The organism is Collinsella aerofaciens (genome assembly GCF_028207065.1).
Taxonomy (GTDB): domain Bacteria; phylum Actinomycetota; class Coriobacteriia; order Coriobacteriales; family Coriobacteriaceae; genus Collinsella; species Collinsella aerofaciens_AR.
In genome coordinates this window covers 1-57,095 of record NZ_JAQLFP010000015.1, presented here as the reverse complement: position 1 = coordinate 57,095, position 57,095 = coordinate 1, and the positions used below count along the sequence as shown (strand labels likewise).

At 60.2% G+C, this 57,095-nt stretch carries 46 protein-coding genes and 4 tRNA genes; 3 read left to right on the top strand and 47 right to left on the bottom strand.

Translation table 11 applies throughout. From position 1 onward, the window contains the following. Positions 1 to 123: 123 nt before the first annotated feature. The 17 genes from PMX72_RS05885 to PMX72_RS05805 form a co-directional block, all read right to left on the bottom strand. Positions 124 to 2,937, bottom strand: a complete 2,814-nt coding sequence (locus tag PMX72_RS05885; protein WP_416378026.1) for a phosphoenolpyruvate carboxylase — start codon at positions 2,935 to 2,937, stop codon at positions 124 to 126. A 257-nt stretch (positions 2,938 to 3,194) separates the two neighbouring features. Then, positions 3,195 to 4,508 carry a histidine--tRNA ligase gene (hisS, locus tag PMX72_RS05880; protein ID WP_117757833.1) on the bottom strand — a complete coding sequence of 438 codons (1,314 nt, stop codon included), beginning with the start codon at positions 4,506 to 4,508 and terminating at the stop codon, positions 3,195 to 3,197. A 304-nt stretch (positions 4,509 to 4,812) separates the two neighbouring features. Continuing rightward, positions 4,813 to 6,117 (bottom strand): MFS transporter, encoded by a 1,305-nt coding sequence (locus tag PMX72_RS05875; RefSeq protein WP_271728794.1) that lies wholly within the window; start codon positions 6,115 to 6,117, stop codon positions 4,813 to 4,815. 39 nt (positions 6,118 to 6,156) lie between these two features. Then, positions 6,157 to 7,452, bottom strand: coding sequence for a M20 family metallopeptidase (locus tag PMX72_RS05870; RefSeq protein ID WP_117797133.1), 1,296 nt, complete (start codon positions 7,450 to 7,452; stop codon positions 6,157 to 6,159). 116 nt (positions 7,453 to 7,568) lie between these two features. Continuing rightward, a complete protein-coding gene (locus PMX72_RS05865) occupies positions 7,569 to 8,552 on the bottom strand; it encodes a DMT family transporter (protein WP_271728795.1) in 984 nt (327 codons plus the stop codon). Positions 8,553 to 8,752: 200 nt separating this feature from the next. Beyond that, positions 8,753 to 10,942 carry a YhgE/Pip domain-containing protein gene (locus tag PMX72_RS05860; RefSeq protein WP_271728797.1) on the bottom strand — a complete coding sequence of 730 codons (2,190 nt, stop codon included), beginning with the start codon at positions 10,940 to 10,942 and terminating at the stop codon, positions 8,753 to 8,755. Next, complete coding sequence (locus PMX72_RS05855; protein WP_271746184.1) at positions 10,943 to 13,717, bottom strand: YhgE/Pip domain-containing protein; 2,775 nt, start codon at positions 13,715 to 13,717, stop codon at positions 10,943 to 10,945. A gap of 537 nt (positions 13,718 to 14,254) precedes the next feature. Beyond that, positions 14,255 to 16,279: a molecular chaperone HtpG gene (gene htpG / locus PMX72_RS05850; protein ID WP_117799978.1), complete on the bottom strand. Its 2,025-nt coding sequence runs from the start codon at positions 16,277 to 16,279 to the stop codon at positions 14,255 to 14,257. A 202-nt stretch (positions 16,280 to 16,481) separates the two neighbouring features. Continuing rightward, positions 16,482 to 16,985, bottom strand: coding sequence for a GNAT family N-acetyltransferase (locus tag PMX72_RS05845; RefSeq protein WP_117799977.1), 504 nt, complete (start codon positions 16,983 to 16,985; stop codon positions 16,482 to 16,484). A gap of 39 nt (positions 16,986 to 17,024) precedes the next feature. Then, on the bottom strand, positions 17,025 to 17,675 hold the full coding sequence (locus tag PMX72_RS05840) for a tyrosine-protein phosphatase (protein ID WP_055250497.1): 651 nt from the start codon (positions 17,673 to 17,675) through the stop codon (positions 17,025 to 17,027). A gap of 17 nt (positions 17,676 to 17,692) precedes the next feature. Then, complete coding sequence (locus PMX72_RS05835) at positions 17,693 to 18,427, bottom strand: CpsD/CapB family tyrosine-protein kinase (RefSeq protein ID WP_117799976.1); 735 nt, start codon at positions 18,425 to 18,427, stop codon at positions 17,693 to 17,695. Between the two features lie 2 nt (positions 18,428 to 18,429). Then, positions 18,430 to 19,086: a YveK family protein gene (locus tag PMX72_RS05830; RefSeq protein WP_055250503.1), complete on the bottom strand. Its 657-nt coding sequence runs from the start codon at positions 19,084 to 19,086 to the stop codon at positions 18,430 to 18,432. A gap of 195 nt (positions 19,087 to 19,281) precedes the next feature. Continuing rightward, positions 19,282 to 20,706, bottom strand: a complete 1,425-nt coding sequence (locus tag PMX72_RS05825) for a sensor histidine kinase (RefSeq protein WP_117799975.1) — start codon at positions 20,704 to 20,706, stop codon at positions 19,282 to 19,284. Between the two features lie 3 nt (positions 20,707 to 20,709). Next, the gene (locus tag PMX72_RS05820) at positions 20,710 to 21,438 is read right to left on the bottom strand and encodes a response regulator transcription factor (protein WP_117799974.1); all 729 of its coding nucleotides are present in this window, start codon (positions 21,436 to 21,438) and stop codon (positions 20,710 to 20,712) included. 64 nt (positions 21,439 to 21,502) lie between these two features. Continuing rightward, positions 21,503 to 22,378: a phosphate ABC transporter ATP-binding protein PstB gene (gene pstB / locus PMX72_RS05815; RefSeq protein WP_199580703.1), complete on the bottom strand. Its 876-nt coding sequence runs from the start codon at positions 22,376 to 22,378 to the stop codon at positions 21,503 to 21,505. Between the two features lie 103 nt (positions 22,379 to 22,481). Next, entirely contained in the window at positions 22,482 to 23,720 is a 1,239-nt protein-coding gene (locus PMX72_RS05810) for a sensor histidine kinase (RefSeq protein ID WP_117799973.1), read from the bottom strand. A gap of 25 nt (positions 23,721 to 23,745) precedes the next feature. Next, positions 23,746 to 24,441: a response regulator transcription factor gene (locus PMX72_RS05805; RefSeq protein WP_117799972.1), complete on the bottom strand. Its 696-nt coding sequence runs from the start codon at positions 24,439 to 24,441 to the stop codon at positions 23,746 to 23,748. 197 nt (positions 24,442 to 24,638) lie between these two features. On the opposite strand from PMX72_RS05805, the gene PMX72_RS05800 reads away from it, so the two are divergent. Beyond that, on the top strand, positions 24,639 to 25,979 hold the full coding sequence (locus PMX72_RS05800; protein ID WP_271728801.1) for a D-alanyl-D-alanine carboxypeptidase family protein: 1,341 nt from the start codon (positions 24,639 to 24,641) through the stop codon (positions 25,977 to 25,979). Between the two features lie 321 nt (positions 25,980 to 26,300). Here the strand turns inward: PMX72_RS05800 and PMX72_RS05795 are convergent. From PMX72_RS05795 to serS, 5 genes are all read right to left on the bottom strand, one after another. Further along, positions 26,301 to 26,391: transfer RNA gene (locus PMX72_RS05795), tRNA-Ser, on the bottom strand. A gap of 92 nt (positions 26,392 to 26,483) precedes the next feature. Then, positions 26,484 to 28,925, bottom strand: coding sequence for a tetratricopeptide repeat protein (locus tag PMX72_RS05790; RefSeq protein WP_271728802.1), 2,442 nt, complete (start codon positions 28,923 to 28,925; stop codon positions 26,484 to 26,486). 353 nt (positions 28,926 to 29,278) lie between these two features. Then, a tRNA-Arg gene (locus tag PMX72_RS05785) sits at positions 29,279 to 29,355 on the bottom strand. A 77-nt stretch (positions 29,356 to 29,432) separates the two neighbouring features. Further along, on the bottom strand, positions 29,433 to 29,810 hold the full coding sequence (locus tag PMX72_RS05780; RefSeq protein WP_117778819.1) for a hypothetical protein: 378 nt from the start codon (positions 29,808 to 29,810) through the stop codon (positions 29,433 to 29,435). Between the two features lie 171 nt (positions 29,811 to 29,981). Next, the gene (serS, locus tag PMX72_RS05775; protein ID WP_117637377.1) at positions 29,982 to 31,265 is read right to left on the bottom strand and encodes a serine--tRNA ligase; all 1,284 of its coding nucleotides are present in this window, start codon (positions 31,263 to 31,265) and stop codon (positions 29,982 to 29,984) included. A gap of 111 nt (positions 31,266 to 31,376) precedes the next feature. Between serS and PMX72_RS05770 the strand changes: the two genes are divergently transcribed. Further along, a complete protein-coding gene (locus tag PMX72_RS05770; protein WP_168170424.1) occupies positions 31,377 to 31,550 on the top strand; it encodes a DUF6724 family protein in 174 nt (57 codons plus the stop codon). Positions 31,551 to 31,706: 156 nt separating this feature from the next. Here PMX72_RS05770 and proC read toward each other — a convergent pair whose 3' ends face one another. The 25 genes from proC to PMX72_RS05645 all read right to left on the bottom strand — a co-directional run bounded on the left by proC (position 31,707) and on the right by PMX72_RS05645 (position 55,136). After that, positions 31,707 to 32,477 (bottom strand): pyrroline-5-carboxylate reductase, encoded by a 771-nt coding sequence (gene proC / locus PMX72_RS05765; RefSeq protein WP_117628982.1) that lies wholly within the window; start codon positions 32,475 to 32,477, stop codon positions 31,707 to 31,709. Positions 32,478 to 32,550: 73 nt separating this feature from the next. After that, positions 32,551 to 33,021, bottom strand: a complete 471-nt coding sequence (gene rlmH / locus PMX72_RS05760) for a 23S rRNA (pseudouridine(1915)-N(3))-methyltransferase RlmH (RefSeq protein ID WP_271728803.1) — start codon at positions 33,019 to 33,021, stop codon at positions 32,551 to 32,553. Positions 33,022 to 33,027: 6 nt separating this feature from the next. Then, positions 33,028 to 33,966 carry an SPFH domain-containing protein gene (locus tag PMX72_RS05755; RefSeq protein ID WP_117757556.1) on the bottom strand — a complete coding sequence of 313 codons (939 nt, stop codon included), beginning with the start codon at positions 33,964 to 33,966 and terminating at the stop codon, positions 33,028 to 33,030. 288 nt (positions 33,967 to 34,254) lie between these two features. Next, a tRNA-Leu gene (locus PMX72_RS05750) sits at positions 34,255 to 34,341 on the bottom strand. Positions 34,342 to 34,384: 43 nt separating this feature from the next. Then, on the bottom strand, positions 34,385 to 35,302 hold the full coding sequence (locus PMX72_RS05745; RefSeq protein ID WP_271728804.1) for a TatD family hydrolase: 918 nt from the start codon (positions 35,300 to 35,302) through the stop codon (positions 34,385 to 34,387). After that, positions 35,292 to 36,152 carry a 16S rRNA (adenine(1518)-N(6)/adenine(1519)-N(6))-dimethyltransferase RsmA gene (gene rsmA, locus PMX72_RS05740; protein WP_055250524.1) on the bottom strand — a complete coding sequence of 287 codons (861 nt, stop codon included), beginning with the start codon at positions 36,150 to 36,152 and terminating at the stop codon, positions 35,292 to 35,294. Before rsmA ends, PMX72_RS05745 begins: the two co-directional genes overlap by 11 nt. 110 nt (positions 36,153 to 36,262) lie before the next feature. Further along, positions 36,263 to 37,864 (bottom strand): methionine--tRNA ligase, encoded by a 1,602-nt coding sequence (metG, locus tag PMX72_RS05735; protein WP_118066114.1) that lies wholly within the window; start codon positions 37,862 to 37,864, stop codon positions 36,263 to 36,265. Between the two features lie 69 nt (positions 37,865 to 37,933). After that, positions 37,934 to 38,812: a 16S rRNA (cytidine(1402)-2'-O)-methyltransferase gene (gene rsmI, locus PMX72_RS05730; RefSeq protein WP_271728805.1), complete on the bottom strand. Its 879-nt coding sequence runs from the start codon at positions 38,810 to 38,812 to the stop codon at positions 37,934 to 37,936. 6 nt (positions 38,813 to 38,818) lie between these two features. Next, positions 38,819 to 39,880, bottom strand: coding sequence for a glycoside hydrolase family 5 protein (locus PMX72_RS05725; protein WP_055309641.1), 1,062 nt, complete (start codon positions 39,878 to 39,880; stop codon positions 38,819 to 38,821). A gap of 482 nt (positions 39,881 to 40,362) precedes the next feature. Beyond that, positions 40,363 to 40,435 (bottom strand) — tRNA-Phe (locus PMX72_RS05720). A gap of 123 nt (positions 40,436 to 40,558) precedes the next feature. Further along, entirely contained in the window at positions 40,559 to 40,843 is a 285-nt protein-coding gene (locus tag PMX72_RS05715) for an ATP-binding protein (protein ID WP_118206062.1), read from the bottom strand. Positions 40,844 to 41,167: 324 nt separating this feature from the next. Further along, complete coding sequence (locus PMX72_RS05710; RefSeq protein ID WP_271728806.1) at positions 41,168 to 41,527, bottom strand: DUF192 domain-containing protein; 360 nt, start codon at positions 41,525 to 41,527, stop codon at positions 41,168 to 41,170. Next, complete coding sequence (locus tag PMX72_RS05705) at positions 41,524 to 42,000, bottom strand: TadE/TadG family type IV pilus assembly protein (protein WP_117563701.1); 477 nt, start codon at positions 41,998 to 42,000, stop codon at positions 41,524 to 41,526. The genes PMX72_RS05710 and PMX72_RS05705 overlap by 4 nt, the downstream gene beginning before the upstream one ends. Next, a complete protein-coding gene (locus tag PMX72_RS05700; protein ID WP_271728807.1) occupies positions 42,000 to 44,060 on the bottom strand; it encodes a hypothetical protein in 2,061 nt (686 codons plus the stop codon). Before PMX72_RS05700 ends, PMX72_RS05705 begins: the two co-directional genes overlap by 1 nt. A gap of 76 nt (positions 44,061 to 44,136) precedes the next feature. Next, on the bottom strand, positions 44,137 to 44,634 hold the full coding sequence (locus tag PMX72_RS05695; protein WP_271728808.1) for a TadE/TadG family type IV pilus assembly protein: 498 nt from the start codon (positions 44,632 to 44,634) through the stop codon (positions 44,137 to 44,139). Further along, positions 44,609 to 44,827 carry a hypothetical protein gene (locus tag PMX72_RS05690; RefSeq protein WP_271728809.1) on the bottom strand — a complete coding sequence of 73 codons (219 nt, stop codon included), beginning with the start codon at positions 44,825 to 44,827 and terminating at the stop codon, positions 44,609 to 44,611. Before PMX72_RS05690 ends, PMX72_RS05695 begins: the two co-directional genes overlap by 26 nt. A 1-nt stretch (position 44,828) precedes the next feature. Further along, positions 44,829 to 45,392: a hypothetical protein gene (locus PMX72_RS05685; protein WP_128620524.1), complete on the bottom strand. Its 564-nt coding sequence runs from the start codon at positions 45,390 to 45,392 to the stop codon at positions 44,829 to 44,831. Further along, entirely contained in the window at positions 45,356 to 45,589 is a 234-nt protein-coding gene (locus PMX72_RS05680; RefSeq protein ID WP_089572694.1) for a hypothetical protein, read from the bottom strand. Before PMX72_RS05680 ends, PMX72_RS05685 begins: the two co-directional genes overlap by 37 nt. A gap of 10 nt (positions 45,590 to 45,599) precedes the next feature. After that, entirely contained in the window at positions 45,600 to 46,241 is a 642-nt protein-coding gene (locus PMX72_RS05675; RefSeq protein WP_055250542.1) for a type II secretion system F family protein, read from the bottom strand. Beyond that, positions 46,238 to 47,164: a type II secretion system F family protein gene (locus PMX72_RS05670; protein WP_117563706.1), complete on the bottom strand. Its 927-nt coding sequence runs from the start codon at positions 47,162 to 47,164 to the stop codon at positions 46,238 to 46,240. Before PMX72_RS05670 ends, PMX72_RS05675 begins: the two co-directional genes overlap by 4 nt. Next, entirely contained in the window at positions 47,137 to 48,465 is a 1,329-nt protein-coding gene (locus PMX72_RS05665; protein WP_117634305.1) for a CpaF family protein, read from the bottom strand. The genes PMX72_RS05670 and PMX72_RS05665 overlap by 28 nt, the downstream gene beginning before the upstream one ends. After that, positions 48,462 to 50,111, bottom strand: a complete 1,650-nt coding sequence (locus PMX72_RS05660) for a nucleotide-binding protein (protein WP_271728810.1) — start codon at positions 50,109 to 50,111, stop codon at positions 48,462 to 48,464. The genes PMX72_RS05665 and PMX72_RS05660 overlap by 4 nt, the downstream gene beginning before the upstream one ends. Continuing rightward, positions 50,111 to 50,770 (bottom strand): Flp pilus assembly protein CpaB, encoded by a 660-nt coding sequence (gene cpaB / locus PMX72_RS05655; protein ID WP_226790441.1) that lies wholly within the window; start codon positions 50,768 to 50,770, stop codon positions 50,111 to 50,113. Before cpaB ends, PMX72_RS05660 begins: the two co-directional genes overlap by 1 nt. Before the next feature lie 252 nt (positions 50,771 to 51,022). After that, positions 51,023 to 52,207, bottom strand: a complete 1,185-nt coding sequence (gene rsgA / locus PMX72_RS05650; RefSeq protein ID WP_271728811.1) for a ribosome small subunit-dependent GTPase A — start codon at positions 52,205 to 52,207, stop codon at positions 51,023 to 51,025. A 247-nt stretch (positions 52,208 to 52,454) separates the two neighbouring features. After that, positions 52,455 to 55,136 carry a cation-translocating P-type ATPase gene (locus PMX72_RS05645; RefSeq protein WP_271728812.1) on the bottom strand — a complete coding sequence of 894 codons (2,682 nt, stop codon included), beginning with the start codon at positions 55,134 to 55,136 and terminating at the stop codon, positions 52,455 to 52,457. A 442-nt stretch (positions 55,137 to 55,578) separates the two neighbouring features. Between PMX72_RS05645 and pyk the strand changes: the two genes are divergently transcribed. Next, on the top strand, positions 55,579 to 57,039 hold the full coding sequence (pyk, locus tag PMX72_RS05640; RefSeq protein WP_117637393.1) for a pyruvate kinase: 1,461 nt from the start codon (positions 55,579 to 55,581) through the stop codon (positions 57,037 to 57,039). The last annotated feature ends 56 nt before the right edge of the window (positions 57,040 to 57,095 follow it).

Here is a 57,095-nt window from a genome sequence, read left to right as displayed (position 1 = left end):
CACTCCGCAGGACGCAAGAAGCCCTCGCCGCACGAAGTGCGCAGCGAGGGCTTCTTGCATGTCCGAGGACGCGCCGGAAAGTAAACATACGGCAGCCCCGGACAGCGACTACAGGGCTATCGATTACCCCGTGTTCTGCAGTCCTGCCGAGACGCCGGTCACAGTCGAAAGAATCAGGCTCATGTACTCGGCCTTCTTCTCCTCGGCCATCTCGTCCTGGTTCATGCGCACCTCGCGAAGGGCGCGAACCTGGGCGATAGACAGGGCGTCGACGTAGGGGTTGCGCACGCGGACGGCGCAGCCGAGCACACGGCGGCGCTGCAGCGGCCATTCGTCACCGACGATGGCAAGAACCCACTTACGCGTGAGCTGCATCTCGGTGAAGACCTTCTCGGACAAATCCTGGCGATCGCCCAGGTGCAGGTACATCTTGGCGATGCGCTGGTCGGTCTTGGCGATCGACATCTCGATGTTGTCGATAAAGGTGCGGAAGAACGGCCACTCCTGGTAGGCAGCCTTAAGCTGGTCCAGATCGCCAAACTGCTCGCAGGCGGTACCCAGGCCGTACCAGGCGGCCAGATTGATGCGCGCCTGGCTCCAGCTGAAGATCCACGGAATGGTACGCAGGTCGTCGAGCGACTTGGCACCCAAACCGCGCTTGGCGGGACGCGAGCCGATCGGCAGCAGACCGACCTCGGTCAGCGGCGTCACGGTCGAGAACCACGGTGTAAAGTCCTCGGTGTTCAGCAGGTCCAGATAGCGCTCGTGGCTTACGGCGTTGAGCTTCTCGGCCATATCCCAGAACTTCTGCGTGGTCTCGGTGTTGGTCTTCTCGACGCTCGGGGCCGACTGCAAAAGCGTTGCGGCGGCAACGGACTCAACATGGCGCTGAGCCAGCGTACGGTTGCCGTAACGGGCAAAGATGACCTCGCCCTGCTCGGTGAGCTTAAAGAAGCAGTTGACCGAACCCTTGGGCTGCGCCAGCACGGCCTTGTTGGCCGGACCGCCGCCACGGCCCACGGCACCGCCGCGACCGTGCATGAGCACCAGGTCGATATCGTTCTTCTCGGCCCACTTGGCAATGCGCTCCTGCGCGGAGTGCAGCGCGAGCATGGCCGTGGTAGGACCGGCATCCTTGGAGGAGTCGGAATAGCCCAGCATGACCTCCATGCGGCGGTTGGTCTGGGCAAGGCGCTTTTGCACCACGGGCAGCGTAAGCATCTGGTCGAGCACGTCGACGCAGCCCTCGAGGTCCTCGAGCTGCTCAAACAGCGGGATCACGTCGAGCTCGGGGACATCCTCCTCGTGTGCGAAAGACAGGTGAGCAAGCTCGAAGACGTCGGCCACATGCTGGGCACTCTTGGTGAACGAGATGATGTAGCGGTGCGCCATCTTCTTGCCGTAGCGCTTTTGGATGGAGCCGATAGCGCGGAAGGTATCGATGACCTCGCGCGTCATGGGCTGCAGGTCGCCATGGATACCGTTCTCGTGGATATCCTTGAGGGCGCGGGCGTGCACCACGGAGTGCTGACGGAACTCCATCTCGACCATATGGAAGCCGAAGGACTCGACCTGCCAGATGATGGTCTGGACCGGGCCGTAGGCAGCACGGACGGCACCGCAGGCGGCCAGGGAGCGCTGAACGACGCGCAGGTCATCCAAGAACTCGTCTGCGCTGTGGTACATGGTGTCGGTGATGCGACGCACGGTGGCGTTCAGACGGTCGGCCATGACGAGCATGACGGCGCGATGCGGCTCGTGCTCGGAGATCAGCTCGGCGCGTGCGGTGTACTGGGTGCTCATCTCGACCTGATGGTTCCACAGGTTGATGAGCTCGGCAGACGGCTTGCTGTAGGTGGCCTCGAGCGTGAGGTTGCGGCCGATGCGGCGGCACTTGTCCTCGAGCTTGAGCACCATGTGGGTGAAGTACTTGGCGGCGACCTCACGGCTCACCTTGGCGGTGACGTTGGGGTTACCGTCGCGGTCGGAACCGATCCAGCTGCCGGGATGGAAGAACGCCGGGCACAGCGGCGGCACGGTACCCGCCTTGTCGCCCAGCACCCAGTCGTCAAAACGACGATAGATAACGGGGATGACGTCGAACAGCGTGTTATCGAAGATGTCGATGATGGTATCGGCTTCCTCGACCGGCGTGGGCTTCTTGAGCGCGATGGGGCTCGTACGCACCAGAGCGTCGATTTCCTGCAGCATATGGCGCTCGTTCTCCACTAGGTCGGAGCCGCCCAGGCGCGAACGCTCCTCCAGCAGGTTGGAAATACGGCGAATCTTGCCCTCGACGGCCTTACGACGGGCCTCGGTGGGATGTGCGGTAAAGACAGGGTGGAACTCCAGCTTGTCGAGCAGCTCGTTGGCGCCCTCGACACCCATCTCGTTTACCAACTGGTGATAGGCGACGGTGAGCTCGTTGGCGGGATCGACCTCGGTATCGGTCGATGCGCCGGCCTCGCGCTCGCGCAGCTGCGCCACGCGGTAGTTCTCCTCCGACAGGTTTGCCAGATGGAAGAAGCTCGTAAAGGCGCGGACGATAACCTGCTGCTTATCGAGCGGCAGACTGTCGATCAGATCAACGACCTCGCGAAACGCCACGGCGGTGGGCTCGTCGGCAGTGGGCACGCCCTGCTCGTCGACGGACTCGTCGGCAGCACGGGTGCCGGGGTTTCCGGCGTTGGCCACAATCTCGGCTGTCAAAATCTTGTCGAACAGGTCCGCGATCTCGGGATCATACTCGCTAAGCACACGGCGCTCCAGGCGCAAGAACAGCGCCAGATTGTCGCGCAGCTCCTCGGGGATCTCGATCTCAGCGAGACGCTCCTTGGATTCGGCATTCGAGCCGATTCGGTTAACGAGGCGGTTGACCACGGCAGCGACGCGCGCCGCGGCTTCGGGTACAGACTGGTTGCTTAGGTTCTCAGCCACGTTTCCTCCCATTCCTCCTTCTATGCACGTAACATGCGGTATTCATTATAGGCGCTTGCGAAATACTTTCGACACTGATTGCGCTTTACCACACAAAAGTTTTTTCTGCATTGCAAGGGTTTTTGCTCTAAATGGTCGTATTTCTCGGTGGACGGCATACACAAACGGGGGCATTCCGCATAAATGCGAAACACCCCCGTAACAATCGCTCGCAATGGACGAGACACTCAAGCGGACCCGCAGCTCAAAATGATGCGCTACAGGCGCTCGCGAACCGCCTCGACGACGTTGGCCAGATCGGCAAGGACCTCTTCATGGCTCTCCATGTCGCGCACCTTGACCTTGCCGGCGGCAAGCTCGTCGCCACCCAGGACCAAAATGAGCTTGGCGCCAACCTTGTCGGCCTGCTTAAACTGAGCTTTGAGCGAACGACCCTGGTAGTCGGCCTCGGTCACGATGCCAGCGGCGCGAAGCTCCTGCGTGATGGCAAAGACGTTCTGGCGCAGCTCCTTGCCGGCGTTGGCGACGTAGACGCACGGGGCCTCCTCGGCACCCAAGTCGTTACCAAAGGCCTGCAGGGCCAGCAGGGCGCGCTCAAAACCGACAGCGAAGCCGACGCCCGCCGTGGGCTTGCCACCCTCGAGCTCGACCAGACCGTCATAGCGACCGCCGCCACCAATGGAGCCGACACCGGCGCCGGGAGCCTCGACCTCAAAGACGGTACGGGTGTAGTAGTCCAGACCACGCACCAGTGTGGGATCCTCGACATACTCGATACCGGCGGCATCCAGATAGCGCTTGACCTGCTCGTAGTGCTCGCGGCACTCGTCGCACAGGTTGTCGCCCATCAGCGGCGCGTCGGCCATGATCTCGCGGCAGTGGTCGTTCTTGCAGTCGAAGGCACGCAGCGGGTTGAGCTCGGCGCGCTCGCGGCACTCGTCACACATCTCGTCAGCGTGATCGAGGATAAACTGCTTGACCTGCTCGCGGTAAGCCGGACGGCACTGAGCGTCGCCCATCGAGTTAATGAGCAGACGGAGCTTGGAAAGATCGAAGCCCAGGCGCTTGTAAAACTCCATGAGCATGATGATGCACTCGGCGTCTGCCGCCGGATCGGGAGCGCCGAGCCACTCGATACCCACCTGGTGGAACTGACGCAGGCGGCCCTTCTGGGGACGCTCGCCGCGGAACATGGCCTCGGCGTAGTAAGCCTTAAACGGCGTGGAGCCCTGGGGCACCAGGTTGTTCTCCACGACTGCGCGCACCACACCGGCCGTGCCCTCGGGACGAAGCGCCAGGCGCTGCTTGGGCTTGAGTTTTGTGTCGGTGCCCTCGGTAAAGACGCGCTCCAGGTTGGCGCCGCTAAAGACGCGGAACATCTCCTTGCGCACGACGTCGGTCGACTGGCCGATGCCGTGGACAAAGACGTCCACCTGCTCGATCGCGGGCGTCTCGATGGGTTTAAAACCAAACGGCTCGAACACGCCGGCAGCGATCTGCTGCATCTTTTGCCAAGCGCGCATCTCGGCGCCGATAAGGTCGCGGGTTCCCTCCGCCTTCTGTGCCTGCATGGGCAAACACCTTTCTTTTGTATCGCGTCATAGGTAGTGGACATTATACGGCACAAACACAAACAGCGGCGGCGCGTCTGACCGAACGAGGGTATGGGGACTCGTTCGGCCAGATGCACCGCCGCGGTGTGCAATCTGCAATCCTTCCGCCTCTTCGGATCACAAAATCCGTTGGACGGAAAGACTTCGGGTCATCTCTTGAGCCCGTGGCTGCATGGGAAACCGAATGACGGTACGAGCATCCATTCGGCTTCCAAGGCAGCCACGGACAAAACGGGGCAAAGAGCTACGAGCGACGTCGTCCCTACTCCCCCGCCACGCTCGCGCGCAGCTTAGCCGCGATGGGCTCAGACGCCAGCAGGAACACCAGCATTGCCACCGAGCACGCCAGGCACACGATCCATGTGCTCGTAAAGGAGCCCGTGGCATCGAACAGTATTCCCGAGACGATGGCGCCCACCGTGCCGCCAACCATCTCGAGCGAGGTGATGGCGCCCGTTACCTTGCCCAGGTCGGCCATGCCAAACTGCTTGGACGCGGCAATGGTAGGCGTGATGGTGCCCATGCACGTTCCGATTCCAAAGCTAATGGCAGCCACAATGGGGCCAAGGTCGGTTGCGGGAAAGCACAGGGCGGCGCAGGCGATGATGCACGCGACAGAACCCAGCACATTGCCAAAGCGCAGGCCAAAACGGTCGTAAATGGCGCCGAGCGAAATCTTGGCGATAACGACGGTGACCATGTAGGCCGAAAGAACCGTACCGGCCCACATGGGGTCGTGGCCACCCGTGACGATCTTGGCACCGTTGACGGTAACGCTCGTCATGTTGGTGACCTGGTTGGGCAAAATGGCGCCGTTAACGAGGCCCATAAAGAGAAAGGCGACGACGAGCAGCCAAAACGCCGGGCTCTTCTTGATGCGAGACCAGCCAACGTTAACCTCGGGCGCCGTGCGCTCGTCCTTGTCGCCAGCCGTCGAGACGGACGGATCGCCCGGGTTCTCGCCGAGCGGCTTCAGGCCAATCTCGGAAGGTTTGGTGCGGAAGGAATACGCCGTGATGGGCAGCGCCGCCACCATGCAGACGGCGGCAAGCACCAGAAAGGCGGAGCGCCAACCCACGCTCACGATAAGTGAACTCACAATCGGCGAAAGGATGGCACCGCCAAAGCCCGAGCCCGAAAGCGCGATGGAGATGGCAAGACCGCGCTTGGCGGTAAACCAATTAGCGGTCACCAGGCTAATAAGCAGACGGGTCGATGCGACGGCGAAGCAGCCCGAGACGGCAAAGAGCACGTAGACCTGCCACAGCTCACCGACAAAGCTCATGCCCACGAGCACCGCCGAGGTGGCGATGACGGTAAGCGAACCCAAAATACGACCACTAACCTTGTCGGCAACATGGCCAATGACAAGCGATCCGATAACGCTCACCACCGTGGAGATCGCATTGGAGATGTTGTACTGCGCAAGAGATATCCCCAAGTCGCTGACGATGAGCGGCTGGAACAGGCTCATGCAGTTGACGAAAATGGTGTAGCACGTGGCCATGATCACAAAGCCGGAGGCCACCACGAGCCAGCCGGGGAAGAACTTACGTTGCTGAGACATACTGTTCCTTTTTAAGCAAACGAGTAGCAAGATTGGGTGCTACCGGTGGTCGGCGATGTAGCCCAAAGCGACGGCGGCATAAGCCGCGGCGCCAAGGGGAAGCTCGGCATCGCTAAAACGTGCCTTGGGATGATGCTGAGCAAAATGCTCGTCCGTATCAGTCACAGCAGCGCCCACGGTAAAGTACGCGCTCGGGATCTCGCTCGAGATCAACGCGAAGTCCTCGCTCGCCATGGCGTGGAACAGCGGCAGGAAGGCGGACTTGGGCAGCACCGCGCCCACGTAGCCAAGCGACGCCTGCGTCATGCCGTCGTCGAGTACGAGCGGGGGAACATCCGAGAGTGTCTCGATAGTCGCCGGCGTACGATAGGTCGTGGCAACGCCTTTGACGACCTCCGCGATGCGGGTCTTGAGGTGCTCCATGAGCTCGACGTCGAAGCCACGCAGCGTTCCCTCGAGCACACAAGTGTCGGGGATGACATTTGCGGCCTGACCGCCGGCGAACTTGCCAACGGTAAGCGCGACCTCCTTGGCCGCCGGCACCTCGCGAGAGATAAGCTCCTGAAGCGCCAGATGCACATGGACGCCGGCCGTGATGGGGTCGATGCAGATCTCGGGGCTCGAGCCATGGCCGCCCTTGCCCTGAAGCGTGATGCGAAAACCGTACACGCCCGAGAGCGCCGGGCTGCCGTAGAGCACCAGGCCAAGCGGCGACTGGCTATTGACATGCATGGCAAAGGCGGCCTGGGGACGCGGGTTCTGCAGCAGACCGTCGGCGATGGCGGCGCGGGCACCCTCAAAGGTTTCCTCGCCCGGCTGGAACAGCAACTTAACCGTGGCGTTGGCGTCGACAAGCGCAGACTCGCGGGCCTTGAGCAGGCGCGCCGCTCCAAGCAACGCCGTCGCGTGCATATCGTGTCCACATGCGTGCATGCAGCCGTTCGTAGAGGCGAAAGGCTCGCCTGACTCTTCGGCAACGGGCAGGGCATCCATGTCGCCACGGAGCATGATGACCGTACCGGCCTGTTCGTCCGTGCAGACGCCATTGCCCTGGGCCGCGGCGGCACCGGCGCCGACAAGGCCCACGACACAGGAACCATCGACGAGCGTGGCAAATGGGATTTCCATCTCGGTCAGGCGCGCTTGAATATACGCAGAGGTCTGTGGGAGGCTATTACCCAGCTCGGGCATCTGGTGTAAATCGTGTCGCCACGCAGCGAGCTCGTCTGCAAAAGCCTGAGCTTCTGCAACGAGACCGTCACCGATAGCGGCCTGCGCCGCTGCGGTGGCCTTGGGCGCTGATTGCGGTTGAAGATCGGACTGAGCTGGTGCCATAAATGCCCTCCAGTAACGTTTTTGCAGTAAGCACTTTGATAGCGTAAAGTGCAAGGTACAACTTTAAAGGCGAGTCATAAAAAACGCCGCCCCAGGAGGGCGGCGCAACAAGTTGTTTACAATTGCGAGCGCGGCTTTCGACGCAAAAAATCGAAGTGAGTCTCGCTCAAGATAATCGACAGGAAGATAAGCACAAAGCCGGCAAGCAGGCGCGAGGTGAGCGCCTCCCCCATCAGCAGCACCGAGAACAGCACGCCCGAAGGCGACTCCATCGAAAGGAGCAGCGAGCCCGTCGAGGCCGGGACGTGCGCCAGGCCGACGTTTTGAATGAGCAGGGCCACGCACGTGCAGCCCACCGAAAGAAAGGCCATCACGGCGATAAAGCTCGGCGTCCACACAGACAGAGGCGCCTGGGTTTCGAACAGCAGCGACGAGACCAGACTCAACACGCCATTGCCCACAAACATCCAAAACGTGATGACGTTGATGTCCATCTTGCGACCATACTTGGCGGTCACTGCCATCTGGATAGCAAAGAAGACCGCGCCGCCCAGCGTGATGACATCTCCAGCATTGAACTCGACGCTATCGAGTGCCACCAGGCCAATGCCCGCCAGGCACAGCAGTGCCGCACCCAGGTTATAGCGGGTGAGCTTTTCGCCGCTCAGGACATAGCTGGCAAACGGCACAAGGATACAGTACGTGCCCGTCAAAAATGCACTCTTGCCTGCCGTGGTCTGCGCCAGGCCAATCGTTTGCAGTCCGTATGCTCCCCACATGAGCGCACCCATGCCCAGCCCGACGATCAGGTTGCGGGCATTGAAATGAGCGATGATGCGCTTATGGAAAATAGCAAACATAACCAGTGACGCCGGGAGAAAGCGAACGTAGACCAGCTCGAACACCGGAATGGTATCGAGCGCATCTTTCATGGTGGTAAAGGAATAGCCCCAGATGACCGCCACCGAAAGCAGCAAGACCTTCCAGAAGAACGGAGAACGCGCGCCGGCGCCGCGGGAGGTGCCGCCGGCACCCAGGTCTTCGCGCGCTACAGGGCTATCGGGCATGTTTTCGATTTCATCAACGGCATTCTGAGCCATAGGGCATCCTCGCGCTCAGTCTGGGCGTGGTGTCCGCACGTGCATGGCCGCGTGCCGCCTCATGGTCAAATAAAACGGGGCGCACCGGACCCCCGGCACGCCCCGCTACTGTAGCAACAACCAGCGTTGCATCGCAATCCAGCATAATAAAGTGTCAAACTGGAAGACCTCGATGTTCTGACAGCGTTTACGTGGCTGAACTAAATCAATTTGGTTGACTCCAGCTTTTCGATGATCCAGTCGTTGGCTTTGATGACCGGGCGGCGGAAGACGACGCCCAGTGCCAGCGACGGAATCAGATAGCTCGCCAGAATGCCTAGCTCAATCCAGTACTCCATATGGTAGGCGCCAGCCATGGCGGCATGCATGGCGTTGATGCCGTGGGTGAACGGCAGGAACGGATAGATCGCCTGGAACACAGGGCCGGTCATCTCGATGGGGAACGTACCGCCCGAACCGCCGACCTGCATAACCAACAGCACGACGGCGAGCGCCTTGCCGATATCGCCAAACGAAACCGTAAGCGTGTAGACGATATTGGAGAACACGAGACTCGCGACCCAACCCGCCAGCACAAATTGCAGCGGGTTGTCGCACTGAATGCCAAAGAACAGGATGTCGCCCGCGCACACGAGTGTCGCCTGCAGCAGGGCCAGACCTCCAAAGAACAGGTAGCGGCCCAGGTAGATCTCGTGCAGGCGCACGGGGATCAGCTCGTTGATGAGCTCATCGTCAACCGAGACCTTCATCATGGCCGCCAGTACAATCGAGCCCACCCACAGCGACAGAATCGTGTAGAACGGTGCCATGGCCGAACCGTAGTTGCGGATCGGATAGACCGGTTTGCGGTCGAGCGCGACGGGGCCGGAAAGCGACACGGCGAGGCCCTCGGGGTCGTTGCCAATCATTGTCTTAATCATGGCCAGGTCACCCGACATCAGAGCGCTATCAAGCTCGTCCTTAAAAGCGCTGATCTTGTCCGACGCCTCGCCCAACTGATCAGAAGCCTTGTTGACCAGCGTCGCAGCCTTGGAGAGGCCCTTTGCGAGCGAGCCAGAGGCGTCGGTCAGACCGCTCACAGCGCTATCCAAGTCACCCGAGATACCGTTCAGGGAATCCAGAACGCCCGAAATGGTCTTCTTGAGCTCCTTGGCCTTAACCGAGAACGTGGAATCGTAGTCGGACTTGGCTCCCGAGATACCCGCCTTGGCATCGGCGATGGCCTGGTCGACCTCGGCACGCGAGTTGTTGACCTCCGCCATGCCGTCCGAAAGGGACTTTGCGGTCGCCGTCAGGTCCTTCGCATTGTTGCGGTACTCCACGGCAATTCTGCCCAGCGACGTCGCAGCGGACTCGAGACCGTCTTTGAGCTTGTCATCACTCACCTGGTCGGCAAGGTTGCGGAGCTGATCGGCCATCGCATCGATATCGTCAGCACGCGTATTGAGCGCCGCTGCGACTTCGTTGAGCTGAGACACCGTAAGGTGAACATGCTGATTCGCGGCATAGAATGCCTTCGCAAGCTCGGCGGACACGTTGTCGAACGAGCCCGCGCTTCCGTCAATCGCCGCGTCAACGGCATCGTTGGCGGCCTTGAGCGCTTCCTTGGAATCATTGATGCCGCTCTTGGCGTGCTCCATCAGCTGCTTCGTCGACTCATCAACGGTGCCCGTCTGCTTGAGCATGCCGCCCGCCGATGTCAGTGAATCGGACGTGGAGCTCAAAATGCCCGCGAGCGACGTCGCACTCGCCTGAACGTCCTGCAGGTCCTCGACCGAATCGCCCAGCGTCGAGGACAGATTGGCGATAAAGTTGCTCACCTGGTCGGTACTCATATAGTCGAGCAGGCTGGACACGGTCTTAAGGCCGATGGTCGTGATGGTCTTGGTAAAGGTCTCGTTGACCTGACTCTGGACGGCGCTCGAGCCCTTTTCAGTCACGATCTGTGCGATGGCGTTAGCCTTCTGGTTCTCGTAGAACTCGATATCGGCGTGCTTCACCTCGGTCGAGAAAAGCGTCATCATGTCGGCGCTAAACGTTTTAGGGATAACGACGGCAGCGTAGTACGCGCCCGACTTGACGCCATCGATGGCCTTATCGCGATCGTTGAGCACAACCCAGTCGAAGTTCTCGTTGCCGCGCAGGGTGGCGGTTACGTTTTCGCCCACGTTGACCTCGACGGGAATCAGATCGCTCTCGTAACCCTCATCAGTGTTGACCACGGCGATCTTAAGGTTGCCGGTGTTGCCGTACGGATCCCAGCTTCCGGCGATGTTAAACCATGCATAGAGACATGGCACGATGATCAGGCCCATCACGACGACCATGCCGATCACGGAGCGAGACACGTTTTGGACATCGCGCTTAAACAGGTGCAGGATGTTTTTCATTTATGCCTCACCTCCTTTAGAGTGCTTGCCAAGCGAGGTGGTGTCCCCGTCGTTTCCGTTTACGTTGTCAGCGCCGTCGGCATCTTGAGCCTTACGATGCGCACCGATATGCGACAGACGGCTCGTAGGCTGTTCGCCTCCCTTGGCGCCACGCTCGCTGGCGTTGAGACCAAACATGCGACGGGCGGCAGGGATGGCAGCCGTGTGCTCGCGCATCTCGCGGCAAAGGTCCTCGTCCGAAAGCGCCGAGATACGCATCTGGGTATTGAGGCTCGCACGGATGTATTCGATGTTGATGAGCCAGCCGCAGATGGCGATAACCGAAATGATCCAGATAACGAGCAGGATGATCTTGCCGTTATTGTCGATATCGAGCACCGTCGAAAGCACAAAGAGCAGAGCCTGCACGCCTACCACGGCGGCAAAACCGCCCTTGATGTAGTACGGGTAGCGATGCTCAAACGCCACGGCATGATCGAGCAGCTCGCGACGGTACGAATCCGAATCGAGCATGACGCGCATGGCCGTGCGCAGCGAATAGCGCTGGCGCGGCAGGTCGTTGGACTCGCAGATCATGAGGCCCGTCGTGGAAAGCTGCTTGTCAAAGAGCAGGTTGAGGTTGAGCAGCAGCGGACGCAGCTGCAGACCGATAAAGAGTGCGATGGCAAGGAACACGCCCAGGATGCACAGGTTGAACAGGTAGTTGAACGAATACATGCCACCGACGGTCTCGCGCAGCAGGTTGATGCCATAGGTGAAGGGCAGCAGCGGATGCAGCCATTGGAAGAAGCCGGGCATCATCTCGATGGGATACATGCCCGACGAGCCGGGGATCTGCACAATGACGAGGATGACGCCAATGGCTTTACCGATATGCTTAAACGTGGTGGACAGCGCATAGATGATGTTGACGTAGGTGAACGAAATAGCGATGCCGCCCAGTACAAAGAGCAGCGGATTGACGCACTGAACGCCAATGACCAGGTCGCCCACCGTAACGATAATGGCCTGGAACGCGCCCAGGATCACCAGCAGCAGCCAGCGGCCAAAGTAGCCCTGACGCGCCGTAAAGCTACCGATGCCCTCGCGGTCGACCTCGAGTTTATAGATAGCGATGAGCACATAGCCGCCTACCCACAGCGCCAGATTGGTGTAGAAGGGCGCGATGCCCGAGCCAAAGCTCTTGACCGGATAGATTGACTTGGACGTCAGCTCAACCGGAGATGCCATGAAATCTGCCACGTCATTGACGTCGACGTCCATGAGGTCGGCTAACTCGCCCATAGACTCAGAGGTCTGCAGCGCCGCAATGTCATTGGCGGCGGTCGCGAGCTTGTCCTGAACCTTGGCAAGGGAGGCGTCGGTTTGGGACAGCGTGGTCTTTGCCTGCTTGAGCGTGGCGTCGAGCTGCGCCAGCGTGCCGCGCGCGCTCGCTATCGTGGGGGTCACACCCGACACAATGCCGGTCAAATCGCCCGAAACGGCGGCAAAGGAGTCAAGCGCGCTCGAAGCCTTCGGAAGTGCGTTCTGACCCAGATCGGTCTGAGCCTGACCGAGGTTAGCCGTACCGGTCTGAATTGCCGCGTTGAGTGCGTTGCTCGCGTTCGAGATTGCCGTAGCGTCGTTTGCCATGGCGCTCGACTGTGCAGAAAGGCCATCCTTGATGCTCTGCAGCTTCTGGTTTTGCTCGCGAAGCGAATCGATGGTCGATACAATGCGCGCGTCAATTTCCTCGGAACCTGTCGACGTGTCATTAACGAGAATCTCCAAGTGCCCGATAACGGCCTTATTGTGATCGATCGTCGCCTGGAGAGACTCGAGCGAGTTGTCGATGCGGGTGGTCGTAGATGTGACCGTACCCGTTAGCTTGCCAATCGCAGCGTTCGCGGAGGCTGACGTCTTGGTGAGTGCAAGGCTACCTTCCGAGAGTGCCTTGGAGAGCGAGGTGATAGAGTTGCCCGCCGTGGCGCGAGCCTCGCCCAGCAGGTCGTTGCCCTGGGAGATTGCCTGCGTCAGCGACGGTGCCTGACCTTGCAAGCCGGCAAGCGCCGCATCAGCCGAGGCGATAGCGCCACTCGTCTTATCGATGGCGGCATTCATATCGCCAATCGAATCGCGCACCTCACCCAAGGTGTCGGATGCCTCGGACACCGAACTTGTCAGCGAGTCCTGAGTCTGGGTTGCCTTGTCCTTTAAATCGACACCGGCATCCTTGGCGATACTGGCAACAGTCTCGCCCACCGTGGAGACAAACTCCGAGTTGATCTGCTCCTCGATGGTGTTGGCACCGGTATCGGTGACCTTGGGCGCAATGGCGCTCTTCTTCTCATTGACGTAATAGGTGAGCTTCGGCTGATGGTAATTGCCATCGAGCATCGAGACAAGATTGTCGGAGAAGTTCTTGGGGATTACGATCGCCGCGTAGTATTCCCCGCTCTCGACGCCCTCTTTGGCATCGGCAGCCGAGTCGACGAAGGTCCAGCCCAGCTGATCGTTTTCCTTGAGCTGGTCGACCACCTTATCGCCTGCATTGAGCTCGCCCACTAGGTCGTTCTGGGTGCCCTGATCGTTGTTGGCGATGGCGATTTTAATGCCCTGGGTATTTCCGTACGGATCCCAGTTGGCAACGATGTTGTACCAGGCATACAGCGAGGGAATGACGCACACGCCCAAGGTAACCACCAGGGCGACGGGGTTCATAAGCAGTCGCTTAATGTCGCGCTTAAATATCGCAAAGGAGACCTTTGCGTTAGATAGTTTGCTGCCGAGACTCACGCTTGGACCATCCATCCTGTCGTTGAATCAAATCGTACTATCAAAAACCATTGTACGTAGGCGCTTTAGCGTCTCGAAGCACAATGGTATTGAGTTTTGCGGGTAGCAATATACTACGAAGATTAGTTAACGTACAGTTGTACAGTATCTCAAATTTCAGCAGGTCGCAAAACCACAACCCGCACAAATTAACAATCCGAATAGTCATCGGGGGCGTTCTTAAACGACCAGTCAAACAAGAACGTCCCCAACGACTAATGGTGCAAGGAATGTCCCAAACTGCCGGCAGAAAAGGAACGTCCCCAAGTGCCACATTCCCCAACGACTAGTCATTTAAGAACGTCCCCAACGACTACCCATAACAACGCCGATGTTTTGGCGCGGACAGCGAAAGCCCGCCAGAGCGAGCAAGGTGCCTTGAAACAAGGCGGCATTGACCTTCTGGTCATGCCGCCGAAGTTGAAAGGCAGATTGCCGCTCTGGCGGGCTTGCAGCGTCGAGTGGTTACGCGGTTCGTAGAACCGCGTAACACCCTAGTTACATAAGTTCGCAGACAGCCGCCGCGAAGGCAACGGGGTCCTCAGGCAGAATGCCCTCGACCAGCAGAGCCTGGTCATAGAGCAGACCGGAGTACTGCTTGATCTTGTCGGCGTCGCCTGCCTTCTGGGCAGCGACAAGCTTGTCAAAGACCGGGTGCTTGGCGTTGAGCTCGAGCACGCGCTGGCTCTTGGGCATACCGTCGGGCGCGCCCTCGGGTCCCTTCTGGAGCACCTTCTCCATCTCGAGCGAAAGCGGACCCTCGGTGGTGATGCAAGCGGGGGCATCGGTCAGGCGCGCGGAGACGGCAACTTTCTCGACCTTGTCACCGAGCGCCTCCTTCATGGCGCTAAAGAGGTCCTCGTTTTCCTTGGTGGCGTCCTCGGCCTCCTTCTTCTCGTCCTCGGTCGCCAGATCAAGATCGCCAGTCGCGACGTTCTTGAGCTCCAGGTGACGATCCTCGACCTCGGGCTCGGCACCGTCGGCAACGGCCTTCTCGGCAGCCTCGCGGGCGGCGTCGTCCTCGTAGATCTTAGGCATATCGGCGGCAACGTACTCACGCATAGCCTGGAACGTGAACTCATCCACATCCTGCGTCAGCAACAGCACGTCATAGCCGCGCTCGAGCACGCCCTTTACCACGGGCATCTTGGCCAAGCGCTCACGCGAGTCGCCGGCGGCGTAGTAGATGGCCTTCTGATCCTCGGGCATACCCTTGGCATACTCGGCCAAGGTAATCATCTTCTGTTCCTTGGCAGACCAGAACAGCAGCAGGTCGGCGAGCTCATCGGCCTTCATGCCATAGCTCGAGTAGATGCCGTACTTAAGACCGCGGCCAAAGTTCTCAAAGAACTTCTCGTAGGCCTCGCGATCGTTGTCACGCATATCCTCAAGGTCGGCGGTGATCTTCTTTTCCACACGCTTGGCAATAGCCTTAAGCTGACGGTTCTGCTGCAGCGTCTCACGCGAGATGTTGAGCGACACGTCGGCAGAATCCACGACGCCACGGACAAAGTTGTAGTAGTCGGGCAGCAGGTCGTCGCACTTCTCCATAATCAGCACGTTAGAGCTGTAGAGCGCCAGGCCCTTCTCGTAGTCCTTGCTGTACAGATCGAACGGGGCGCGACCCGGCACAAACAGCAGCGCATCGTACTCAAGCGTGCCCTCGGCGTGGAAGCTGATAGTGCGCGCGGGATCGTCAAAGTCGTGGAATGTGGACTTGTAGAACTCGTCGTAGTCCTTCTGCTCGACATCGGAGCTGCGTTTCTTCCAGATCGGTGTCATGGAATTGACGGTCTCGAGCTCCTGGTAGTCCTCGTACTCGGGCGTGTAGTCATCGCCAGCATCCTCGGGCTTGGGCTTCTGGCGGCTCTTGGACACCATCATCTGTATCGGGTAGCGCACATAGTTGCTGTACTGCTGAATCAGGCTCTTGAGGCCCCACTCGGTCAGGAAGCGATCGTAGGTCTCGGCCTCGCCGTCGGCGTCGAGCTTCTCGTTCTCGCGCAGCGTCAGGATGACATCGGTGCCGTGCTCGGCGCGCTCGCCATCCTCGATGGTGTAGCCCTCAAGACCGTCGGACTCCCAAACGTGGGCGGTATCCTCGCCATAAGCGCGGCTGACAACCTTCACGTGGCTGGCGACCATAAAGGCGGAGTAGAAACCCACGCCAAACTGACCGATGATGTCGACATCGGAACCCTGCTGCTCGGCGTTCTCGGTCTTAAACTCCTCGGAGCCGGAATGGGCGATGGTGCCCAGATTGCGCTCGAGCTCCTCGGCGGTCATGCCAATGCCGTTATCCGAGATGGTAATGGTGCGGGCGTCTTTATCAAAGGAGACGCGAATAGCCAGGTCGCCCTGGTCGAGCTTGACGCTCGGGTCCTGCAGGCTCTTAAAGTTGAGCTTGTCGACGGCGTCGCTCGCGTTAGAGATAAGCTCGCGCAGGAAGATTTCCTTATTGGTGTAGATGGAGTTGATCATGAGGTCGAGCAGTTTTTTGCTCTCGGTCTTAAATTGACGCATGTGCAGTCCTTTCGCGCTACCCCCGTCCGCAAAAACGGCCCGGTTGCCCGAGCCGCATCGCAGACCTGCTATGTTCAGACTTAGATTTTATAACCCATTAGCGCGCATATATACATACGGAATCGAAAAACTGTATGTCCAAACGCTCTGATGCGCCAATTGCCAAGGAGTGTCCCCAACTGCCGGCAGAAAAGGAACGTCCCTATCTGCCACCCTCGACCCGTTTGGCCATCCAGGCATGGGGCTGGCCTTCATCCTCATAGTCCACCGGGGCAATCTGCGTGTAACCCGCCTTGGCATAGAGCGGCAGCACGTATTCCTGCGCGTGCAGCTTAATGAGCTTGGCGCCGGCATCACGCGCGGCGGTATCACTGGCCTCGACAATCTTGCTCGCCAAACCACGACGACGCATAGCCGGCAGCACGGCGACGCGCCCCATAATGTAGGTCTCCCCCGCTGCGACGCCTTCGTCCAAGTCGCACGCCGGCGACACCGGAGCCTCTGCGTCAGCCGCGCGCTCAAGCTCTTCGGGAAACACGCGCGAGCAACCGGCAAGCTCGCCGTCTACATAGAGCGTCACATGAATGCAGTTCGGATCCTCGTCGATAGCGTCAAACTCGTTCTCGTAGCCCTGCTCGTCCATAAAAACGACGCGGCGCACCAACGCCGCGTCATCAAAGCATCCCGTCTTAAGTTGGATATCCATGGCTGCCCTTTCATTCAATGCGAACGTTAGGGACAGATTTTAGCGAAAATGAGCTCCGCGCACGCTAAACTTCGCGCGAGCCTTCGCCAGGCAATCGTAATGACCCACGTTATGGGCATCGCTCGCGATGAAGCTGTACAGGTTCTGATCGAACAGGCGCTGTGCCGGCTTTTTCTCGCGACCAAAGCGACCGCCGGCAATAAAGTCCGCCGAAGCCTGCAGCTTGCAGCCCATATCGACCAGGCGCTCCGCCACGCTTACATCCTTTTGAACCGCACGATAGCGCTCAGGATGAGCGATGATCACCTGGTAGCCACGGCACTGCAAATCGTAAATCGTGTTCTCGTACTCTCTAAACGCATACGCATCGGCATGCGTCGAAAGCTCGAGCAGAAACTCGTTGGTCCCATCGAAATGCAAGTGATCCGCGGCATCGATACCAAGCTCAACGAGCTTTCGATGGTTGACCTCGAAGCCCATCTGGAGCGGAAAACCGTCAGCGTTATCGCGCAGCAGCTCAAAGGCATCCCACATCTTGTCGTAATCAAAATAGGGATCACGGCAGTGAGGAGTGCAAACGATTCTGGTTACACCGGCCCGCTTGGCAGCCTCGAGCATCGCCAAGCTCTCTTCGAGATCGGCGGCGCCGTCGTCTACACCCGGCAAGATATGGCAATGAATGTCACGCATAGGTCAGCCTTAATCAACTAAACGTTTGCTCGGTTGGTGAAGATGCCCTTTTTGGAAGTGCCCTGATCGGAGCCCTTCTTAACCTTCTTACCGTCCTTGGTGTAGTAAGAATAGTAGTACTCGCTGGTCTCGGTCTCACAGTAATTCATGACGGTACCGATGAGCTTGACCTTCTCGGACTTCTTAAGCTGACCGATGGCGTTGAGCGCCTCCTCGCGCTTGGTGAAATCCTCACGCACGACAAAAAGCGCACCGTCGGTCAGACTTGCGATCTCGGCAGCATCGATGAAGGTGCCGACCGGGGGAGCATCGAAGATGACGTACTGGAACTTGGCGGACAGTGCCTTTACCAGCTTGGCAAAGCGATGGGAGACGATGATGTCGGCAGGATTGGGAATGTGCGGCTCGGCATCGAGGAAGTAGAAGTTCTTCTGACCCGTCTCGACAATCGCCTGGTCGATAGAAACCTGCTCGGACAGGACTGCATAGAGTCCGCCGCGGGAGCGGACGCCGAGCATATCGGCAAGGGACCTGCGACGCATATCAGCCTCGACCAGCAGGACACTCTTGCCGCTCGTGGCGATTGCCTGAGCAAGGTTAATGGAAACCGTAGACTTGCCCTCGTTGGGAATCGAGGAGGTAACGGTGATGGTGCGAATGGGGTCATCCACGCTCGCAAAGCGGATGTTGGCCAGAAGGGTCTTGGCGGCATTCTGCACAACGAGCTTATCGGTGTTCTTTGCCTTAGCCATGCCTATTTACCACCTTTCATAGCCGGAATTCGGCCAACAACGGGAATACCCAGGAGCTCTTCTGCCTCTTCGGCACCGCGGATGCGGGTATTGAGCATGTCTGCCAAAACGACATAGGCAACTGCGATAAAGATACCGGCGAGGAACGCGACGGCAATATACAGCGTGCGCTTGGGGCCGCTGGGGGCTTCGGGGGTCTTAGCCTCGTCGATAACGTTGATGCTCTGGGCAGCGCCGACGTTCTGAGCGACCGTACTCACCGAGCTGGCAATGGCCTTTGCGACCTCAGCCGTCTCCTTGGCATCGGTGCCGGTAACCGAAAGCGTAATGACACGCGTGGTGGTCTCGGAGGAAACAGACACCTTGTAGTCATCCAGATCGGTAAGGCCCAGTTCTTTGGCGGCGCCGCTCTTAACGCTATCGCTATCCAGCAGCGTGGCGATATCGTTGGAAAGCATCTGGCTCGCCGAGAGATCGTTGTAGCTCATCTGACCGCTATCGTCGGTCTTGGCGAGAATGTACATGCTCGTCGTCGCGGTATAGGTGTTGTCCATCGCAACGAAGGACACGATGCCCATGGCGATCGCGCAGACCACCGGAAGGGTGATGACCAGCTTGAGGTGCTTCTTCAGCAGCTGGAACAGTTCGAGAAGGGTCATGCAGCTTGCCTTTCATTTCCCCAGTTCGGATTGACAAAACTGTCCGTATGTTATCGCATCTTTTTACCGAGACCAAACTCTATACATAAGAAACAGGCTCTCCTGTAAAAATGTCGGAAGCAATCGTAAAATTGCGCAACAACGCCGCACCCGAAAGTCAAATGCGGCGTCTACATCAATATCTATGTTGTATCGCTATGCGAATGGCTCGTCCTGCTGTATGGGAAACGTCACCGTGATGGTGGTTCCCACGCCCAACTCACTCGACAGATCGAGCGTGGCGTGATGATACAGGGCCGCATGCTTGACAATGGCAAGCCCCAGGCCGGTTCCGCCGCGTGCCTTGGACCTACTCTTGTCCACGCGATAGAACCGCTCAAATACCTTGCCCTGTTCTTCAGGCGCGATACCGATTCCCGTGTCGGCGACAGCGAGGAACGGATGGTCTTCGTCGTTGGTGCCGCACTGCAACGTAACCGTACCGCCGGGTCGATTGTAGCGGATGGCGTTGCTTGCCAGATTATAGATGAGCTCGTCGATCAAGCGCGACACGCCTTCGATGACCACAGGCTTGGTCTCATGACTTATCGTCACATTCGCTTGACGGGCGACCTGTTCAAGACGCTGCTCAACCGCGTAGATCGCACGCGAGAGCTCAATAGGCTCCGTGGAACCAATGGGCACTGTCTCGCCTTCAGTCGCACGTTCGGCCTCGTCCAAGTTAGACAGCGTAAGGATGTCGTTGACAAGCGCTGCCAAGCGGCCCGCCTCACGATAGATGCGACCGCCAAAGTTGCGCAGGTCGTCCTCGCCCTCGACCATGCCATTTGCGATGAGCTCGGCATAGCCCGAAATCGCCGTAAGCGGCGTCTTGAGCTCATGGGTGATATTCGCCGTGAACTCGCGGCGCATACGGTCGTTGTCCGCTAGCACCGCCATTTGGCGCTTGAGTTCCTGGCGCTGCGACTCGATGCGCTCAAGCATGGGAACCATCTCGGCATAGGCGTGCTCATAGCTACGGCGTGGGTGATCCAAATCCACCTCTTGTAACGGCGCGATGATGGCACGGGACTCACGGCGCGCCATAAAAAACGAGAGTACTGCACCCGCTGCTGCGATAAGCAGCATCGGCGCCAGCATCGACAGCAAAATCGCCGCAACGCCAGGCTGGGCCTGCGCCAAGCGAACGACCTGGCCGTTATCAAGGGTGACGGCGCGATACAGCATAATCTCGTCGAGTGTAGAGCTTGCGCGCTCCGCGGAACCCGAACCACTCTCAAAGGCCTCGATGACCTCGGGGCGATCGCCATGGTTGGGCAGTGTGGAAGGCGACGCCTCGTTGTCGTAGGCAACAGATCCGTCCTTATTGATCAGCGTGATACGAAGATCCTCGCGATCGAGGCTTCGCAAGAACGGAATGGGCTCCTGCTGCTCGTCGAGGGCGGCAGCAATGAGCTCAGTTTCCTGCGCCAGATTGGCACTCGTGGCATCCGCCAAAGTGTTTTGCACAAAGAACGCACCCAGCACCGTAAACGCCACGATAACCGCCATGGCGCAGACAAAGATCGTCACAAAAACGCGGTGCGACAGCGTATGTTTTCCCTGGGGGGCGAAGACCACGGGTTACTCCCCCGATGCGGTGGACGCGGTGTCGTCACCTTCGGCACCATCACCGGCAGAAGGCTCGGCCAGGCGATAACCCACGCCGCGCACGGTCTCGATGGCGCTGGCATGCTCGCCCAGTTTTTGGCGAAGCGTCTGCACGTGCACGTCAACGGTGCGCGAACCGCCGTCGAAGTCCCAGCCCCACACGCTCTGCAGCAACGACTCGCGGGTAAAGACCACGCCGGGCTTGCGCATGAGGTACTCGAGCAGGTCGAACTCGCGCAGGGTGAGCTTAAGCGGCTCGCCGGCAACGGTCACCTCGCGATGGCTGGGCGAGAGCACGATGTCCCCCACGCTGAGCACATCGCTCGCCTGCTTGACCATGCCGCCGCGACGCAGCAGTGCGCGGCAGCGGCTCGCAAGCTCCATGAGCGAAAACGGCTTAGTCAGGTAATCGTCGGCACCGCCATCGAGCGCCATCACCTTGTCGAGCTCGGTGTCCTTGGCGGTAAGCATCATGATGGGCACCGTCGCCGTCAGGCGATCGGCACGCAGGCGGCGCATAATCGCCAAGCCATCGGTGTCGGGCAGCATGATATCGAGCAGCACAGCATCGGGCACCCGTCGCGCCACGGCAGCTTTAAACTCGCCATCGCACGAAAAGCCCTCGGCCTCGATTCCCTGCTTGCGCAGCGCGTAGACCGTCAAATCCCTGATGTTGTCATCGTCCTCGACGTAATAGATCATGTTGAACCCCTTTGCGGCCGATATGACCGCATCTTAACCCTAAAAGCACCTGTAAAAGACAGCGTCAGCCAAAACGCCCCGTCAAATAATCCGCCGTGCGCGGATCGGACGGATTTTTGAAGAGTTGCGCGGTAGGCGCGTGCTCCACCAGCTCACCCAGCAAAAAGAACGCAACCGAATCGGAAATACGCGCGGCCTGCTGCATGTTGTGCGTCACGACCACCAGCGTGCAGGTTTCCTTGAGCTCGCAGGCAAGCTGCTCCACCACGAGCGTCGACACGGGGTCGAGCGCCGAGGTCGGCTCGTCCATCAGCAGAATGTCGGGCTGCACGGCAAGTGCGCGGGCGATGCACAGGCGCTGCTGCTGTCCACCCGAAAGACCCAGGCCCGACTCCTTGAGCTTGTCCTTGACCTCGTCCCACAGGGCAGCGCGACGCAGGGAGTCCTCGACCAGCTCATCGAGCACGGCGCGCTCGCGCACACCCATACCGCGAGGACCGTAGGCGACGTTGTCGTAGATGCTCATGGGAAACGGGTTGGGGCGCTGGAACACCATGCCCACGCGCTGGCGCAAACGGCAGATGTCGTAATCGCCCAGGATATCTTGACCATCGAGCGCGATCTTGCCCTCGATGCGGCAATCCTTGATGCCGTCGTTCATGCGGTTAAAGCAGCGCAGCAACGTGGACTTTCCGCAGCCCGAAGGCCCGATGAACGAGGTGATCTGCTTGTCGCGGATCTTGATATTCACGTCCTTGAGCGCATGGTGGTCGCCATAGAACAGGTCGAGGCCCTCGACATCGATGCGCGTCGGCGAGGCGGCAAGATCCTCTGCCGTGGGGCGAGTCGCATCCCCAACCTCGCGCTCATGCGCGGCCTCGGCCTGCGCTTCCATGAGTTCTTCAAGCTCCGTGGGCTCCACAGCCGCAGCAGCCGTCATACCGCATACCTCCATATCGATATCAATTCAGCAGTATCGATAGTAGGAATCGCGGCTCATACGCACGTGAGCACATTGTCAAGTGTTTGTAAGGGCACGCTGGCTATGCGGCGGGCAGCTCGATGGTGAATATCGTGTGTTCGGGCGTCGATTCACATGCAACGGTACCGCCGTGTGCCGCGATGATCTCCTTGGCAATAGCAAGGCCCAGACCGGCGCCACCGCGATTGGTTGCACGCGCCGCATCCAGGCGATAGAACTTCTCAAAGATCACCTTGAGCTTTGCCGCAGGGATCGGATCGCCCTGGTTTATAAATCGTACGCGCACGCCGCCATCGTCTTGGCGCCTGGCCTCAATCGTGATCATCGAGCCTTCATAGCTATAGGCAACGGCGTTTTTCATGATGTTGTTGAATACGCGAGCCATCTTGTCGCCGTCCACGAGTACCGTCAGGTCCTCGCAGATATCAACTTGGGCTTCCTTGTGCTGTTCGTTGAGAATGGGATAGAACTCGTCGGCCACCTGCGCCAGCAATAGCCCCAAATCGACGTAGGCGCGGGTAAGCACGATATCGTGGAAATCGAAACGCGTGATGTCAAAGAACTCCTCGATGAGCGCGTCGAGCCGATGGGCCTTGTCGAGCGCCACGCCCGTAAAGCGTGCACGCTGCTCAAGCGGCAAATCGGGAGCCTCCTGCAGGAGCGAAAGATAGCCCACCACGCTGGCGAGCGGCGTGCGCAGGTCGTGCGCCAGGTACGTAACCAGGTCATCTTTGCGATGCGATTCGTCGCGCAGGGCCTGTTGAACCTTACGCTCGCAATCGCGCGCCCGATTGAGCGCGCCCTCGACCTCGAGAAAGTCGCCGTCGATGGTATCCCACGTGTCGGGGCTATCGATCAGACGGTCCTGAATACGGGCGGCGATCACGCGGTCGGCATGCCGCTCGCCCTGCTCATAACCCTGGTAATACAGGGCGCGTCCGCAAAAGAACAGGACGCACACGGCAAGCGCCAGCACAAAGCCGAGCATGTTGAATACAAAGGCGGCGTCAAAGAACACGGGCTCGCCAATACCGCCAAGCGCCATGGCCCCGATCGCCAGCGCAATCGTCCACGCGGCACCGCCGATTACCACGCAGCGGCGAACGATTTCAAATCGATCGATCAGCAAGAAGCCAATAAGCAGAACTGCCAGGATGCCAACGATATTGTCAATGCCAATGAGTAGCAGACTCAGCGAAAAGAGCAGCACCGTCGCAAGCGCGCGATTGTCGACGACCGCCCTTATGTATTCAAAGAGTCGATCGGGCACCTCGAATACCCGCCTATCGTCTTTTGTCATATCCACTTCCCCACCACCAAAGGCGTTATTCGATTATGTAGCCGACGCCCCAGACGTTTTTGATAAAGCGCGGCTTTTGAGCATCGTCGCCGATCTTTTCGCGCAGATGGCGGATGTGCACCATCACCGTATTGTTGGAGCCGGGCATAAAATCCTCGTTCCACACCGCGCGGAACAGATCCTCCACGGCTACCACGCTGCCGCGATGCTCAACCAGATACAGCAAGATGGAATACTCGATGGGCGTGAGGCGTACCGGTGCACCGTCCACCGTTACGGAACGAGCATCGCGGTTGATCTCCAGGCCGTCGAGCTGGATGGTCGGCGACTCGGCCGCCTGCGAGCGGCTACCGTAGCTGGTGTAGCGGCGAAGCTGAGCGTGCACGCGCGCGATGAGCTCCAGCGGACGGAACGGCTTAACCACGTAATCGTCCGCGCCAAGCGAAAGGCCCTCGATCTTGTCTTGCTGGGCATCGCGCGCCGTCAGCATGATCACAGGATAGGTATGGCTGAAACGGATCGTACGCAGTAGCTCAAAGCCATCGATATCGGGCAGCATGACATCCAACAGTGCCAGATCGAACTCCTGCTCCAGGATTGCCTTGGCAGCATCGGCCCCGCTATAGGCAATCTGGACATCAAAGCCCTCTTTTGTAAGGTAGATACCAACCAAGTCGGCGATGGCCTTCTCGTCATCAACTACCAAAATGCGCTCGTTCATGCGTGCTCCTCTCGCGCTCCATTATGCCCGAGGCGACGCACGCCACACACAACAAGCGTGGGTGATTAAGTCGGCCTTAAGCACCCTTGTGCCCGTTCGGGCGCGGATGTGGGCCACGCACGCACGCGATGATCGCCGACGCCGGCAAACGATATACTCTAGTTCCAGAAGAGACCATCCCGTCGAAAGCGAAATCCGTGAAGTCCCTCACCTCTTTTGCAAAGCGCTCAGCCCAGCTTGCCGCCGGCTTTGTCTGCGCTATCGCCCTTGCCGCTGGCGTGCCCACCGTCGCCGGCGCCCAAGTACTCACGACCGACAATGTTTGCGGCAAAACCGCCGATGCGCGCGGCATCACGGCCGAAAACCTGCCCGATATCGATGCGACCAATGCCCTCGTCATGGGCAAAGACGGCACCGTCTACTATGCCCGCGGCGCCGATGAGCAGGTCAAGATTGCCTCGATCACCAAGGTCATGACCGCAATCCTAACCGTCGAGAATTGCAAGATGGACGAGAAGGCCACGGTGAGCAACGCCGCAGCCACCGTGGGCAATTCAACAGCCGGCCTACTCGAAGGCGACGAGCTCACCGTGAAGCAGGCACTGCGCGGCCTGATGATTCCCTCGGGCAACGACGCCGCCATCGTGCTCGCCGAATATGTGGGCAAGAAGATCGACCCTAAGACCAAAGACGCCGAGGCAACATTTGTGAAAGCCATGAACGAGCGCGCTAAGAAGCTCGGTTGCACCGGCACGCTTTTTGAAAACCCGCATGGTCTGGACTTTGATGAGTGGGCTGGTGATATGCACTCAACCGCACACGACGTAGCGCTGATGATGCAGGAGGCCATGAAAAACGACACGATCCGCGAGGTCGTAGCGAGCGAAGATTCCTGGATCGAGGTCACGGGCGCCGACGGCACCGACCATTCGCATTCCATGGACACGCATAACTATTTGCTAGGCCAAGATGGCAACATCGGTGGCAAGACCGGCACCACCGATGATGCAGGCTATTGCTTTACGGGTGCCTACAACCGCGATGGCGACGAGATCTACACCGTCGTTTTGAACTCCACCACCACCGACCAGCGCTTTACCGATACCGCAACCCTTGCCAATTGGTACTACGGTCACAAGGTGACGGTCGCAATCGCCAACACGCAGGAAAAGACCGCCAACGGCAACCCACTTATGGCGCGCATTGGCCAAACCGACTGGACGGATAAGACGATCGACGCCACGCTCGCCGATCCTACGGCGCAAGCGACCGTGTTTTCCCTTGCCGGCGAGGTGACCGAAAAGGTTAGCTACGACGATCTTTCGGGCACGGTGCATGTGGGCGACAAGGTGGGCAGCGTTACGCTCAAGCAGGACGGCACCAAGATCGCCGTCATGGACCTGGTTGCCGACGAGGAAGGCGCAGGGCCGAATCCCATTGAATGGCTGCTCGTGAAGCTCGATCGCTTGGGCCGTCGCATCGACAACCGCCCACTCACGGCAGAAAGCGAGACCGTCGCCAAGGCGCCCGAGGTGTAGGGCGCAAGAATAATAAGTCCACTGAAAGGAGGCGTCCGAAAGGATGCCTCCTTTTTTTGAGATTCGAATCCCCAGCTAACGTGGTTCAACTAAAAAAGGGTCCCTTTCGGAATCCTTCTTTAAAGTCTTACTGGCGGAGAGCTGGGGATGTCCGGGCATGCTGCGCATGCCCTCCGGCTTCAAAACCTGGCGGCTTTTCGCCCACGGGCTACAAACGCTTTCGCGTTTGCTTAACGCCCGTGCCCTCTCGGGTTCGAATCCCCAGCCTCCTTTCTCCGCACAAAAAAGGGCCCCAAATGGGACCCTTCTTTCAAGTCATACTGGCGGAGAGCTGGGGATTCGAACCCCAGATGCCCTTTTGGGGCATACTCGCTTAGCAGGCGAGCACCTTCGGCCTCTCGGTCAGCTCTCCGTAACAGCCGTTCTATAGTAACCAAACAGCCAAGGATGAGCAAGAGGAAATTTTCTAATTGCCTAGCAGCCTTTCCTTCTTGAAAGCTTCGCCTACCCCAGCGAGCGGTTGAGGGAGCCGAGCTCGTCGTTGCCCATGGTGCGCCACATTTGGAAGATACAACCGCGCGCCAGGAAAAAGAAACCGTTGTCGACCAGTTGCACAGCGGCATCTGCCAGCTGATTCGTCACGGCGGACACTGGCGGCAGCTCTAGTCCAGCCTTGTGGATGGTCTCGACCGCTTCCTCGAACGTCGGAGGCTCGCTGACGCCCATCTCGTTCATAAGGCCCTGCATTTCTTCCAGCGCGCTGCTGCCCGACTCCTCGCCGCGCGGCACCAGACGGTAACAAGCCAGCGCCAGGTCGAGCTGATCGCAATTCCAATAGGCAAACGCCAAGCGATAGAACAGGTAGCCGATTGCAGAACGATCGCTGGCAATACGTAGGCCGTGGCGCGCCACCTCGATAATCTCGTCAAAGCGCTCCAGACGCGCGAGCACGTTGATGAGCGCAAAATGCGACTGCATGGACGAGCGCGCCAGATCGTAAAGATGGCGCACCTCGGGCAGTGCTCGTTCAAAGTCCTCTTGCTCGGCGTAAAAACTGCAGATCTCGTGCTGGGCAAAGTACAGCGCATCGGGCGCACGAAGGATTCGCACAGAGCGGTCTTCTTCCAACACCGGTAGCACCATGCGCACCAGCTGGTTATCGCAAAACTGCGTTTGAACCGGACCTGTCGCCAAAAGCTCGGCGACGGCGCACTTAGCCTCCAACTCCTCAACAAGACGGGAAAAGCCTTCAAAAGCACCTGTACGGTCGACTTTTGCCTGCTCGCGCAATTCAACAACACGGGCCACGTATGGGTCGTCGTCCTCTTCCATGACCTCCAGCTCGTCAGCCGTATCGGCAAGCAGCAGATCGCGCAGCGCCGGCGGCAGCATGCGATGGTCATCACGCGGACGAGCATGAACCTCCGCAGGTTCAATCGTCTCCGGAGCGGTTGACTCATATGCCTCAAGCACACGCTTGCACGGCATATCGTCCATGTCCATGCTCTCAAGATCCTTGGCGACAGGCACGCAATCGGCCAGATAGGCCGCGCGCCCAAAGAAATACGTTGCAACAACGCGCTCGCCCTGCTCACTGTCGGGAGCAGCAATCTGCACATAGCAGCGCGTGATGCAGGTGCCCGCGGCAAAACACGCTGCCGCAAGCGTGAGCGCCACGCGCGCATCGTGCTCCGCGGCCCAGATAGTGCGCGTGTCCTCGTCCAGCTCGTGCCAGGCGTCATCTTGAGCGTCGTATTCACGTTGCGGCATGGCATCAACGACAGACTGCCCAAACCGAACGAGCATAATCCCCTCGGCAACGTTTGCCCGATAGGTATAGTCGAGCCGCGTGACCACGTTAAGGGCCTCGACAATACGCGCGAAGCGGGTACGCACATCCCACTCACCGCCCGGCTGGCAAGCCACCGTACCCGGTTCGCCCCACGGGTTATCGCTCGAGGCCGTATCGAGCAGTCGAGGAACATCGTTGGTCGTCTTAGCGATATGCCACGCATCAAAGAGCGCGCAGCCCTCAAGGCTCGGCGACGAGGCCGCGGGGACCAATCCAGCCCCGATGCGCTCAAGGATGCCGGAGAGGCGGTTGAGACGGCACTCGATGGCGAGCAGCGTGTCAATCTCGTCCTGGTCTAGCAGACTACGATCAAAATTGAGATAGAAAAGCTTTGAGCGATCAATGCGAGCCAGGCTCATCTCGGACTTAGCGGCGATGGTGCGCAAGCGGGGCAAGTCAATTTCACTCATAAGGGCGGCGGCATAACGCTCGATACCGCTCGGATTCTCGGCATGGTCAACGCGGTAAAGCAGCGTCTCGATAGCATCGGGGAGCGGTGCCGTGTTAAAGCCCAAAAACACCTCGACCGGCTCGGGCAACTTTACGAGCTTGATCTTGTCGACAACGTTTTGCATACCCTCGTCGAGTCCGTCGGCGTCCGCCGTGCTCGCAATGGTATTTTCGGAGTCAGTGAATATCACGTAGCGCAGGAACATCGATGCCATGAACTCGCCGTAAGGAAGGGAGCGGGCCGAATTCCATGTCTCGTGTTCGGACTGTTCGCGCATGAGACCTTCGGGAGAGCCGACGGTTCGCGCGCACGCGCGCATTGTGCCGTTGGCTCCCCGAACCACAATCTCACCAATACCGGAGTCCGACTCGTCAAGGACGAGTTCCATATCGGGATCGTTGGGCAGCGGAGCCTCGCTAACGGGGCGGTCCACCTTGTACACCTCACCCGAAACGCTTACGTAGCCCAAAAGCGACACATGGCTTTTGCCAACAAATTCGACGACATAACAAGATTCATGCCGATCCTCGCCAAAGAGTTTCCAGACCACGCCATATGAGCGTCCCGCAGGCTGCTCGGGCATCGCCGGAAAGCGCTTCTTGGGATCGAGAAACCTGAGCTTGTATGTCGGACGCTCTGCCACGAAATATCACCCTGATCGGTCGCTTGAAGAAGGAGTGGTCGCGAATAAGTCGCGACATCTACTCGGAATCTTACACGAGTCGACAGGAAATCGTCCCTTTGGACGAAAGCACTCAAGCTGGCGCAAAAGAAAAGCCCCCGTTGCCGGAGGCTTTAATTTCAATTGGTGCGGCGTATAGGATTCCGCGCATCCGCTGCGCGGATCCGCACCGGCTTCGCCCGCCTGCCGGCGCGCTCGCCCGCGGGCTAAAAACGCTCCGCGTTTTCTTTACGCCCGCGCCTCGACCGAGGTTCGAATCAATGCGGTGCTTACGTAAAAGAAAAGCCCCCGTTGCCGGGAGCTTTAATCTCAAATGGTGCGGCGTATAGGATTCGAACCTATGACGTTCTGATTCGTAGTCAGACCCTCTATCCAGCTGAGGTAACGCCGCAGCGCAAGACATATAAAACCACTTTAGCTTATTGGAGTCAAGCACAATTTCAAACTTTTTTGTGGAACGCAGTCTTGTCATGCTGCTCCGCATATACCGCCATTCCCCGTACGATCGATTGGCTTTTCGATCACGTCAAACTTAGCATCAAGTTCCCTCAGGAGCGATCTCACCCGCTGCGCACAATCATAATCGGCAAACGAGATGCTCAACATGCGAGCAACCTGATTAGATGTCCGGACCCCATAGAAATGCTCTAGGGCCACAAGCCCCTCGTGCGCCACAAACGTCTCAACCACATGAGGCGACTCCTCGTAGCACCATTGCGTCAACGGCCCCTCGCTCGTCTGTCGAACCACCAGGCCACCCATGCCAGACGGCTCACACGTCACAAGCAGGTACTCCCCGCCCTCGTCGCTCTCAAACAAAACCACCCGATCATCAAACAGCTCCATCGCGTCCCCTTTCTCTCGCTCTTATTTAGCAAAAGCATAGCAGGTAGATGGCTGTATACAGAACAGTTGTTCGTGTGTTTTCTATTGAGCTGTCCGCACAGCATGGTATGGCCGCACACAAAAAGGGCACCCCAAAAAGGAGTGCCCTAGCAAATCGCTTATGCAGCCAATCTACGCGACCGGCTCGATCTTCTCGAGGCCGCCCATGTAGGGACGCAGAACCTCGGGGATCGTGATGGTGCCGTCGGCGTTCTGGTAGTTCTCCAGAATGGCTGCCATGGTACGGCCAGCCGGCAGACCGGAACCGTTGAGGGTGTGCAGATAGCGCGAACCCTTGAAGTTCTCGGGGTCGCGATACTTGATGTTGGCGCGACGGGCCTGGAAGTCACCGCAGTTGGAGCAGGAGCTGATCTCCTTGTAGGCGTTGTAGCTCGGCAGCCAGACCTCGACGTCGTAGGTCTGACGGGCGGAGAAGCCCAGGTCGCCGGTGCACAGGCTAATCACGCGATACGGAAGCCCCAGCTGCTGCAGCAGGAACTCGGCCTCGGCGGTCATACTCTCGAGCTCCTCGTCGGACTCCTCCGGCTTGGCAAACTTGACCATCTCGACCTTGTCGAACTCGTGCTGGCGAATGATGCCGCGGGTATCGCGACCAGCGGAGCCGGCCTCCTCGCGGAAGCAGGGGGTGAAGGCGGTGTAGCGGCGCGGCAGGGTATCGGCGTCGAGGACCTCACCGGCGTGCAGGTTGGTGAGCACGACCTCGGCGGTGGGGATCAGGAAGTTGTCGCCCGAGACGTGATAGGCGTCGTCCTCGAACTTGGGCAGCTGACCCGTACCGAACATGGTCTGACGCTTGACGACGATGGGCGGCCACCACTCCTTAAAGCCACGACTCGTGTGCGTGTCCAGGAAGAAGTTGATAAGGGCGCGCTCCAGGCGGGCGCCGGCGCCACCGAGAACGGTGAAGCGGCTGCCGGAGAGCTTGTTGCCACGCTCGAAGTCGAGGATGTCCAGATCGGTGCCCAGATCCCAGTGCGGCTTAAAGTCGAAGTCGAACTCGCGCGGGGTGCCCCAACGACGGCGCTCGATGTTCTCGTCCTCGTCCTTGCCGTACGGCGTGGCCTCGCAAGGAATGTTGGGCAGGTGAGCCATGAAGTCGTACTGCTCCTGCTCGAGGGCGGTGCGGCGCTCGGCCAGACCGTCAATCTTCTCGTTGACGGCGCGCACGGCCTCTTTGGCGGCCTCGGCCTCGTCCTTCTTGCCCTCCTTCATCAGGGCGCCGATCTTCTTGGACTCGGCATTGCGCGTGGCTTGAAGCTCCTCGACCTCGGTGATGACGGCACGACGCTCGTCGTCGAGCTCAAAGAATTTCTCGCGATCCCAAGACGTCTGGCGGTTAGCCATGGCGACATCGATGGCATCGGGGTTCTCGCGAACAAACTTGATATCAAGCATTAGATCCTCCGGCGATATACATTCCATTTAGGTTGCAACCTTGTACATGTATGGGCAAGTATATACTTATGAGCGTTTACGACCCAACTCAACTACGCAAGAAGGCACCCAATGGACGCAGTTTTTTCCTTTTTGTTTGGCACCCGCACCGGTTTTGCCATCCTTTTCGCCGGCGGCATCCTGCTGTTTGCGATTATTGCCTTTGTAATGGAGAAGCGCACCCATAAGATGTATGTCGACCGCGGCCCCAAGTCCGAGGACGAAGAAGACAGCTTCTGGGACTAGCCTGCCAATAGGGACAGGTTTATTTTGGTTGGTTTTATCTGGGCAAACGCAAGCGCCCCGCAACTGGAATTGAACCAGTTGCGGGGCGCTTTTCGCTAAAAGGACAAAACCGCAGGAAAAACCTGCCAACATAAACCTGTCCCTAAATAGCAGGTTTTACTGGAGGGTTGCGTCGATTGCCTTGACCAGGGCGCTGCGCATGCCGGCGTCCTCGAGCGCAACGACGCCCTTGATGGTGGCACCACCGGGCGAGCATACGGCATCCTTCATCGCCGCGGGATGCTGACCGGTTGCGAGCTGCAGCTTTGCCGTACCCAGCACCATCTGGCTCACAATGCGATAGGCATCAGCACGCGGGATACCGTGCTTGACCGCTGCATCGCCCAGGGCCTCGATTGCCATAGCGACAAATGCCGGAGCGCAACCACCCACCGTGCCGCCCACGAACAGCAGGCTCGTATCGAGCTCGACCACCGCACCGAGCTTGCCAAGCAGATCAAGCACCACTGCACTCTGCTCATCACTAAGCGTGGAAGCCTTCTCGCAAGCGATGACGCCCTCGCCCACCGAAACCGGCGTGTTGGGCACCGTCGAGATATGCGCGACGCCCGGCAGGACCTGCTCCCACTTGGCACTGTCCCAGGTCCAGGCAACCGACAGAACGACCTTTTTGGCAAGAGCATCCTTGAGCGGGGCGAATACCTTCTCGATCATGTACGGCTTGACCGCAGCGACCACGATATCGGATGCGGCGACAACCTCGGCGGCATCGTGGCAAGCGGCCATCCCGCGCGCCTCACAGCGCTCAACCAGTGCGTCGTAGCGACCCGCACAGGCGCACATGTCGCTCGCAGCTACACCGGCAGCGATCCAGCCATCGGCCATAGCGCTCGCCATATTGCCAAAACCGACAAATCCAATCTTCATATCACATAGTCCTTTCAGACACATTCCTCAAAACGAAAGGTATTGTCCCACGCCATTGTTTCGTATTGCCGACCTATTTGTGATACGGCTCGCCACGACTAATCTTGCAGGCACGGTAAATCTGCTCCAGCAGCACCACACGCGCCAGGTTATGCGGCAAGGTAATGCGTCCAAAGCTGAGCATCTCATCGGCTCGTGCGCGCACGTCATCACTCACGCCGTCCGAACCGCCGATTACAAAGGCAATGTCGCTGCTGCCTCGCAGCATAAGATCGTCGAGCCTCGCCGAAAACTCCTCGCTCGAGCGCTCCTTGCCCTCGATAGCCAGCAGGATCACATGCGCTCGAGATGGCAAGGCAGCAAGAATCGCCGCCCCCTCCTTGTCACGCGCAGCATCCACACCGCCCGCCTTAGCCGGGTCGATATCGGCCACCTCGCGGATATCCACCTTGGCATAGGCACCCAGGCGCTTGTTGTACTCAGCGCAGGCATCCTTCCAAAAGCGCTCCTTGAGCTTACCAACACAAACGACGGTGTATTTCACGCGCGCCTACTCCTTCGAATCGTTTTGAACTTTGCCGGCAGCCAGCATCTGCTCGAACATAGAGGCCGACTGCGAGAAGTCGCTCGGCAACACGACCGTCGAGTTTTTGCCCGTACGTGCGAACTCCGTCATCATCTCGGTCCACTGCGTAAACATGAACAGCTGGTTGGCCTCATCGTTGCCAACGCCTGTCTCCTGGATAATCTCGAGCGAATCCTTGATGCCCAGCGCGATGGCTTTGCGCTGGTTGGCGATGCCCTCGCCCGCCTTTTCCATAGCCTCGGCCTCGGCGGTCGCCTCGGTGACGCGCTTGATGCGGTCGGCCTCGGCGAGCTCCTGCGCGGCAGCGCGCTTGCGCTGGGCGGCGTTGATGTCGTTCATGGAGTTCTCAACCTCGGTCGGCAGTGCGATTTTGGTGATGAGCGTCGACACGAGGGTGAAGCCGTAGGCGGCCATCTGCTCGGAAACGGTAGCGTTGACATCCTTGGCGATGTCATCCTTCTTGGCAAAGACCTCATCAAGTGTGTAAACGGGGATGGAGGAGCGCAGGGCGTCGGTGATGAAGTCGCGCATCTGGTCGACGGGCTCCTGCAGCATGTAGTAGCTCTTGTAGATGCCCGAATCTGCCGGGCCGGCGCCCATGTCGTAGCTCACGTGGTACTGAGCGGAGACCTCAAGACCGATGGTCACGTTGTCCTGGGTCTTAACGTCGATGCCAAAACCGTTTTTCATGGTGCGCAGGCTCACCGTGGCGGCCTTGCGGTCGATCACGGGCACCTTCACGTGAAAGCCCGCGTTGACGATACGGTTGAACTTACCCAAGCGCTCGATGATTACGGCGTGCTGCTGTTCAACGACATAACAGGCGTTGGGGAGCAGCAGCAACAGGATGATGATGGGAATCAAAAGGCTGGTAAGGGCGGCGATGATACCGGAAAACAGCATGGTCTCTCCTCTGATAGGCACACGTTGGCATTAGGATACCCGTCCAAGGAGATCGTGCATAACAAAAAAGCTCCCATTGCTGGGAGCTCTTTCATTTAATGGTGCGGGCGAAAGGACGTCCGCGTATCCGCTTCGCGGATCCGCACCGGCATTGGCCGCCTGCCGGCGGACTCGCCAGCTCGCTAAAAACGCTCCGCGTTTTCTTGACGCTCGCTCCTTCGCAGGTTCAAGCCCCCGCGATGAGCCTATAACAAAAAAGCCCCCATTGCTGGGAGCTCTTTCAATCAATGGTGCGGGCGAAAGGACTTGAACCTTCATGGGGTTGCCCCCATACGGACCTGAACCGTACGCGTCTGCCAATTCCGCCACGCCCGCGTGCAGGAATTAGAATAACGGAGCGCCACCGCGAACGCAAGAACTATTTTTGAAAAAGTTTGCAGGCATTTTCCCAAGCGGCATGCGCGATTGTTTCGGCGTCCTCACCAGTGCGATCGACACGGTCGTTAACCAGCGCGTTTGCCGTAATGGAGATCATTGCGGGCTCGCATTCAAGACCGCGGATGGGCTCCGGAGCCATATACGGGCAATCCGTCTCGAACAAAATTCGATCGAGTGGGGTTGCCGCAAATGCCTCGCGCACGTCGTCGTTGCGCTTAAAGGTGGCCGCACCACCATAGGCGATATAGCAGCCCAGCTCCACAAAGCGCTCCATCGTGGCGCGGTCCTCGCCAAAACAGTGCAGCACACAACCGGCCTGGGGCACGCCCACCTCACGAAGCACGTTGTAGGCGTCCACGTGCGAGGTACGCTCCTGGTCCATGTCCTCGTGACGCAGATGCAGCTCCACCGGCACGTTACGACGCACGGCAAGCTCGAGCTGGCGCGCCATGCAGTCAATCTGCACGTTATGGGGTGCCGGCGCGATATCGTCGTCATAGTCCATGTGGTAGTCCAGACCGATTTCGCCAATACCGGCGCATAAGGGGTCATCGAGTGCGACAACGACCTGTGCATGAATGTCGTCGGTATAGTCCGGCGCGCCATACGGATGCACGCCGGCAAGATACTTGATCTGCGGGATATCCTGCATCGGCAGAATTTCGCGCACGAGCCAGTCGCTATAGTCCGTCACGCTGCGCTTGTCGGCGATGGGGTCGAAGACCGTCACCAACAGGTCGATGCCTGCCGCCTTGGCACGCACGAGTGTCTCGGGCACATCCTTGCCCCAGAACGAAAGCAGATGCGCATGTGTGTCGGCAAGCGGTGCCAAGGGCACGGGACAAGCAACCGTCTTCTTTTTCTTGGTAAACGTCACGCGTTCGGCATTAAGCGTCATGGGAAAGCTCCCGAGCCAGGCACACAAAGTCGGCGACGCCGAGCGTCTCGGCGCGCGTGGTGGGTGCGATACCGCAAGCCTCAAAGGCGGCATCGAGCACGTCCTTGGCAAAGCCGTTGGCGCTCATGGAATTGCGGATGGTCTTGCGACGCTGAGCAAATGCAGCGTCAATCACGCGGGCCACAAATTCGCGATCGAGTCCTTCGGGCACCACACCGTCAACACGGTCGATACGCACGACGGCCGAGTCCACGTGTGGCGCCGGCATAAAGCAACGCGGCGGCACCTCAAAGCGACCCGTTACCTGCGCATACAGGCCAAGCTTTGCCGTATAGCCGCCATAGGTCTTGTTGCCCGGCACTGCGGCAATGCGATCGGCAACCTCCTTTTGCACCATGACGACGGCGCGCTTTAGCGCCGGCATCGTCTGGAAAAATTGCAAAATGATCGTCGCCGCCACGTTATAGGGCAAGTTCGCGACAAATACCGTCGGCTCACCGCCCGCAGCCTGCTCAATCTGCTCCGGGCCCACCTTAAGCGCGTCGCCCATGATAAAGCGGAAGTTGGCATAGTCGGCGGCGTGGGCATCGAGCACCGGCTCAAGCTCGGGATCGGCCTCAATGGACGTAACGCACGCCGCTTCCTGCAGCAACGCAAGTGTCAACGTACCGCAACCTGGACCCACCTCGAGTACGCGCTCGTCACCTGCAAGCTCGGCAAGCTCGCAGATACGTTCGATCACATGATTGTCGATTAGAAAGTTCTGGCCCAGGCGATGCTTGGTCGCAAGGCCAAACTCCTCCAGCAGCTCCCTGGTGGCCGTGGGGTTTGCCAAAGGCGAAGTTGTCATGGTTGCCTCCTTAGCATGATGGCGGCGTCTTGAAACAAAAGGGCATGGACCGTGGCGGCCATGCCCTTACAGCTAAACAGCAAATTGCCGATATGGCGCTCGCGCGGTCTCTACGCCAGACGCGGGAACAGCGGATCGCCCTTCTCGACGGGCTGACCGCCGGCAAGCAGGCCCCAAGTGCAAATGCCCTTGAGGTCGTCGCTCGCGGCCTCGCCCTCACAGGACAGGCGGCGCAGGGCCTCGGCAGAGGTCTGAGGCATGAGCGGCATCAGCAGGTGAGCGGCAATGCGGATGGCCTCGAGCAGGTTGTAGATCACAAACGCCAGCTCGTCAGCCTTGGCCTCGTCCTTGGCAAGTGCCCAAGGCTCGGAGTCCTCAATGTAGTGGTTGGCGGCGTGGATGAGCTCCATGACCTCGTCCTTGGCTCCGCCGTAATCGAGCACGTCCATCTTGGCCATGTAGCGCTCGACCAGACCATCGGCGATCTTTGCCAGCGGGTTATCGAACGCGTCGAACGATGCGGGCTTGGCGGGCGCGCAACCGTCAAAGTACTTGCCGCTCATGTTGAGCGAACGCGAGATAAGGTTGCCCCAGCTGTTGGCCAGGTCGGCGTTGTAGACCTGCTCCATGCGATCGAAGCTGATGGCGCCGTCGGTGCCGGGGACCACGTCGGTCATAAAGTAGTAGCGATAGCCCTCGACGCCCAGCATGTCGATAACGTCCTGCGGAGCGATGGCGTTACCGCGGCTCTTGGACATCTTCTCGGCCTTGCCGGTCTCGGCATTGCGCACGGTCAGGAAGCCGTGGGCAAAGACGTGCTCGGGCAGGGCCTCGCCGATGGCCATGAGCATGGCGGGCCAAATGACGCAGTGGAAGCGGATGATGTCCTTACCCACGATGTGGAACTGCGCGGGCCAGCGATAGGCCAGCTCGGCACGCGCCTCGTCGGTGTCGACACCGTAGCCGACGGCCGTCATATAGTTGAGCAGCGCGTCAAACCATACATAGGTCACATGGCCCTCGTCAAACGGAACCTGGATGCCCCAGTCAAAGCTCGTGCGACTCACGGAAAGGTCGTTGAGGCCGCCCTCGACAAAGCTGCGAACCTCGTTCATGCGGAACGCAGGCTCGACAAAGTCGGGGTGCTCGTCATAGAGCTTGAGAAGCTTGTCCTGGAAGGCGGAAAGCTTAAAGAAGTAGGACTCCTCCTGGACGCGCTCAAGCGGACGGTGGCAGTCGGGGCATAGATGCTGGCCGACGCTGCCGTACTCCTCGTCGCCCTTCTGGACCTGCGTATCAGTGAAGTAGGTCTCGTCAGGCACGCAATACCAACCGTCGTAGCTGCCCTTATACAGGTAACCGGACTCCTTCATGCGCTCCCACAGGTACTGCACGGCATGATGCTGGCGCGGCTCGGTGGTGCGGATGAAGTCGTCGTTGGAAATCTCGAGCTTGCTCCAAAGCTCCTTGAAGTGCGGGGCCTGGCTATCGGTCCACTCCTGCGGCGTCATGCCATGCTTGGCTGCGGCCTCGGCGACCTTCTCGCCGTGCTCGTCCATGCCGGTCAGGAACTTGACGTTATAGCCGGCGGAGCGGCGATAGCGAGCCTGAACGTCGGCGATGATGGTGGAATAAGCCGTGCCCAAGTGCGGATCGGCGTTGACGTAGTAGATGGGCGTCGTGATAAAGAACGAAGGCTTGCTTTGATCCATGGGGTTTGTCCTCCAGAAAAACGTTGCATACAGGGGATGATTCTAGCGCAAGGGCTGGATATCCTCCATCTATTGCATATCGAGCACCATGGCATAGACATCGCGCTTGCGGCGCGAATACTTCTGAGACAGGCGTTTGGCCACCGCAGAGGCGGGCTCCCCCTCCTCGAGCGCGGTGCGGATATCCTCGCGCAGGGCCTCGTCGGGATCCGCTACCGCAGCGCCAACCGGCGCGATGCCGGCCTCCTCATCCTCGCTCGGCGGCGCGATGACCAGCGCAATCTCGCCCTTTACCTCGCCGCGAGCACGCAGCTCCTCGGCAAGCTGGTCAGCGGGCCCGCGCAAGACCTCCTCGTGCAGCTTGGTGAGTTCGCGGCAGACGGCGACCTCACGCTGGGGAAAGACCTCCGCCACGGCCTCGAGCGTCGCCACGATGCGATGTGGAGACTCGTAGAAGATGAGTGCGCCGGGCACCACGGCAAGGCGCTGCAAACGGCGCACACGGTCGCCGTGCTTTCGGCCCAAAAAGCCCTCGAAGAAAAAATGCTCGCAGGGAATGCCGGACGAAACAAGCGCCGTGACGCAAGCAGAGGGCCCGGGAATAACTTCGACGAGCACATCGGCCTCACGCGCCGCCTCGACCAGCGCCTGGCCGGGATCGGACACGCTCGGCATGCCGGCGTCCGAGGCAAAAGCGAGGGTCTCCCCCGCCAGCAGACGGTCGACCAGGCCGGCGGCGCGGCTGGCGATCACATTCTCGTCGCAACGGACAAGCGGCTTGGAAATGCCCAGGTGCATCAGTAGCTTTGACGTCACACGCGTGTCTTCGCAGCAGATGGCATCAGCAGCGGCAAAGGCCTCACCAACGCGCGGGGACAGGTCGCCCAGGTTGCCGATGGGCGTGCCGACCACATAGAGTTTGCCCGTATGGGCGCTGTTTTGCGTCATATCAACCTATTCAATCATGCCGCGCTCGAGCGTACCGAGCGCCGCGCGGGCGTCCCATGCTGCAATGCGCTTCTCGGTCTTCCACGTTTGGAAGAACCAACCGGCAGCCGGCGCAAACGAAGCCAGCTGGTTGGCAATAAACACGCGCTCGTAGGCATTGCGGCCCTCGGGCGTAACCGACGAGTTGGCAAAGATCGCCGCGCCCGACCATTCGCCCACCAGCACGGGGAACCCAGTCGAAATCGCTTCTTTAAGCTCGCGCTTGTTACGCGAAATCGCCGTCGTCAGCCCGCGAGGGCTCGTGATGTCGAGCGCATACTCGTCGCGGTAATGGTACAGGTGAAGGTCCATGTAGACGTTCTTGTACTTGGCGCCGCGCATAAAATGCTTCCACTCGCTGGGATGCCCCGACGACGAGAAGACGACGATCTTATCCTCGGGCATATACGAACGAACGAGCTCGTAGGCATCGCGATAGAAATTGCGCAGGTAGTGAGCAGGAATGCCATCCGTCATGGTGAAGAGGCTCTTGCGAACGCTCATCTGCGGCGTGTCCAGCAGCTCAATGCCCAGCAGGCTCTCGGCCTCGCCATAGCGATCGGCCAAGCGCTCGAGCACGTCGAGTGCGACATGACGGCCGTTGGTGGACGAATGCCACTCGGCGACAGCCTCCGGCGTGGTGGGCGAATCGTTGGAATCGCCCTGGCCACCGGGCACGGTTGCCAGATCGAGCAGCACGCGGATATCGTACTTGGCAGCCCACTCAATCGCGCGGTCGATGTAATCGACAACCGATATGTAGGAGGCATCGGACTCCTGTGAGCCAAAGGCATACCAGGGCACCGGCAGACGCACGGCATTGAGACCGATCTGCGCCATGCGGCGAAAATCGTCCTCGCTCACAAACGTCTCGTAATGACGACGCATGCGCTCGTTGTAAGCGGCGGTACCCATGGCCTCCTGCAGCTCGGCTGCGTTGGATGCGCCGGTCGCCGCGTACAGCGACGGGGTCACCCAAGGCTCGGGAATAAACCAGCCAGAGAGATTAACGCCGAGTATCCTCTCCATCACTGCCCCCTTCGGATCATGCAGGTCGAACCCGCATCGTATTGCATAGGATAAGTATCGTTTTGAGTATACCCGCGTGTGCGGACAGGCGACCGAACGGTCTGCAAAGTGACGCGAAAGTGGGAGGAATGTCTGGGGCGGGCGGGCTCGGAATGGTGCGACGAGGTGTGTACGCGCGCCGGAGGCAGGCACCGGAAAGTGTGTCCCGTTCTGAGCCCTTATTCTGGGACGCAGTTTCCGCAGAACCCTACATAAAAGAAAAGGACCCCTTTGCAGAGGTCCTAGTCAATTCAAGGTGGCGGGGAAGGGAATCGCGTCCGCGCGCTGCGCGGACGGACCGCTGCGGCGCTTACGCGCCTTGCGAGCTGCGCTGGCAAACGCTTACGCGTTTACTCAGCTCCGCGCCCTCACGGGGTTCGATTCCATGTGGGGGCTGCATAAAAGAAAAGGACCCCTTTGCAGAGGTCCTAGTCAATTCAAGGTGGCGGGGAAGGGAATCGAACCCCTGACACGAGGATTTTCAGTCCTCTGCTCTACCAACTGAGCTACCCAGCCATTTGAGGTGTGCCTTGTTTCAAGGCTTGATTAGTATAACCAAGGACGCGTTCCGGTCAACCGAGAATTTTAAAAAAGTTTTTGAGCACAGCCTCGGTTCTATAAATCGGCACGTCAGAGACATCAGCCGGCAGCAAGAAGTTTTTCGCTCAGAGCCGCACGGGCAAACTCACTTGGCGTCATCCCCTCGGCAGCCGCCCGTCGACGAATGGCCTCCTTCATTCCCAGAGGAATCTTGACCGACAACGTTGCCGTCCCCTCACCTGAGAGCGGGGGCCGTCCATGCACGATCCCACCAACGGTATGTTCGCCATCCGGAAACTCTCCGCGCTCGTACGACTCGCACCACGCGTCAATCATTTCATCCGTTACAACCTGACCTTTAGCGGCCGTATACGTCTTGCCCATCATCGACCCCTTTGCCGAGCCCGTTCAATCTCCTGCCAAAATTTCTTCTGGACTGGAGACAAGGCATGAATGATAAGCCACCCACGGACAAGCTCGACCGCGACAAGCTCCACGCTTCGTCCGTCTGGGAGCCATCCAATCGCAAGCCATCTCGGCGGCTCGTCCTTCGACTCGCGACGAATGCACTCAGTAACCGCAAGCCAAGCGCTAAGCACCTGCTTTTCCGTCAGGTGCTTTTTAGCGTTGGGATGGATCTCAACATCCATGCATCTTCTCCTCCATCTTACCCAATTTCGTATGACGAAAGTCCGCTGTCGCCAATTCTTAAGCCGGCACGCGTTGGAGAGCAGGGGTCGAAACAATGATTGAAGGACGCTCTAGTACGGCCCAGGCGCCGGGGCAGGAGCACATACGCCAGGGACGTACGTTTTCATAGCATACGAGGACATAGCCACGTGCATCGATAAAGGCGATGTCGATGGGATAGGCCATAAAACACGTGTGGACCGAAGAGCAGCGTGGAAACGCCATGACGAGCGGCAGGCCGTTGGCGGCAACCGGACGCCGTCCCAGCATGCCGCGCAGGCGCACGACAAACGACTCCGCCACCGCAAACTCGGCCGGCGTCCAGCCCAGCCTATTGAGTGCCCGCGCGTAGGCGATGTAGGACGAGACCGCGGTCACATGACCACCCCCGGACGCCATGGATCGACCGTCACCGCGCGCTCGTGCGACAACGTTGTCGGCGCCCCCAGCGGAACGCCAGCGATGCTGAGAGAAGTCGGCCACGGCTCATAGTGCATGGTGCAGGTGTAGGTCCTAAACGTACCGGATAGGGAGAGCAGGCCACCATCCGATGCCTCCGCGCCTTGCTCGCTCGACACTTCGATCTGCAAGTCATAGCCTTCCATGGCATTCAGAATTTGAGTCCGGACCGTCGCCGAGGCATCGACAGAGCTTTCGTCGCCCTCCCCGCTCGGCGCCACGGCGTGCGCCAACACGATGTCGGGCACCACGCGGTCGAAGCGCGCGACAGCGCTGGCATAGATCATGACGTTGTATACGATGAGTGCCAGCACCAGCAAAACGGGCGTAACCACTGCTATCTCCACCGTCGCTTGGGCGCGCTCCTCGCGCAGACGCATGCGGATACTCATTACGACCCACCGCCCAGAGCGCCAACCAGCGTGGCGACATCGACGGTGAGCGGGATGGAGCCGCCGCCGGGCAGAGGAATCTCCGCAAGCGTGAACACCGTACCGCTGATGGTGCGTTCGACTTGATATTCCAACGCCTCGCAAAGCGCCTTGGGATCGGTCACGCCCAACGGAATACTTCGCAGTTTGTCTTGCGCTTGAGAGAGACCAGCAATGTCAGACCCCGGGCTCTTAATGACGTTGGCGGAATCAGTCAGCACCGGCTTTCGCAGGCGCAAGTCGCACGGTTCCAAACCCAGCGCCGCCACGGACGCCGAAACGGTATCGCCGAGCCACGATGCGATGGAGCCCAACGCGCCGCTGCCCCCTCCTAGGCCTTTAATCATCTCGTCCATAAGTTCGTCGGCCGAACCTTGGATGTCTCCGTATCCCACAAGCAGCCGTCCCCAGACATCCATGACGCCATCGAGTACGCCGGCAACGCCACCCGAGCGTTCCTTCAATGTCGAGAAAAATCGCGAAAGCACGTTGTTTTGCGCCGTCGCCTCATCGGGCGCCAGCACCGCGGCAGAGATGGCACCGCGATCGCCAAGCCTGACTGCCGTGTTAAACGAAGAGTTGAGCTCATCGGGGCTCGAGATGGCACCCGAAACCGCAAAGGCAACCACGCCGTTGCGACCGGGCGGAGCGATACGCGGACGCTCGCCCGAAAGCGCTTTAATGGCCTGGTCAAACGCATTGCTCGCACGGTCGGCCTCATCCTCGGTCTGACGCATGAGCTCAAGCTCTTTGTTCCGACATTTGACGTATTCCTCCAAGGCCTTTTTGAACTCGTCGAAGTGATATTCGAAGCCGTTTTCGATAGAGGTTGAAGGCGCCGCAACAGCACCAAGCGACAAAACGCCAAAATGGCATTTGCTGCATTTATCCTGTCCATCGTAATCGGCAACCGAAGCAAATCCGCTCGGCGTCCCTTTCTTATAGTTAGGGCAGGTCGTCCCGTAATGCAGATACGCCTTGTCATCGTTCACGCTCGTCGGCCACACCGCATCGGTATAGAGTTCCGTCGCCCGAACCTCATCAGAGTTGCGCGGCAGCAGCGGAATATAGGAGGAAACCCTGTCTCCGTTCTCGGTTATATGCGCCCGATCGACCTCCGCGCTCGCATAGGTATAAAACGCCTTACGCGCCGCAGACTCTGCCTTCATCTCGACACTCGAGCCGTGGGGCTTCTCATTTGTCAGACGCCAATGGTAGTAGTCCTTCGCGCGATCAAGGGCAACTTGGGGCTCCCACGTAACGCTCGATGAGTAATGCGGATTTTGAACACCGGAGAGATCCGTTAGGCTTTTCGCACGCTCCCACATGCAAGAACAGCTGCCGACCGAGCCCTTGTCAGACCCACCACAATCCGCCAGCCAAGCACGCTCTTTAGCCTTCGCCGTGTCCTCAGAAGCCTTCCGCAGCTCCTCGGCCGCACACTCTAAATCATCTGATGTGTCTTTAATGGCATCGGTCGAGATCTCGGACCCCTCGAGCGCAGCGAAGTCAGACTCGGATGTCCTGGGCACGGCAAGCGCCGTACCGGTATAGGTCACACTATCGGTATCCTGCGCCGACACCGCCTGCGTGGCACGCGCGGCGATCAGATACGGCAGAGCCGTCTCGATTTTCTGTAAGCCTTCCGATGCGCTTTTGGCAAACTTGTTGCGCGTTTTAATGATCTCAATCCCGGTGTCGACCATATTGCCGGCAACCGGCTCGGCACCCGGGATGAGGATGGCGACCAGGCCCGTCCCGATCGTGGCAAACCCCGCCAGCCCCAGACTCAAGATGCTCGCATCAACCACCGTGGCAGCCGTGTGATAGGACGACACTACGTTGGCACCCGCCAGCGCGCCGCTATCAGCCGCCACCTGGGTATCCCCGGCACGCGACATGCTCCATATCGCCGCGGTCGACGAAAACAGCAGCGTGAGCACCACCAAGATGACCACCGCAGAGGAGAGCGTGGTGTAGGCACCGTCTTCGATAAACAGGTCGATACCGGCTCGACCCATAAAGCCGCCTCGTTTGCGGAGAGCGCCTGGTCGACGGCGGGCCGCAAACCCTTGCGTCACCCGCAACAGGCAGCGCCTAATCCCATGCAGCAATCCACGAATCATAATCTCCCTCCAGCCATTCGGGACGCGATTGATACGAGACATCGACCTTGAGCTCAACGTAGCCGCCCTCGGCGGTACCACCCATAGCCTGCGCAAACGCACCGATCACAGGCAACGGCTTGACCTCGCCGGAAACGGACACGGACGAGACGCCACCCGCACCGGCCCGGCCAAGCTCGATATCCCACGACAACGGCCCGCCGGCATGAAAGATCGAAACGTTGGGCACTGCGGCAAGTCGGCGGCGGGTGAACTCCTTAAGATCGTCGTCCTCCGCCGTCGTCGTGGTCATGAGCCGCGCGGTCTCGGCGGCGGCAGACTCCATGACCGCGCGCGTATAGAGCAGGCACACCGGTTGCAGCGCGAGAAGGATGAGTGTCAGAAACGTCGGCAGCAAAAAAGCGGCCTCGACCGTAGACTGCGCCCGGTCCTCGCGCGCGATATCAATACAGCGCGATGTCCTCAGCACCCGCAGCGGCGTCGATAACCGACGTCGAGGCAACGCCATGGGATGCCGCCCGCTCAACCAGCGCCGCCAAGCGCCCATCGGTGCCGGCACGCCAAAGTCCCGCGATCGCCAGCACGATCGATAACAGCGCCACCGTGACGATGGCGTATTCGACCGTCGCCTGGGCAGATTCCTCACGCAGGACATCATGCATTTCACGATCCCTCCTTTGAGTCCGTTGCCTGCGGGCTCAGGCGCACGGCGCGCAGACGACACGAAGCATCGCCAGCATCCGCGGCAATTGTCACCATATCGACCCAGCCGCGTTCGTCGCGCACGATGGCGCCCCACACGTTTCCCTTGATGTCGAGATAGCCGCTCAGAGCAAGTTGCGCCGTGGGTACCTCGCGATAGGCACGCAGCATATCCGCCGCCGCTTCGGTCATCGGTCGGTCCTCGGACCATGCAAGCCGGACCGCAATCGCGTTGCCCTCAGGCGAATCCGTCGCAGTGCCAGACCGCTTGTCGAGCGTCCGCAGAAAGGTTTGCGCCGTGACAGCGACATCCGAATCGTCCGCATCTCGCATCTCATCTTTTTGAGACGCCACCGCCGAATCTGAGCCCAAATCGGAGGCGGTCCCAGGACGCTGCTGCCGCGCGGCGTTAAGCCCCCAAAGCACCGCCGCTATCGCCACGGTCAGGCAAGCAAACACCAGCAGCACCCCGATGGGGCGCTCGCCCTCTACAGGCTGTTGATGCCCTCGCTGATAGCGTTCCATAGATCTTGGACCTTGCCCTTAAATGCGACGATGGCGATAATCGCGATCACCACGAGCACGCCGACCAAGATGGCATACTCGGTGGTACCCTGTGCACTCTCCTCCTGCAATAGTTCCTTGGCGCGCTGACGAACATGTGCCGCCCGGCAAAACGCCCAGCCCTGGACCTTGCCAGCAGCGTCAGTCATCGTGTTCATGTATTCCTCCCTACATCATCCCGCCTGCTCCCAGCAGCGGGCCCAATATGGACAGAAGCAACGCCGGCAAGATGAGCGTGCCGGTGGGAATCAGCAGCTTGACGGGTGCACGCTCGATCTCGCGCTCGACCGCGGCGCGATGAGCCGCACGGATCTCGCGACTTTGAGCGGCCAGCGTCTCGGCAAGTGGGGCACCCAGGGCGAGCGCCTGCCCCACCGTGATGGCAAAGGTCTCGAGCGCTCGCACGTCCAGGTCGCGCGCGGCGGCCAACAACTCGTCCTCACGCGTGCCCACGCCCACCTGCCACGCCATGCAGGCGCGCTCAAGGCGAAGAGCCAGCACTGACCGGCGGTTGGCGCAGAAAATCTCAAGCGCCGCATCAAACGAAAGACCGGCCGAAAGACCCAAGCGCACAACATCGATCATCTCGGACACTTCGCCGAGCGACACTCGCGCCGGGCCGCCCGCTCCAACCGCGCCCTTCACTCGCGCGGTCAGAGCATCGACCACCGAGCGACCCGCGGCAGCGACCAGCACCGCCTCGCGCTTGCAGGCCCCTGCGATCTTGCGTGCATCCGCCCGATCCAAACCCGTCGCGACAAATACACTCAGGGCGCACAGGCAAGCCGCAACTGCAACCGGGGCGCTCATAGCTCCACCCGCATAATGCGCCGGATAACCACCAGGGCAACGGCGTTGAGGGCAAGACCCAGCACCACAGCGCCCGCGCCGGCAGGCGTCGCAAGACCGCGACGAAAATCTGCCGAAAGCAGCGCCAACACCGCGCACATGCCCGCCGGCATCGCCGCGACCATATGCGCAGACATGCGAGCCTGCGACGTCTTAACATCCAGGCGGCGCTTGAGCTCAATGCGCTCCCCCACCATGCTCGACGCCTCGGACAGTAAGTCGGCAAGCGGAGCGCCGGTGCGCTGAGACACCTTAAGCGCCAAGGTCACAAGCGAAAGACCGGGGGCGTCGATACGCACGAGCAAGTCATCGAGCGCGTCGGTCGCCGAGATGCCGCAATCGATCGCCGCCGCCACCCGCAAAAACTCGGTATGCACTGGCTCTTGCGCATGAGCGCCCACAAAGCGCATGCCCTGGGCCAGCGAATGTCCCGAGGCAAGCGACATGGAAAGTGCGGTAAACGCCTCGGGCATTGCCTCTTCTGCATCGTGTTGCTCGCGCCGGCTCTCAAAGCCATCCCGAGCGGCACCAACGGCAAACGGAGCAACAAGTCCCAAGGCAAATCCGAGGGGCGATAACGACACCATCGTTAGTAAAACGCAGCAGACACCGCTCGATAGCAGCAGAAACGCCAAACGTCCCGAAGCATCTTCGATCACGAGGCCAAGGCGATGCGCCGGAGCCAGCGATGCCCACGAACGGGCGATCTTTTTCAGCAGATCGTTTTCCACCAGCTCACGCGGCAGCTTCTCTGCCACCGTCTCGAGCGCCTGACGTGCCAGCTCCGCCGGCGGTACCTGCGGCACACGAGGTTCCGCCCCGCACGCCGTCGCGACAGAAAGCCCTGCCAAGCCCCCTACGACGAGGGGCACAGTGATCTCCATTCGTCCACCTCCTCTTGTGTGAGCGTCCCCGACCGCAGGCCTTCTGCGATAAACGGCGGCTCGCGGTCAAGCGTCCAGGTGCGCTCGGCGGCATCGAACGTCACATAGCGCTCGAGCTCTACGCCGCCCGATGCGGCGCGTCGCACCCCCGAATACGAGGAGACGAAGCGCCTGCCATCGGCGTGGCGCTCGGACATCACGATACCGTCGAGTGCCATGGCAATCTGCTCCTCGATGAGCTCGCTCGGCAGATCGATGCCATAACGTGCAAGCAACGTCAGACGCACCACGGTCTCCTGTTCTGAACCCGCATGAAGCGTGGTGAGCGACCCGTCGTGGCCCGTGTTCATGGCCTGCAACATGTCGCAGCACTCGGCACCGCGCACCTCGCCCACCACGATGCGGTCGGGGCGCATGCGCAGGGCATTAGTCACCAGGTCGCGGATCGTCACCGCGCCCTCGCCCTCAATTGAAGCCTCGCGCGCCTCTAGGCGCACCACGTGCGGATGATGCGCAAACTTGAGCTCGGCAGAGTCCTCGATCGTCACGATGCGCTCGCCGGTGGAAATCTCACATGACAACGCGTTGAGCAGGGTGGTCTTACCAGATCCCGTGCCTCCCGCAACCGCCAGGTCCTGTCGCAGCGACACCGCACACGACAGCAGCTGCGCATACCAAAGCGGCAGCGATCCCAACCCCACGAGCTCGTCCAGCGAGCAGATACGGTCCGAGAACTTTCGGATGGTGAGAATCGGTCCGTCAATCGCCACAGGCGGAATCACCGCGTTGACGCGATAGCCCGTTTTGAGGCGGGCGTTGACGATGGGGCTGCGCTCGTCGATACGGCGGCCAAGTGGCGAGATAATGCGGTCGATAAGCACACGGATCTGCTCATCATCCTCAAACGCATGCTCGATGGGGTACAAGACGCCGCCGCGTTCAAAGAAAGCCGAGCGGCAGCCGTTGATCATGATCTCGGTAACGGTGTCGTCCTCGATGAGCGGCTGCAACGGCCCCAAGCCCACCACGTCATCCAAAATCTCGTCGATGATGGTCTCGCGCTCGGGCGTCGCGAGATCGGTCGGCTCCTCAACATTGAGCGCCGCCTCCACCGCAGGACGCAATTCCGAGCGGGCAAGTGCCGGGTCGATATAGGCGCTGATACGCGCCACTTCGTCGTAACCCATGCGGTCCATCACGGCGCGCTTGGTGCGTCGTTTCACGGCGCGGCGACGCCCCACATCTACAGGCGCTGCCGCCGCCGCAGCGCCGGCAGCCTTAATCCTCGTTTGCAGGCTCATCGCTGATCACCCTCGCGCGACCAGGGAAGGCGGATACGCGGACGTTCGGTGCGCGTTGCACGGTCGGCGACCATATCGCTCCAAGGGCCGACGGCGCACCCCAGTTCCACGAGCATCTCGCGCGTGGCCTCGCGCACGCTAGTCGCAAAAGCGCTGGTCTGCCCCACTGCCTCGTCAGCGCGCCCAAACGCCATGAGCGCGGCGAGATCCTGCCCGCCATCGGCGATACGAATCTTGGAGCTTAACGCACAGGCAATCTCAAAGCGCATGGCGACGTCCTCGTCTGCCCCGCGCGCACCGAACCGGTTGAACACGGCGCTCATGCGCGTGCGCGGCACACCTACTCGACCTGCCAGTTCAATGACGCGCGATGCCGATGCCGCGGATGACACCGCCGCATCGCCAACGACCAGGCAACGGTCGCTCGCCGCCACCGCAGCCGCCACGGCGTCGCCCCAAAAGACCGAGGTATCGATAAAGACCACGTCGGATTCGCGACGCAGAACATCAAGCAGTAGCTCCACCGGACGCGCCATGAGCTCGGCTTGCTCGGGCGCTGCGACGGGACCCCAGAGCGTAACGCCCGGTGCCACGCGCATCGATGTGGCTACGATATCCGGCTCGGTGAGCGTGCCCGCCGCCGACGGCTCGATAAGTGCCGCCATATCGCGCGGAGCATCGACGCCTAACAAGTCGTAAAGGTTTCCAAACATCAGGTCCAGGTCGAGCACGGCGGCACGCAAGCCCAACAGCGACGATGTGTGTGCCATGGTGGCAACGATCGTCGACTTGCCGCAACCGCCCGAACCCGAAATAGCGCAGATGACTGGAGCTCGATGCGGCGGAGCGGTAGCGTCTGCCGGCGGCATCGGAGGCGGCGGGGCGGGCGTCGGTGACAGCGTCCCCGTCTCCCCCGCCGCAACCACGTGCTGCGTCCAAGCCGGCATGGCTGCTTGTTCGGTCTGCGAGGCAGGCTCGTTCTGCGCAATCTGCTCATGCTGCATCAGCGACAACTCGCCGCACCCGGCAAGGCCCTCAACTTCGTCGAGTTCATCCGCCAGATTCACGCCGTGCACGTATCCCATATCTACTGCCGGGGAGTCGCCAGCATGCTGCGCCGGCCCTCCAGCGTCATCGTATACAAGGGGGTTCCGGGGGCGCCGACCATGCTCGGCTTCCGCTTTTCCATAATCATCAACACGCGGGCCTCTTGTAGCGCGAGGCGCCCCGGGTTCCCTATCAACAAAAGCATCGGGCTCAATCGTCATGCGCCGATCGGAATCAACCGCTCCCTCGCCCGCGCGCCCGTTGCCGCATATACTGTGTGCAGCGATGACCTCGGTCGCCCCCGCGCGAAACAGCCCCTCGATATCCGACGGATCGAGCGCTTCTATCAACACGACCACGCGACTCACGCGGCCTTCGGCCGTCAGGCGCGCAACAGTCTTGCGCACATCTTCGGTATCAAACAGAGACGCCGCGATGATGGCAGCCCCGCGGCGCGACGGAAACGCCCGCGCCATGGAAACCAGCCCGTCCAGGTCACCCACGCGAAGCACCTGTGCACCCGCATCACGGCCCTCGACTTCCCGCTGCAACAGCCCGTAATCGCCGCACGCGCAGCACGCAAGCCAGATCGCCTTCATCACTCGTCGCCTCCGCTCTTTTTGCCGCGCGCCGTGGCGGGAATCGTCAAGCTGACCGTTCCCTTGCCCGAGGCTCCCAGCAGTTCCTTGACGTCTTCGGGGTCAGCCGCCAGCGTCACCCATTCGATCTTGCCCTCGCGCGTGGCACCGGAATCCTCACTGGTATCGATCACGTACGCGCCGCACAGCCGATCGGTCACGCCGTCTTTTTGCACATACACATCCACGTAGCTGCCCACGCCCGTAGCACCGCCGACCGAGTGCTCGGCATCGACCGCCACCGAAACGGCGACCTTGCCCTTAGGCACCTCGAGCTTGCGGCTCTCGACCTTGGTGTAGACATTGCAGATCACGGCGTTTTTGGGAATACGCGAAGTCGTCACGTCGCCGCGCACCTGGCGCAGCTCGGTCGCCGCGTCACGCGGCAGCAGACTCGTCAGCCACTCCTGGGTTATGACATTGGTCTCATCGAGGGTCTCGCCCACATCGATATCGCGCGCCGCGACGCATACCTCGACGCGATCGCCACCGTACTTGGCCAAGGTCTCAGCCTGGACCTGTTCGGCTTGTGAGCGGATCGATGAGCCGTAAACCATGCAGAGCAGAGCAGCGAGCACGCCCGCGACCAGACTGATGGCGATGCGCTTGCTCTTGTTCACGGCCGCTCCTCTCATGGCAGTGCCGGGCGAATGCCCGTACCACCATTGTCTGGGCGGTCAGAGTGCAAAGCGGCGCAATCGCAATCTTGGTTTTCGATGTCAAACCAATCGCTGACCAAAAGCTGACCAGCCCGTCAAGCTCGTGGCAAGGTTTTGGTCAGCACGTCAGCAAACTGCATGTTTCGAGGCTTTTCCGCAGCAAAAAAGCCGTCTCCCGAACAGTTGGGAGACGGCAGTCATAGGAAAAATCAATTACAGATGGACATCGGGATCGAGCATTTGAGCACTCACGCGCATGGATGACGCCAGGTTTTGGAACGTTTCCAAACGCAGACTGTCGATCTGCCCGGCGTCCTCGGCCTCGCGAACGGCGCAACCCGGCTCATGGGTATGCGTGCAATCGCCAAACCGGCACGCGCGCGATGCCTCGACAATCTCGGGGAAGGCGCGCGCCAGACCCCGCTCGTGACCCACGAGCGGTAAGCTGCGCAGGCCCGGGGCATCGGCGATCACGCCGGCGTCGCCCGGCAGCGCTACCATCACGCGCGCGACGGTAGTGTGACGGCCCTGGTCGTCGCGTTCGCGCACACCGCCGGTCGCCAACGTATCGTGGCCCAGCAGCGCATTGAGCAGCGTCGACTTGCCGGCACCCGACTCGCCCAGAATCATGGCGCAGCTCCCGGCAGGCACGCAGGCACGGACCTCGTCCAGGCCGCGGCCCTCGGCAGAGGACGTCACGATCACGCGCACGTCCGGACCCACCAGGCGGCGCACGCGGTCTAGATCGCGCTCGAGCTCCCCGGCATCGCAGCGGTCAGCTTTGGTGAGTACCACCACCGGTTCGGCATCGCAGTCGAGCGCCAACACCAGCGAGCGCGCCACGCGGTCGAGCAGCACCTCGCCGGCACCGAGCGCCTGCACGATCAGCACGCTATCCACGTTGGAGCAGAGCACCTGACGCTCACCGCGAGCGCGTCCGCGCCAGCGCTCAAAACTCGTACGGCGCGGCAGCACGCACTCAATCACGCCCATATCGTGCCCGGGAGCGCGGCGAACCACCACGCGGTCGCCCACGGCGGGCAGCAAGACCTCGTCCTCGCCACGCGACTTGGCAAACCCTACGGCATGCTCGGCACGAAACGTGTCATCGGCAGTCGCCACCAGCGGAAACCCGCGGTCCAGGCGCACCACGGCGCCAAGCTGCATCTGCTCGGGCTCCTCGGCATGTGCGCAGAAATCATCAAAGGCAGCCTGCTGAGCTTCATCGACCGGCAGGTCATCAAACGCCGGAACATCCTGCAGCGCGTCAAGCCCCGGTACACTCGCCAGCAACTCCTCAGCAGATGCAGGGGGTTCGGTCGCGAGCTTCCGACGACGATCACGCTTAGCCCGCGCCCCCGTCGTCTTTTTCTTCGCCTTAGCCTTAGCCTTAGCCACAAACGCCTCCCAGCACCAAAAATCACAACTGAGCAGGTATTTTAAATCAAAAAGAGCTGGCCGGGCAAAGCCCGACCAGCTCACATACTTTCCCTCAGCCCTTTTCATCCGCACGGGAGAAAAGCCAGCAAGGATACCGCAGGGCCCGCCCGCCGGGAGGGGTTTCCTAAGGGCACATCCCGCAGCCGCAAAGCGGCGAGGACGTGCCCGTGGAAACCCCGCAGGCGGTCGGGCCCGGACAGGAACGTTACTCTTTTTCGACCGCGCGCATGATCGCCTTGTAGATCTCCATCAGCGGGATGATCAGGAAGGCAAGGCCCAGCGCGGCGATAACGCCCTTGAGCTCGAGCGTCACGGGGCCAAAGAACATCTCGGCAAGCGTCGGCTGCACGGTTACGATCACCGTCAGCACAAGTGCCAGCGCGGCAGAAGCCCACAGCCACTTGTTCTGCTTCTTCATCTTAAACAGCGACGTGCGACGGCTGCGCATGTTAAAGCAGTGGAAGATCTCGACCATGTTGAGCGTGATGAAGGCCATCATCACGCCTTCTTCGTCGGCGGCGCCGGCGATCATATCGGCGATGTGGATGTAGCCCATGTCAAAGTACACGCCCACAAAGAAGCTCGCCAGCACCAGCACGGTGATGATCAGGCCCTGAACCACGCAGTCCAGACCCATATGTCCGGCAAAGACGCCGTCCTTGGCGTTGCGCGGCTTGCGCTTCATGATGTCGCCCTCGGCATCCTCCATGCCCAGCGCGAGCGCGGGGAAGCAGTCGGTAACCAGGTTCACCCACAGCAGCTGCACCGGCTGGAAGATGGTAAAGCCGATGAGCGTGGCGATGAACACCGAGAACACCTCGGCAAGGTTGGCCGAAAGCAGGAACTGGATGACCTTACGGATGTTGTCGTAGATGCGGCGACCCTCTTCGCAGGCGCCGATGATGGTGGCAAAGTTGTCGTCGGCGAGTACCATGTCGGCAACGTTCTTAGTGACGTCGGTACCAGTGATGCCCATACCCACGCCGATGTCGGCGCGCTTGATGGACGGGGCGTCGTTGACGCCGTCGCCCGTCATGGCGACGATCTGGTCGCGCGACTTCCAGGCCTCGACGATACGGGTCTTGTGCTCGGGCTGGACGCGGGCGTACACGCCATAGTCCTCGATGTGCGCGTCGAGCTCCTCATCGCTCATGCGATCGAGGTCGGCGCCGGTGATGGCCTGGCTGCGATCGGTGACGATTCCCAGCTGCTTGGCGATGGCCACGGCAGTGTCGATATGGTCGCCCGTGATCATGACGGTGCGAATTCCGGCGTCGTGCGCCTCGCGGATGGCGTCGGCGACCTCGGGGCGGACCGGATCGATCATGCCGGAAAGACCGCAGAAGACCAGGTCGTGCTCGAGCGCGGCGGGGCTGCAGTCGCTCGGGACCTCGGTGTAGGTGCGACTTGCCAGCGCCAGTACGCGCAGGGCCTCGTCGGCCATGGCCTTGTTGGCCGCCACGAGCTCGGCGCGGCGCTCCTCGGTCAGGGGGACGACCTTATCGCCCTCGTAGATATGGGTGCACAGGCCGATCACCACGTCGGGCGCGCCCTTGGTGTACTGCTCGTACTCGCCGTCCAGGGTCTCGACGACCACGGACATCATCTTGCGGCCCGAGTCGAACGGGGCCTCGCCCACGCGCGGGTGCTCGGCATTCAGGCCGGTGAGACCCGCCTTGCCGGCATCGTTGACGAGCGCGCACTCGGTCGGCTCGCCCACGGCCTCGCCCAGCTCCTCGTCCCACTGGGCATCGGAGCACAGGGCCATACCGGCCAGGAACTTCTCCTTGGGCGCAGCGAGCTCGTGCTTGACGACGGTCATCTTGTTCTGGGTAAGGGTGCCGGTCTTGTCGGAGCAAATGGTCTGCGTGCAGCCGAGGGTCTCGACGGCAGAGAGCTTGCGGATGATCGCCTGGCGCTTAGCCATCTTGGTCACACCGAGCGAAAGCACGATGGTCACGACGGCGACCAGGCCCTCGGGGATGGCGGCGACGGCGAGCGAGACGGCAACCATAAAGGTGTCGAGCAAGGCGGTCGGATCGGTAAGGACGTTGCCCACGCCGTGGCGGAGGATGTCAACGCCAAAGATCACGACGCAGATGACGATCACCATGATGGTGAGGATGCGGCTGAGCTCGGCGAGCTTCACCTGCAGCGGCGTGAGTTCTTCCTTGGCCTCGGCCAGGGCGCCGGCGATCTTGCCCATCTCGGTATCCATGCCGGTGCCGACCACGACGGCGCGGCCGCGGCCGTACACGACGGTGGAGCCCATGTAGCACATGTTCTTGCGGTCGCCGAGCGGCACGTCGTCGGTGCCCGCGGCAAGCTCGATCACGTTGGCGTGCTTCTCTACGGGCACGGACTCGCCGGTGAGCGCGGCCTCTTCGATCTTCATCGTGGCGCTCTCGAGCACGCGGCAGTCGGCCGGGACGGAGTCGCCCGCCTCAAGCATGATCACGTCGCCGGGCACGAGCTCGGCGCTCGGCAGGTGCACGAGCTTGCCGTCGCGCAGCACCTTGGACTGCGCCGCACTCATCTCCTGCAGGGCCTCGAGGGCCTCCTCGCTCTTGGCTTCCTGGACCACGCCCAGCACCGAGTTGACGATAACGACGAACATGATGATGGCAACATCGGCAAAGTCGGGCTCGCCCTTGACCATGCCCGTGAGCGCACTGATGACGGCGGCAACGATCAGCATGATGACCATGGGGTCGGCCATCTGCTCAAAGAAACGCTTCCACAGCGGTGTCTTCTCGGCTTCCTCGAGCTTGTTAGGGCCTGTCTTGGCGAGGCGCGAAGACGCCTCGTCGTTGCTCAGGCCGAGGTTCTCATCGACACCTTGGTCGCTGAGCACCTCCGCCGCGGCGGACAGGTATTCCTTTTGCATATAGAGTCCCCTCCTGGGATTCGGGCCACTCAGCAGATTGATGCCCGATCATAATTCCCAGGAGAAGGGCAAGGGCTCATCAAGGCTGCCGTGCTGAGCGGCAGTTGATAGTGGAGCTATGGTAACCCAAAACGACGCGTCTAGCCAAAACAATCCATTTGGAAATGCGGTCCGCACGCAACGGTGCAGACCGTGTGATGCTCAACATTGATAAAACGTTTTTTCTTCGGCACATCGTCAAACTGAAATATCGCCCAGATAGCAGCGGTTGGAGCGGTTGGTAAAGTTTTTTCATATACCGTTTATTCCGCAAAAAATGAACTTCTAATTCGGCATACGGTCGATTTTATGGGGTATTCGGTCGGCATTTCGTTATAATCAACACGGTTTTATTTCTTATGGTTTATCTATCAGCGCAAGACGATGTCAGATGGAGGTCTGAATGTACAAGCGCACTAAGATTGTATGCACCATGGGTCCCGCCTGCGATAGCGACGAGACCATCCGCGAGATGATCAAGGCGGGCATGAACGTCGCCCGTTTTAACTTCTCGCACGGCTCCTACGACGAGCACCACGGTCGCATCGAGCGCGTCCGCCGTATTTCCAAGGAGCTCGGTCTGCCTGTCGGCATCCTGCTCGACACCAAGGGCCCCGAGGTCCGCACCGGCCTTCTGGTCGACGGCAAGAAGGTTGCCGTCAAGACCGGCGATAAGATCGTCGTCACCGCTCAGCCCACGTCCGAGGATTTCCACGGCACCGCTGAGCACATCTCCCTCGACTACCTGGCTCTGCCTTCCGAGGTCGAGAAGGGCTCCCTCATCCTGATCGATGACGGCCTGGTTGCCCTCGAGGTCGAGTCCGTCAGCGGCCAGGACATGACCTGCGTCGTTAAGAACGACGGCCTGATCGGCGAGCGCAAGGGCGTCAACATGCCCAACGTCAACATCTCGCTGCCCGCCATCACCGAGCGCGATCGTCAGGACATCCTCTTTGGCCTGACCGAGAACATCGACTACATCGCCGCTTCCTTCATCCGTGACGGCGAGTCCGTCCGCGGCATCCGCAAGCTTTGCCGCGAGAACGGTGGCGAGCACGTGACGATCTTCCCGAAGATCGAGTGCGCCCTGGGCGTCGAGAACTTCGACGAGATCCTCGAGGCTTCCGACGGCATCATGGTCGCCCGTGGCGACCTGGGTATCGAGATCAAGCCCGAGCTCGTTCCGCACATCCAGAAGGAGATCATCGCCAAGTGCAACGCGGCCTACAAGCCCGTCATCACCGCTACGCAGATGCTCGACTCCATGCAGCAGAACCCGCGCCCGACGCGCGCCGAGGTTGCCGACGTTGCTAACGCCATCTACGACGGCACCGACGCCGTCATGCTCTCTGGCGAGTCCGCTGCCGGTAAGTACCCGGTCGAGGCCGTCAAGATGCAGGCCAGCATTGCTCTCGAGACCGAGAAGTACCTCCCGGCCCACGCTCCGCTCGAGGTTCCGGCCGATGCTCACGGCACCCGCGTTGTCAACAACGTTGTGGGTATGTCCGCTGTGAACATGGCCACCACCGTTGGCGCCAAGTGCATCACCGTGCCGACGACCACCGGTCGTACTGCTCGCCTGATCTCGCACTTCCGTCCCAACATGCCGATCTGCGCGTTCTCCCGCCACGAGTGGGCCGTCCAGCAGATGATTATGTACTGGGGCGTTATCCCGCATCAGGCCGAGATTACCCAGGGCACCGTCAACGGCACGATCGTCAAGGCGATCGAGACCGCTAAGGAGCTCGGCTACGTCGAGGCTGGCGATTTGACCGTCGCTACCGCCGGCGATCCCCGCATGAGCGTCCAGCTCGAGGACAAGGTCTCCTCGACCAACGTCGCTTACGTCGCTCAGGTGCGTTAAGTCGTACTTGCAAGCATGTTTGCATTGCAAAGGGCCCGGAAGGCTTCGCCTTCCGG

Excerpts from the sequence above, each read along its gene's own strand:
- hisS (WP_117757833.1), bottom strand. The coding sequence starts at position 4,508 with ATGCAGGCACAGAAGGCGGAGGGAACCCGCGACCTTATCGGCGCCGAG.
- PMX72_RS05875 (WP_271728794.1), bottom strand. The coding sequence starts at position 6,117 with ATGTCTCAGCAACGTAAGTTCTTCCCCGGCTGGCTCGTGGTGGCCTCC.
- PMX72_RS05870 (WP_117797133.1), bottom strand. The coding sequence starts at position 7,452 with ATGGCACCAGCTCAGTCCGATCTTCAACCGCAATCAGCGCCCAAGGCC.
- PMX72_RS05865 (WP_271728795.1), bottom strand. The coding sequence starts at position 8,552 with ATGGCTCAGAATGCCGTTGATGAAATCGAAAACATGCCCGATAGCCCT.
- PMX72_RS05860 (WP_271728797.1), bottom strand. The coding sequence starts at position 10,942 with ATGAAAAACATCCTGCACCTGTTTAAGCGCGATGTCCAAAACGTGTCT.
- htpG (WP_117799978.1), bottom strand. The coding sequence starts at position 16,279 with ATGCGTCAATTTAAGACCGAGAGCAAAAAACTGCTCGACCTCATGATC.
- PMX72_RS05845 (WP_117799977.1), bottom strand. The coding sequence starts at position 16,985 with ATGGATATCCAACTTAAGACGGGATGCTTTGATGACGCGGCGTTGGTG.
- PMX72_RS05840 (WP_055250497.1), bottom strand. The coding sequence starts at position 17,675 with ATGCGTGACATTCATTGCCATATCTTGCCGGGTGTAGACGACGGCGCC.
- PMX72_RS05835 (WP_117799976.1), bottom strand. The coding sequence starts at position 18,427 with ATGGCTAAGGCAAAGAACACCGATAAGCTCGTTGTGCAGAATGCCGCC.
- PMX72_RS05830 (WP_055250503.1), bottom strand. The coding sequence starts at position 19,086 with ATGACCCTTCTCGAACTGTTCCAGCTGCTGAAGAAGCACCTCAAGCTG.
- PMX72_RS05820 (WP_117799974.1), bottom strand. The coding sequence starts at position 21,438 with ATGATCTATTACGTCGAGGACGATGACAACATCAGGGATTTGACGGTC.
- pstB (WP_199580703.1), bottom strand. The coding sequence starts at position 22,378 with ATGACGGCTGCTGCGGCTGTGGAGCCCACGGAGCTTGAAGAACTCATG.
- PMX72_RS05810 (WP_117799973.1), bottom strand. The coding sequence starts at position 23,720 with ATGACAAAAGACGATAGGCGGGTATTCGAGGTGCCCGATCGACTCTTT.
- PMX72_RS05805 (WP_117799972.1), bottom strand. The coding sequence starts at position 24,441 with ATGAACGAGCGCATTTTGGTAGTTGATGACGAGAAGGCCATCGCCGAC.
- PMX72_RS05780 (WP_117778819.1), bottom strand. The coding sequence starts at position 29,810 with ATGGAGCTGTTTGATGATCGGGTGGTTTTGTTTGAGAGCGACGAGGGC.
- serS (WP_117637377.1), bottom strand. The coding sequence starts at position 31,265 with ATGCTTGATATCAAGTTTGTTCGCGAGAACCCCGATGCCATCGATGTC.
- PMX72_RS05770 (WP_168170424.1), top strand. The coding sequence starts at position 31,377 with ATGGACGCAGTTTTTTCCTTTTTGTTTGGCACCCGCACCGGTTTTGCC.
- proC (WP_117628982.1), bottom strand. The coding sequence starts at position 32,477 with ATGAAGATTGGATTTGTCGGTTTTGGCAATATGGCGAGCGCTATGGCC.
- PMX72_RS05755 (WP_117757556.1), bottom strand. The coding sequence starts at position 33,966 with ATGCTGTTTTCCGGTATCATCGCCGCCCTTACCAGCCTTTTGATTCCC.
- PMX72_RS05745 (WP_271728804.1), bottom strand. The coding sequence starts at position 35,302 with ATGACGCTTAATGCCGAACGCGTGACGTTTACCAAGAAAAAGAAGACG.
- rsmA (WP_055250524.1), bottom strand. The coding sequence starts at position 36,152 with ATGACAACTTCGCCTTTGGCAAACCCCACGGCCACCAGGGAGCTGCTG.
- metG (WP_118066114.1), bottom strand. The coding sequence starts at position 37,864 with ATGGATCAAAGCAAGCCTTCGTTCTTTATCACGACGCCCATCTACTAC.
- rsmI (WP_271728805.1), bottom strand. The coding sequence starts at position 38,812 with ATGACGCAAAACAGCGCCCATACGGGCAAACTCTATGTGGTCGGCACG.
- PMX72_RS05725 (WP_055309641.1), bottom strand. The coding sequence starts at position 39,880 with ATGGAGAGGATACTCGGCGTTAATCTCTCTGGCTGGTTTATTCCCGAG.
- PMX72_RS05715 (WP_118206062.1), bottom strand. The coding sequence starts at position 40,843 with ATGGGCAAGACGTATACGGCCGCTAAAGGTCAGGTTGTAACGGATGAA.
- PMX72_RS05705 (WP_117563701.1), bottom strand. The coding sequence starts at position 42,000 with ATGAGTATCCGCATGCGTCTGCGCGAGGAGCGCGCCCAAGCGACGGTG.
- PMX72_RS05700 (WP_271728807.1), bottom strand. The coding sequence starts at position 44,060 with ATGGGTCGAGCCGGTATCGACCTGTTTATCGAAGACGGTGCCTACACC.
- PMX72_RS05690 (WP_271728809.1), bottom strand. The coding sequence starts at position 44,827 with ATGCATGATGTCCTGCGTGAGGAATCTGCCCAGGCGACGGTCGAATAC.
- PMX72_RS05685 (WP_128620524.1), bottom strand. The coding sequence starts at position 45,392 with ATGGAACGCTATCAGCGAGGGCATCAACAGCCTGTAGAGGGCGAGCGC.
- PMX72_RS05680 (WP_089572694.1), bottom strand. The coding sequence starts at position 45,589 with ATGAACACGATGACTGACGCTGCTGGCAAGGTCCAGGGCTGGGCGTTT.
- PMX72_RS05675 (WP_055250542.1), bottom strand. The coding sequence starts at position 46,241 with ATGAGCGCCCCGGTTGCAGTTGCGGCTTGCCTGTGCGCCCTGAGTGTA.
- PMX72_RS05670 (WP_117563706.1), bottom strand. The coding sequence starts at position 47,164 with ATGGAGATCACTGTGCCCCTCGTCGTAGGGGGCTTGGCAGGGCTTTCT.
- PMX72_RS05665 (WP_117634305.1), bottom strand. The coding sequence starts at position 48,465 with ATGAGCCTGCAAACGAGGATTAAGGCTGCCGGCGCTGCGGCGGCGGCA.
- PMX72_RS05660 (WP_271728810.1), bottom strand. The coding sequence starts at position 50,111 with ATGAAGGCGATCTGGCTTGCGTGCTGCGCGTGCGGCGATTACGGGCTG.
- PMX72_RS05645 (WP_271728812.1), bottom strand. The coding sequence starts at position 55,136 with ATGCAAAAGGAATACCTGTCCGCCGCGGCGGAGGTGCTCAGCGACCAA.
- pyk (WP_117637393.1), top strand. The coding sequence starts at position 55,579 with ATGTACAAGCGCACTAAGATTGTATGCACCATGGGTCCCGCCTGCGAT.